The 56,000-nt window shown below is 71.3% G+C and carries 52 protein-coding genes and 3 pseudogenes (1 of these 55 running past the window's edge); 28 read left to right on the forward strand and 27 right to left on the reverse strand.

Features of this window, described 5'->3' with window-relative positions; genetic code table 11:
- Nucleotides 1-646 precede the first annotated feature (646 nt).
- Entirely contained in the window at nucleotides 647-1,804 is a 1,158-nt protein-coding gene (locus BJF86_RS01570) for a M20/M25/M40 family metallo-hydrolase (protein ID WP_075816694.1), read from the reverse strand.
- A gap of 11 nt (nucleotides 1,805-1,815) precedes the next feature.
- Between BJF86_RS01570 and BJF86_RS01575 the strand changes: the two genes are divergently transcribed.
- On the forward strand, nucleotides 1,816-3,051 hold the full coding sequence (locus BJF86_RS01575; protein WP_022924700.1) for an amidohydrolase: 1,236 nt from the start codon (nucleotides 1,816-1,818) through the stop codon (nucleotides 3,049-3,051).
- 61 nt (nucleotides 3,052-3,112) lie between these two features.
- Nucleotides 3,113-3,349 carry a hypothetical protein gene (locus tag BJF86_RS01580; RefSeq protein WP_143553627.1) on the forward strand — a complete coding sequence of 79 codons (237 nt, stop codon included), beginning with the start codon at nucleotides 3,113-3,115 and terminating at the stop codon, nucleotides 3,347-3,349.
- Nucleotides 3,350-3,356: 7 nt separating this feature from the next.
- Here the strand turns inward: BJF86_RS01580 and BJF86_RS01585 are convergent, their stop codons facing one another.
- A complete protein-coding gene (locus BJF86_RS01585; RefSeq protein ID WP_083652637.1) occupies nucleotides 3,357-4,091 on the reverse strand; it encodes a flavodoxin family protein in 735 nt (244 codons plus the stop codon).
- An 86-nt stretch (nucleotides 4,092-4,177) separates the two neighbouring features.
- Between BJF86_RS01585 and BJF86_RS01590 the strand changes: the two genes are divergently transcribed.
- Genes BJF86_RS01590 through BJF86_RS01605 form a run of 4 tightly spaced genes read left to right on the forward strand, consistent with a single transcriptional unit; the run spans nucleotide 4,178 to nucleotide 6,873 of the window.
- Complete coding sequence (locus BJF86_RS01590; protein WP_075816696.1) at nucleotides 4,178-4,858, forward strand: haloacid dehalogenase type II; 681 nt, start codon at nucleotides 4,178-4,180, stop codon at nucleotides 4,856-4,858.
- 58 nt (nucleotides 4,859-4,916) lie between these two features.
- Nucleotides 4,917-5,276, forward strand: a complete 360-nt coding sequence (locus BJF86_RS01595; protein WP_075816697.1) for a hypothetical protein — start codon at nucleotides 4,917-4,919, stop codon at nucleotides 5,274-5,276.
- Nucleotides 5,273-6,514: a saccharopine dehydrogenase family protein gene (locus BJF86_RS01600; RefSeq protein WP_075816698.1), complete on the forward strand. Its 1,242-nt coding sequence runs from the start codon at nucleotides 5,273-5,275 to the stop codon at nucleotides 6,512-6,514. The genes BJF86_RS01595 and BJF86_RS01600 overlap by 4 nt, the downstream gene beginning before the upstream one ends.
- A complete protein-coding gene (locus BJF86_RS01605) occupies nucleotides 6,511-6,873 on the forward strand; it encodes a 2-polyprenylphenol hydroxylase (RefSeq protein ID WP_075813664.1) in 363 nt (120 codons plus the stop codon). The genes BJF86_RS01600 and BJF86_RS01605 overlap by 4 nt, the downstream gene beginning before the upstream one ends.
- A gap of 76 nt (nucleotides 6,874-6,949) precedes the next feature.
- Here BJF86_RS01605 and BJF86_RS01610 read toward each other — a convergent pair whose 3' ends face one another.
- Nucleotides 6,950-8,899: a DUF305 domain-containing protein gene (locus tag BJF86_RS01610; RefSeq protein ID WP_075816699.1), complete on the reverse strand. Its 1,950-nt coding sequence runs from the start codon at nucleotides 8,897-8,899 to the stop codon at nucleotides 6,950-6,952.
- A gap of 231 nt (nucleotides 8,900-9,130) precedes the next feature.
- Between BJF86_RS01610 and BJF86_RS01615 the strand changes: the two genes are divergently transcribed.
- From BJF86_RS01615 to BJF86_RS01630, 4 genes are all read left to right on the forward strand, one after another.
- The gene (locus tag BJF86_RS01615; protein WP_075816700.1) at nucleotides 9,131-10,225 is read left to right on the forward strand and encodes a tartrate dehydrogenase; all 1,095 of its coding nucleotides are present in this window, start codon (nucleotides 9,131-9,133) and stop codon (nucleotides 10,223-10,225) included.
- Nucleotides 10,226-10,372: 147 nt separating this feature from the next.
- Nucleotides 10,373-10,705 carry a PadR family transcriptional regulator gene (locus tag BJF86_RS01620; protein ID WP_075813670.1) on the forward strand — a complete coding sequence of 111 codons (333 nt, stop codon included), beginning with the start codon at nucleotides 10,373-10,375 and terminating at the stop codon, nucleotides 10,703-10,705.
- Between the two features lie 5 nt (nucleotides 10,706-10,710).
- The gene (locus BJF86_RS01625; RefSeq protein ID WP_143553628.1) at nucleotides 10,711-11,781 is read left to right on the forward strand and encodes a hypothetical protein; all 1,071 of its coding nucleotides are present in this window, start codon (nucleotides 10,711-10,713) and stop codon (nucleotides 11,779-11,781) included.
- A 554-nt stretch (nucleotides 11,782-12,335) separates the two neighbouring features.
- Entirely contained in the window at nucleotides 12,336-13,034 is a 699-nt protein-coding gene (locus tag BJF86_RS01630; RefSeq protein ID WP_075816702.1) for a hypothetical protein, read from the forward strand.
- Nucleotides 13,035-13,061: 27 nt separating this feature from the next.
- On the opposite strand, the gene BJF86_RS01635 is transcribed toward BJF86_RS01630, so the two are convergent.
- Entirely contained in the window at nucleotides 13,062-14,960 is a 1,899-nt protein-coding gene (locus BJF86_RS01635; RefSeq protein ID WP_075816703.1) for an FAD-binding monooxygenase, read from the reverse strand.
- Between the two features lie 97 nt (nucleotides 14,961-15,057).
- Here BJF86_RS01635 and BJF86_RS01640 point away from each other — a divergent pair.
- The 7 genes and pseudogenes from BJF86_RS01640 (at nucleotide 15,058) to BJF86_RS01670 (ending at nucleotide 23,379) form a co-directional block, all read left to right on the forward strand.
- Nucleotides 15,058-16,574 (forward strand): annotated as a pseudogene (locus BJF86_RS01640) (fumarylacetoacetate hydrolase family protein).
- Nucleotides 16,571-17,305: a GntR family transcriptional regulator gene (locus tag BJF86_RS01645; protein WP_075816754.1), complete on the forward strand. Its 735-nt coding sequence runs from the start codon at nucleotides 16,571-16,573 to the stop codon at nucleotides 17,303-17,305. Before BJF86_RS01640 ends, BJF86_RS01645 begins: the two are co-directional and overlap by 4 nt.
- Nucleotides 17,302-18,825, forward strand: coding sequence for a 5-carboxymethyl-2-hydroxymuconate semialdehyde dehydrogenase (gene hpaE, locus BJF86_RS01650; RefSeq protein WP_075816704.1), 1,524 nt, complete (start codon nucleotides 17,302-17,304; stop codon nucleotides 18,823-18,825). Before BJF86_RS01645 ends, hpaE begins: the two co-directional genes overlap by 4 nt.
- The gene (gene hpaD, locus BJF86_RS01655; RefSeq protein ID WP_075816705.1) at nucleotides 18,822-19,997 is read left to right on the forward strand and encodes a 3,4-dihydroxyphenylacetate 2,3-dioxygenase; all 1,176 of its coding nucleotides are present in this window, start codon (nucleotides 18,822-18,824) and stop codon (nucleotides 19,995-19,997) included. Before hpaE ends, hpaD begins: the two co-directional genes overlap by 4 nt.
- 16 nt (nucleotides 19,998-20,013) lie before the next feature.
- Complete coding sequence (locus tag BJF86_RS01660) at nucleotides 20,014-20,799, forward strand: 2-keto-4-pentenoate hydratase (RefSeq protein ID WP_075816706.1); 786 nt, start codon at nucleotides 20,014-20,016, stop codon at nucleotides 20,797-20,799.
- Complete coding sequence (locus BJF86_RS01665) at nucleotides 20,784-21,584, forward strand: HpcH/HpaI aldolase family protein (RefSeq protein ID WP_075816707.1); 801 nt, start codon at nucleotides 20,784-20,786, stop codon at nucleotides 21,582-21,584. The genes BJF86_RS01660 and BJF86_RS01665 overlap by 16 nt, the downstream gene beginning before the upstream one ends.
- A gap of 142 nt (nucleotides 21,585-21,726) precedes the next feature.
- Nucleotides 21,727-23,379, forward strand: a complete 1,653-nt coding sequence (locus BJF86_RS01670; RefSeq protein WP_075816708.1) for a thiamine pyrophosphate-binding protein — start codon at nucleotides 21,727-21,729, stop codon at nucleotides 23,377-23,379.
- Nucleotides 23,380-23,394: 15 nt separating this feature from the next.
- Here BJF86_RS01670 and BJF86_RS01675 read toward each other — a convergent pair whose 3' ends face one another.
- Together BJF86_RS01675 and BJF86_RS18095 are read right to left on the reverse strand one after the other, a co-directional pair.
- Entirely contained in the window at nucleotides 23,395-26,256 is a 2,862-nt protein-coding gene (locus BJF86_RS01675) for an FAD-binding and (Fe-S)-binding domain-containing protein (RefSeq protein WP_075816709.1), read from the reverse strand.
- Between the two features lie 27 nt (nucleotides 26,257-26,283).
- On the reverse strand, nucleotides 26,284-26,433 hold the full coding sequence (locus tag BJF86_RS18095; RefSeq protein ID WP_187345579.1) for a hypothetical protein: 150 nt from the start codon (nucleotides 26,431-26,433) through the stop codon (nucleotides 26,284-26,286).
- Between the two features lie 175 nt (nucleotides 26,434-26,608).
- Here BJF86_RS18095 and BJF86_RS01685 point away from each other — a divergent pair.
- Nucleotides 26,609-26,911, forward strand: a pseudogene (locus tag BJF86_RS01685) (thiamine pyrophosphate-dependent enzyme); the annotation flags it as partial.
- Nucleotides 26,912-27,166: 255 nt separating this feature from the next.
- Complete coding sequence (locus tag BJF86_RS01690; RefSeq protein WP_075816711.1) at nucleotides 27,167-28,333, forward strand: M14 family zinc carboxypeptidase; 1,167 nt, start codon at nucleotides 27,167-27,169, stop codon at nucleotides 28,331-28,333.
- A 7-nt stretch (nucleotides 28,334-28,340) separates the two neighbouring features.
- Here the strand turns inward: BJF86_RS01690 and BJF86_RS01695 are convergent, their stop codons facing one another.
- From BJF86_RS01695 to BJF86_RS01715, 6 genes are all read right to left on the reverse strand, one after another.
- Nucleotides 28,341-28,850 carry a DUF421 domain-containing protein gene (locus BJF86_RS01695; RefSeq protein WP_075816712.1) on the reverse strand — a complete coding sequence of 170 codons (510 nt, stop codon included), beginning with the start codon at nucleotides 28,848-28,850 and terminating at the stop codon, nucleotides 28,341-28,343.
- 78 nt (nucleotides 28,851-28,928) lie between these two features.
- Entirely contained in the window at nucleotides 28,929-30,317 is a 1,389-nt protein-coding gene (locus BJF86_RS01700) for an AI-2E family transporter (protein ID WP_075816713.1), read from the reverse strand.
- Nucleotides 30,318-30,432: 115 nt separating this feature from the next.
- Complete coding sequence (locus BJF86_RS18510) at nucleotides 30,433-30,669, reverse strand: Lsr2 dimerization domain-containing protein (protein ID WP_237768038.1); 237 nt, start codon at nucleotides 30,667-30,669, stop codon at nucleotides 30,433-30,435.
- Nucleotides 30,670-30,690: 21 nt separating this feature from the next.
- Entirely contained in the window at nucleotides 30,691-31,380 is a 690-nt protein-coding gene (locus BJF86_RS01705) for an ERCC4 domain-containing protein (protein ID WP_237768032.1), read from the reverse strand.
- A 4-nt stretch (nucleotides 31,381-31,384) separates the two neighbouring features.
- Nucleotides 31,385-31,666 carry a hypothetical protein gene (locus tag BJF86_RS01710; protein ID WP_143553629.1) on the reverse strand — a complete coding sequence of 94 codons (282 nt, stop codon included), beginning with the start codon at nucleotides 31,664-31,666 and terminating at the stop codon, nucleotides 31,385-31,387.
- A 102-nt stretch (nucleotides 31,667-31,768) separates the two neighbouring features.
- On the reverse strand, nucleotides 31,769-32,434 hold the full coding sequence (locus BJF86_RS01715) for a hypothetical protein (RefSeq protein ID WP_143553630.1): 666 nt from the start codon (nucleotides 32,432-32,434) through the stop codon (nucleotides 31,769-31,771).
- Nucleotides 32,435-32,725: 291 nt separating this feature from the next.
- Between BJF86_RS01715 and BJF86_RS01720 the strand changes: the two genes are divergently transcribed.
- Complete coding sequence (locus BJF86_RS01720; protein WP_075816716.1) at nucleotides 32,726-33,655, forward strand: restriction endonuclease; 930 nt, start codon at nucleotides 32,726-32,728, stop codon at nucleotides 33,653-33,655.
- Between the two features lie 46 nt (nucleotides 33,656-33,701).
- Here BJF86_RS01720 and BJF86_RS01725 read toward each other — a convergent pair whose 3' ends face one another.
- Both BJF86_RS01725 and BJF86_RS01730 read right to left on the reverse strand, forming a co-directional pair.
- Nucleotides 33,702-34,460: a DUF429 domain-containing protein gene (locus tag BJF86_RS01725; RefSeq protein ID WP_158068342.1), complete on the reverse strand. Its 759-nt coding sequence runs from the start codon at nucleotides 34,458-34,460 to the stop codon at nucleotides 33,702-33,704.
- Nucleotides 34,461-34,485: 25 nt separating this feature from the next.
- Entirely contained in the window at nucleotides 34,486-35,121 is a 636-nt protein-coding gene (locus BJF86_RS01730; RefSeq protein WP_075816718.1) for a hypothetical protein, read from the reverse strand.
- Between the two features lie 257 nt (nucleotides 35,122-35,378).
- On the opposite strand from BJF86_RS01730, the gene BJF86_RS17780 reads away from it, so the two are divergent.
- From BJF86_RS17780 to BJF86_RS18515, 3 genes are read left to right on the forward strand one after another with little or no spacing between them, the layout of a single operon-like run.
- Nucleotides 35,379-35,552, forward strand: coding sequence for a hypothetical protein (locus tag BJF86_RS17780; protein ID WP_158068343.1), 174 nt, complete (start codon nucleotides 35,379-35,381; stop codon nucleotides 35,550-35,552).
- 13 nt (nucleotides 35,553-35,565) lie between these two features.
- Nucleotides 35,566-35,907: a DUF2200 domain-containing protein gene (locus BJF86_RS01735; protein ID WP_075816719.1), complete on the forward strand. Its 342-nt coding sequence runs from the start codon at nucleotides 35,566-35,568 to the stop codon at nucleotides 35,905-35,907.
- A gap of 40 nt (nucleotides 35,908-35,947) precedes the next feature.
- On the forward strand, nucleotides 35,948-36,526 hold the full coding sequence (locus BJF86_RS18515; protein WP_075816720.1) for an SHOCT domain-containing protein: 579 nt from the start codon (nucleotides 35,948-35,950) through the stop codon (nucleotides 36,524-36,526).
- 135 nt (nucleotides 36,527-36,661) lie between these two features.
- On the opposite strand, the gene BJF86_RS01745 is transcribed toward BJF86_RS18515, so the two are convergent.
- The 6 genes from BJF86_RS01745 to BJF86_RS01770 are packed head-to-tail and all read right to left on the reverse strand — an operon-like array spanning nucleotide 36,662 to nucleotide 40,623.
- Nucleotides 36,662-37,501: a TrmH family RNA methyltransferase gene (locus BJF86_RS01745; protein ID WP_075816721.1), complete on the reverse strand. Its 840-nt coding sequence runs from the start codon at nucleotides 37,499-37,501 to the stop codon at nucleotides 36,662-36,664.
- The gene (locus BJF86_RS01750) at nucleotides 37,494-38,174 is read right to left on the reverse strand and encodes a hypothetical protein (RefSeq protein WP_075816722.1); all 681 of its coding nucleotides are present in this window, start codon (nucleotides 38,172-38,174) and stop codon (nucleotides 37,494-37,496) included. Before BJF86_RS01750 ends, BJF86_RS01745 begins: the two co-directional genes overlap by 8 nt.
- Entirely contained in the window at nucleotides 38,171-38,629 is a 459-nt protein-coding gene (locus tag BJF86_RS01755) for a hypothetical protein (RefSeq protein ID WP_022924626.1), read from the reverse strand. Before BJF86_RS01755 ends, BJF86_RS01750 begins: the two co-directional genes overlap by 4 nt.
- On the reverse strand, nucleotides 38,626-38,994 hold the full coding sequence (locus tag BJF86_RS01760; RefSeq protein ID WP_075816724.1) for a hypothetical protein: 369 nt from the start codon (nucleotides 38,992-38,994) through the stop codon (nucleotides 38,626-38,628). Before BJF86_RS01760 ends, BJF86_RS01755 begins: the two co-directional genes overlap by 4 nt.
- 4 nt (nucleotides 38,995-38,998) lie before the next feature.
- The gene (locus BJF86_RS01765; RefSeq protein WP_075816725.1) at nucleotides 38,999-40,357 is read right to left on the reverse strand and encodes a hypothetical protein; all 1,359 of its coding nucleotides are present in this window, start codon (nucleotides 40,355-40,357) and stop codon (nucleotides 38,999-39,001) included.
- Nucleotides 40,357-40,623 carry a hypothetical protein gene (locus BJF86_RS01770; protein WP_075816726.1) on the reverse strand — a complete coding sequence of 89 codons (267 nt, stop codon included), beginning with the start codon at nucleotides 40,621-40,623 and terminating at the stop codon, nucleotides 40,357-40,359. Before BJF86_RS01770 ends, BJF86_RS01765 begins: the two co-directional genes overlap by 1 nt.
- A gap of 84 nt (nucleotides 40,624-40,707) precedes the next feature.
- On the opposite strand from BJF86_RS01770, the gene BJF86_RS01775 reads away from it, so the two are divergent.
- From BJF86_RS01775 to BJF86_RS01785, 3 genes are all read left to right on the forward strand, one after another.
- Nucleotides 40,708-41,094 carry a TY-Chap domain-containing protein gene (locus tag BJF86_RS01775; RefSeq protein ID WP_075816727.1) on the forward strand — a complete coding sequence of 129 codons (387 nt, stop codon included), beginning with the start codon at nucleotides 40,708-40,710 and terminating at the stop codon, nucleotides 41,092-41,094.
- On the forward strand, nucleotides 41,076-43,709 hold the full coding sequence (locus tag BJF86_RS01780) for a DEAD/DEAH box helicase (RefSeq protein ID WP_237768033.1): 2,634 nt from the start codon (nucleotides 41,076-41,078) through the stop codon (nucleotides 43,707-43,709). Before BJF86_RS01775 ends, BJF86_RS01780 begins: the two co-directional genes overlap by 19 nt.
- An 85-nt stretch (nucleotides 43,710-43,794) precedes the next feature.
- Nucleotides 43,795-44,976, forward strand: a complete 1,182-nt coding sequence (locus BJF86_RS01785; RefSeq protein ID WP_075816728.1) for a zinc-dependent alcohol dehydrogenase — start codon at nucleotides 43,795-43,797, stop codon at nucleotides 44,974-44,976.
- On the opposite strand, the gene BJF86_RS01790 is transcribed toward BJF86_RS01785, so the two are convergent.
- The 7 genes and pseudogenes from BJF86_RS01790 to BJF86_RS01820 form a co-directional block, all read right to left on the reverse strand.
- Nucleotides 44,966-45,856 (reverse strand): SDR family NAD(P)-dependent oxidoreductase, encoded by an 891-nt coding sequence (locus BJF86_RS01790; protein WP_187345582.1) that lies wholly within the window; start codon nucleotides 45,854-45,856, stop codon nucleotides 44,966-44,968. The genes BJF86_RS01785 and BJF86_RS01790 overlap by 11 nt on opposite strands.
- A 17-nt stretch (nucleotides 45,857-45,873) precedes the next feature.
- A pseudogene (locus BJF86_RS18520) lies at nucleotides 45,874-45,966 on the reverse strand (hypothetical protein); the annotation flags it as partial.
- A 97-nt stretch (nucleotides 45,967-46,063) separates the two neighbouring features.
- On the reverse strand, nucleotides 46,064-46,315 hold the full coding sequence (locus tag BJF86_RS01795) for a hypothetical protein (protein WP_143553632.1): 252 nt from the start codon (nucleotides 46,313-46,315) through the stop codon (nucleotides 46,064-46,066).
- Between the two features lie 252 nt (nucleotides 46,316-46,567).
- Nucleotides 46,568-47,515 carry an Lsr2 dimerization domain-containing protein gene (locus BJF86_RS01800; RefSeq protein WP_075816729.1) on the reverse strand — a complete coding sequence of 316 codons (948 nt, stop codon included), beginning with the start codon at nucleotides 47,513-47,515 and terminating at the stop codon, nucleotides 46,568-46,570.
- An 81-nt stretch (nucleotides 47,516-47,596) separates the two neighbouring features.
- A complete protein-coding gene (locus tag BJF86_RS01805) occupies nucleotides 47,597-48,142 on the reverse strand; it encodes a MazG-like family protein (protein ID WP_158068344.1) in 546 nt (181 codons plus the stop codon).
- An 18-nt stretch (nucleotides 48,143-48,160) separates the two neighbouring features.
- Nucleotides 48,161-49,075 (reverse strand): HNH endonuclease, encoded by a 915-nt coding sequence (locus BJF86_RS01815; protein WP_075816730.1) that lies wholly within the window; start codon nucleotides 49,073-49,075, stop codon nucleotides 48,161-48,163.
- 98 nt (nucleotides 49,076-49,173) lie between these two features.
- On the reverse strand, nucleotides 49,174-51,048 hold the full coding sequence (locus tag BJF86_RS01820; protein ID WP_075816731.1) for a DUF2075 domain-containing protein: 1,875 nt from the start codon (nucleotides 51,046-51,048) through the stop codon (nucleotides 49,174-49,176).
- Between the two features lie 838 nt (nucleotides 51,049-51,886).
- On the opposite strand from BJF86_RS01820, the gene BJF86_RS01825 reads away from it, so the two are divergent.
- Nucleotides 51,887-55,609: a P-loop NTPase fold protein gene (locus tag BJF86_RS01825; protein WP_075816732.1), complete on the forward strand. Its 3,723-nt coding sequence runs from the start codon at nucleotides 51,887-51,889 to the stop codon at nucleotides 55,607-55,609.
- A gap of 296 nt (nucleotides 55,610-55,905) precedes the next feature.
- On the forward strand, nucleotides 55,906-56,000 hold the 5' portion of the coding sequence (locus BJF86_RS17790; RefSeq protein WP_158068345.1) for a hypothetical protein. The gene runs 76 nt beyond the window's last position; 95 of the gene's 171 nt are visible here — the first part of the coding sequence; its start codon is at nucleotides 55,906-55,908; its stop codon lies off the right edge, out of view.

Consider the following 56,000-nt stretch of genomic DNA (forward strand, 5'->3'; position numbering starts at 1 on the left):
CTCCTGATCAGCGCCCAGTCCTCCATGGTGATCACACTCCAATCGTTGGCGGAGTGTCCACTTTTCGAGCGCCGCTACTGTCTACTTTTCAAGCGCCGCCGACAGGCCCAGTCCAGCAACCCCTCCCTCCGCACCAGGTCGATCAGAAGTGTCACCACCAGGTGTCCCCAAACTGTCACCGATGTCCTGACGCAGAACTGTCACCGATGTCTTGGGAGATGGCAGATCTGGCGGCAGTTTCGCCACGTGCCAGGACTTCAGTGACACATCTGCATCACGACTTCGTTGACAGTCCTGCATCAGGACGTGTGTTGCGGGTGAGGGGCCGGGACATCGTCTCCCGTATGAGCGAAGAGCCGTGTGTGCCACGACGTCGGTGACAGTCGTGTCGAGGGGCGGGCGCGACGGGCGCCGTCGACAGCCATGTCCCAGGACTCCGGTCGGCTCCCACCGGGGGGCCACAGAGCTCAGGTGAGCATCAGCGGCAGCGCCCTCGCGGCCGAGATCTGACCTCTCACACGACAGCGTCCAGCGCGATTCCAGGCCACGTGACGAGCCGTAGTAACCCTCCGTGCACACGGCCGGGCATACCCTGGCGGGCTCGTCGAGAGCACGCCGCGCGTGGGTCGCGACGCGCCGACCCTCACTACCCCGCCAACTGCTCGATGATCCCCGCCAGCAGCGCCGTCTGCCGCGGCACACCGCTCACCAGCACGTGCTCGTGCCGGGCGTGCGGTCCGGCGCCGATCCCGCCGAGCCCGTCGAGGACCGGCAGCCCGAGCGCGGCGATGAAGTTGGCGTCGCTGGCACCGCCGTCCGCCACCTCACCGACCTCGACACCCAGGTCAGCACCCGCGACCCGGGCGAGACCGACGAGCCGCGCCGTGTGCTCCCCCGGGTTCATCGGCGGCCGGTTGCGGTCGATCGCGACCTCGAGGCGGCACCGCGGGTCGTGCGGGCGCAGCGCCTCCAGGGCCGCCACGACGCGGTCCTCCTCGGCCGGCTCCTGGATCCGCACGTCGACCGCGCAGGTGGCGTGCCCGGCGACGACGTTGCGGCCGGTGCCGCCGGTGAAGGTGCCCACGTTGACGGTGGTCCCGCGCCCCGACTCCGCGAGCGCGACCACCTCGGGCACGAGGGTCGCGAGCTCGTACACCGCGCTGGCTCCGGTGTCCGGGTCCAGCCCCGCGTGCGCCTCCACGCCGTTGACGACGAGGTCCGCGAAGACCATCCCCTTGCGACGCGTCTTCACCGCCCCGTCGGCGCTGGGCTCGGTCACGAGCGTGACCAGCGCCTCGCGGGCCGCCGCCTCGAGGTGCGGTCGCCCGGCGCGCGAGCCGATCTCCTCGTCCGCCGTGAGCATCAACCGGAGGTCCGGGTGCGGCACGCCCAGCTCGAGCAGCGCCAGCAGCGCCCAGACCGTCTGCACGATCCCGAGCTTCATGTCCAGCACGCCGGGCCCGGTCAGCACGTCGCCGTCGCGGCGCAGCGGCCACCCGGCGAGCGTCCCCTCGGGCCACACCGTGTCGTAGTGCGCGAGCGACAGCACCTCGCCCGCCGCCCCGGACCCCGTCCAGGTGAGGTCGAGCACGTCGCCGAACTCACCGCCGTCGTGCTGCACCCTCCGCGCCGGCTCGCCCAACCGCCCGACGAGGTATGCCTCGATCTGCGGCAGCGCCGCCCGCAGCAGGTCCCGGCGCTGGCTCGGGGTCTCCAGCGAGACCAGCAGGTCGAGGTCCGCCAGCACGTCGTCCAGCCGGGCGGCGACAAGGTTCCGGACAGCGGCCGCGTGGGTGGTCGGCATACCCTCACCGTATGCCTGAGCCGACGACGATCCTGGACGACCACCCCGACCTGCGCGCGTCGCTGCACGACCTCTACCGCCACCTGCACGCCCACCCCGAGCTGTCCATGCAGGAGGAGGCGACCGCGACCCTGGTCGAGGAGCGGATGGGTGAGCTGGGCTACGAGGTCTTCCGGTGCGGCGGCACCGGCGTGGTCGCGACGCTGCGCAACGGCGACGGTCCCGTCGTGGCCTTCCGTGCCGACACCGACGCGCTGCCGGTCGAGGAGGACACCGGGCTGGACTACGCCTCCACCGCTCGCGGCACCCTGCCCGACGGCAGCGCCGTCCCGGTGATGCACGCTTGCGGCCACGACATGCATGTCACCGCGGCGGTGGGGGCCGCGACGCTGCTGGCGCAGGACCGCGACGGGTGGTCGGGCACGGTCGTCTTCCTCTTCCAGCCGGGGGAGGAGACCGCCCAGGGCGCGGCGGCGATGCTGGCCGACGGGCTCTGGGACCGCGCCGACCGGCCCGAGGTGGTCTACGGCCAGCACGTGTGGCCCGGCGTCACCGGCACCGTCGACCTCACCCCCGGACCGGCGATGACCTACTCCGACTCCTGGAAGGTCGTGGTCAAGGGCCGCGGCGGCCACGGCTCGCAGCCGGAGTCGACGATCGACCCGGTCGTCCTCGCCGCGCACATGATCGTGCGCATCCAGAGCCTCACGAGCCGCGAGGTCCCGGCGCAGAAGGCCGCGGTCATCACCATCGCGACCATCCACGCGGGGATGAAGGAGAACATCATCCCCGCCACCGCCGAGTTCACCATCAACATGCGCAACCTCGACGCCGACGTCCGCGACCACCTGCTCGGCGCCCTGCGCCGGGTCATCATGGCCGAGGCCATGGCCTCGGAGGCACCCGAGCCGGAGATCACCGAGATCTGCACCTTCCCGCTCCTGCACAACGACGTGGACGAGGCCGGGCGCGTGCTAGAGGTGCTGCGCGGCACGCTCGGCGAGGGGCACGTCAGCGAGATCCCGGCGGTGATGGGCAGCGAGGACTTCGGGGCGCTGCCGGACGCGATCGACGTGCCCGGCGTCTACTGGTTCTTCGGCGGCCTCACCCGGGAGGCGGTCGAGGGGGAGGAGCCCACCGTGACCAACCACTCGCCCTTCTTCGCGCCGGAGCTGGAGCCGACGCTGAGCACCGGGGTGAGCGCGGCGCACGCGGTGCTCACCGCCCGGCTGGGGGCGCGGGCATGACCGGCGAGGGGGCCTCGGGGGCGGGGAGGGCGTCGGGCGCGAGGTGTCGCAGGACCGGCGGGTGCTCCGGCTGTCGAACTCCGCCGCGGGCAGCTCCGAGGACGACGTCGTCGTCATGGGCGAGGACGTCACCCTCGTCTCCGGCCGGGAGGTCGTGGTCGAGGCGGACGCGCCCCAGGACGCCTTCCGCGTCAACACCCACGGCGAGGTCGAGCAGGACGGGGTGACGCGGCGCTCCTGGCGGCTGCTCGACCAGGGCTGGACGCTGCGGGTGCCGCAGGAGCCCGCCGGAGGCTGACGGCCGCTCAGCCCTGGCCCGCGACCGGCCGGGGCGCGGCATACCCGAAGAGCTCGCCGTCGCCGAGGGCGTTGCGGTCGTTGCCGTAGGTCGGCAGCCCGCCCGCCTCCCGCAGCAGGTGCGCGGTGTGCATGAGGTTCCAGCTCATGATCGTGGCGTTGCGGCGGGTGAAGTCGTTGTCGAAACCCACCGGGTCCGCGTCCTCGCGCGGGTCGGCGTAGGACGGCCCCGGCCCGATCTCGCCCAGCCACCCGCAGTCCGCCTGCGGCGGGATGACCATCCCCAGGTGCTGCAGCGAGAACAGCAGCGACATCGAGGTGTGCTTGACGCCGTCCTCGTTGCCGGTGATGACCGCGCCGCCGACCTTGCCGTAGTAGATCGACTGCCCGGCGTCGTTGAGCAGCCCCGACATGGCGTAGAGCCGCTCGATGACCCGCCGGCACACCGACGACTCCTCGCCGAGCCACAGCGGGGTGCCGAGCACGACGATGTCGGCCGCCTCGACCCGCGGCCACAGGGAGGGCCAGTCGTCGGTGGCGATCCCGTGCTCGCGCATGTCCGGCTGCACCCCCGGGGCGATGTCGTGGCTCACCGCGTGGAGGCGGTCCACGCTCACCCCGGCACCGGACATGAGGTGGTCCACCACGTCGAGCAGCCGGCCGGTGTGCGACTGCTCCTCCTGCGGGCTGAGTGAGCAGTTGACGAGCAGGGCGGTGAGCGAGTCGTAGCGCGGTGCGTCCACGGGGAGCCTCCTGGGCGGGTCGGGGACTCCCAGCGTGGCACGGCGGGCGGTAGCGTGCGGGCGCACCCCTTCCCGACGAGCGAGGTATGCCCGTGGCCCTGCACCGACCCGAGCTGGTCGTCCTGGACGTCAACGAGACGCTGTCGGACCTGTCGCCGCTGCGCGACCGCTTCGCCGATCTCGGCGTGCCTCCCGAGGAGGCGGCGACCTGGTTCGCCTCGCTGCTGCGGGACGGCTTCGCGCTCACCGTCACCGGCGACAACCCGGACTTCGCCCGGATCGGGCGCGAGCTCCTCGGCAGTCTGCTGGCGGGCTCGGTGGACGACGTGCCGGCCGGGGTGGAGCACGTCATGGCCGGCTTCGCCGACCTCGGGCTCCACCCGGACGTCGTGCCCGGCCTGCGGTCGCTGCGCGCGGGCGGGCTCCGGATGGTCACCCTGAGCAACGGCTCGACCGCCGTGGCCGAGGGTCTGCTCGGGCGGGCCGGCGCGCTCGATCTCGTCGAGCGGCTGCTCAGCGTCGAGGACGCCGGGCGCTGGAAGCCGGCGCCCGAGGCATACCAGCACGCGCTGGACGTCTGCGGCGTGCCCGCCGACCGCGCCGTCCTCGTCGCCGTGCACCCGTGGGACCTCCACGGGGCGCACCGGGCGGGGCTCGGCACGGCGTGGGTGGCACGGTCCGGCGGACGCTACCCCGGCCACCTCGCCGCGCCGGACCTCACGGTGGAGGATCTGCCCGCCCTGGCCGAGGCCCTCCAGCAGGCCTGAGCCCGCCGGGTGCCGGGTGCGGTGGTGGCCCGGTGCGTGGCGGTGACAGACTCGTGGCATGGACGAGCCAGAGGACGAGGGTGTGGAGTATGCCCAGGTCGTCCGCCTGCCCGTGGGACGGCGGCCGGAGACCCGCAGGATGGAGCTGGAGGGGGACGAGGTCACGGTGATCTACCTGCCGTGGCCGCACGAGGTGGACGGGCAGACGCGCCCGGCCGGCCTCTACGTCTCCGGCGACGCCGAGGCTGCCGGGGCAGGTGCGGTCGAGGACGCCTTCCTCCCGGACCACGACGAGCGCGGGCTCGAGGAGACGTGGCGCGACGCCGAGCAGGTGTTGCGACGGCACCGGCGCGCCGAGCCGGACGTCAGCGTGGCGGACGACCCCGACGACGACGCCGTGTCCCAGGACGACCGGTGAGCCGCGACCTCGACATCACGGTCTACGGCGCGACGGGCTTCGTCGGCGAGCTCGTGGCCGAGCACCTGGCGCAGGCCGCTCCGGAGGGCACGGTGATCGCCCTGGCGGGCCGGTCCGAGCCCAGGCTGCGGGCGGTGCGCGACCGGCTCGGCGAGCGGGCGGCGGAGTGGCCGCTCGTCGTCGCGGACTCCTCGGACGGCGACAGCCTCCGCGCCATGGCGCAGCGGTCCAGGGTCGTCGTGAGCACGGTCGGGCCCTACCAGCGGCACGGGCTGCCGCTGGTGCTCGCGTGCGCCGAGGCGGGCACCGACTACGCCGATCTCACCGGCGAGGTCCTCTTCGTCCGTGAGGCGATCGAGCAGGCGCACGAGGTCGCCCGGCGCAGCGGTGCCCGGATCGTCGTCTCCTGCGGCTTCGACTCGGTGCCCTCCGACCTCGGCGTCCACCTGCTCCACCGCGCCGCGCAGGAGGCCGGTGCCGGTGGCCTCACCGACACCACCATGTGGGTGCGGGAGGCCAAGGGCGGCTTCAGCGGCGGCACCGTCGACTCGATGCGCGGCCAGCTGCGGCAGATGGCCGACGAGCCTCACCTGCGCCGCGTCGTGGCCGACCCCTTCGCGCTGAGCGGCGGCCGCAGCGGGGCTCCTGGGCAGCGCGACGTCATGCGGCCGTTCGTCGAGCAGGACAGCGGCAGGTGGACGGCGCCCTTCGTCATGGCGTCCTACAACACCCGCGTGGTGCGCCGCTCGGACGCGCTCCGGGACGGCGCCTACGGGCCCGCCTTCCGCTACCGCGAGGTCATCGGCACCGGCCGCGGCTGGCGTGGCGCGGTGCGTGCCCGGCTGGTCGCCGGCGGCCTCGGCGCGCTCGCCGGCTCGATGATGGTGCCCGGTCTGCGCTCCCTGGTCGACCGCGCGCTGCCCTCGCCGGGCGAGGGACCGAGCCGGGAGACCCGCGAGGCCGGCTCCTTCCGCACCGAGACGATCACCACGACGCAGGACGGTCGCCGGTGGGCGGCAACCGTCGCCGCGCAGGGCGACCCGGGGTATGCCGCGACCTCCGTCGAGCTCGGGCAGGCCGCCCTCGTGCTGCTCGCCACCCGCGGCGAGCAGGGGCGGTCCGGCGGTGTGCTCACCCCGGCGGTCGCGCTCGGGGACGACCTCGTGGCGGCGCTGCGCGCGCAGGGGTTCACGCTCGAGGTCCGCAAGCTGGGGGACGAGGACCTGCGGGCCGCGTGAGCGACGAGACGACGCCCGGCCACGGCGGGACAGATCCTGTCGACGACGAGCGCTGGTTGGTCGTCGACGGCCGCCGCTGGCGGCGGCAGGACCCTCACCTGCCGGAAGAGGTCGCAGCCGAGCTGCTGTCGCACCTGGGGCGGGGCCGCTCGGCGGTACGGGCATACCGGCGCCGCGGTGAGGACCCCGCGCCGGCCCGTCGCCGCGTCGACCTGGCCAAGCACGGGCTGGGGGAGCGCGGCACACCGTGGTGGGAGCAGGACGACGAGGCGCGGCGCGCGCGGTGGCAGGAGGCGCTGGACGAGCTGTCCGCGCTGGACCGGGACGGGGCTTCCGGCGAGGACGACGACCGGACCTGACCGTTCGCGGGACGCACGCGACGGCACCCGGCACGCCCGTGGGGACGGGCGCACCGGGTGCCGGCGGTGAGGCGGGTCAGACGGCCTGCCGCAGCTGCTCCATCTCCCAGATCTGCGCCTCCTGGGTGACCAGGAGGTCGGAGGCGAACTGCTGGACGAAGAAGTCCGTGCCCTCGAGGCTCACGTCGACCGCCATGTCCACCGCGCCCTCGTGGTGCGGGATCATCAGGTCGAGGAACATCGCGTCGAACTCGGCCCCGTCAGCGTTGCGCAGCGCGCGCATCTCCTGCCGGGTCGCCATGCCCATCTGCTCGACCATCTCCGGGTCGCCCAGTATCTGGCGGTAGGCCTTCTTCTCGTTGGTGACCGGCAGGTCGTTGCGGGCCTGCCAGCCCTGCATCGCGTCGATCTCCAGACCCTGCTCGACCAGGATCCTCGCCGCCAGCGCCTTGACCTGCGGGTTCTCGGCCCGGCTCGGGGCCATGCGGCTCATGAGGACGGCCTGGTGGTGGTGCGGGGCCATCATGTGCATGAACATCTGGTCCGCGTCGTTGGCCTCGTTGGTCTCGGCGAGGCCGAGCGAGCGGTCCGTGCTGGCGAGGCGCTCGGCACCGGCGGCCGACATCGACGTGGCCGACTCACCCGGCATACCGGGCACGACGACCGGGGCCTCCTCGGTGTCGCCAGCGGCGGTCATCGACGGCAGGCGCCCGCGCTGACGACCCTCGGCGTACTGGTACTGCGTCTGCGCGTTGAGCACGTCGAAGGTGACCCGGCGGTCGCCACGCGTGCCGCGGATCCGCAGCACGTCCAGGCCCTGCTCGATGTCGCTGGAGTAGATGTGGCCGTTGTAGTAGTACGCCGACCAGGAGCCACCGACGGTGAGGAACTCGTCGGACAGCGCGCCCCGGTCGAAGTAGCCGATCTCCTCCGGCTCCGAGGAGTTGGTGAAGTCGAAGACCGAGACACCACCCTGGTACCACGCCTGCACCATCATGTCGCCGCCGTTGATCGGGACGAGCGAGCCGTTGTGGGCCACGCAGTTCTCGTTGTCGGTCTGGTTCCGCGGGATCTTGTAGTAGCTGCGGAAGACCAGCTCGCGCGAGCTGCCGGCCCCGGCGATGTCGAAGATCGCGTTGGCGCCGCGGTTGGGCCCGACCTCCTCGTTGCAGGTGGCCGCGCCACCGCCACCGAGCTCGTCGGTGAAGACGACCTTGGTGCCGTAGTTGTTGAAGGTGGCCGAGTGCCAGAACGCGAAGTTGGCGTCGCGCACCCGCTCGATCACCCGCGGCTGCACCGGGTCGGAGATGTCCATGAGGATGCCGTTGCCCATGCAGGCGCCGGCCGCGAGCTCACGCTCCGGGGCCACGGTGATGTCGTGGCACCCGCTCGTGCCGGGGGCACCGCCGCCGGGGAAGAGCACCGGCTCGGCGATGACCGAGGCCGAGCCCGGGTCGTCCAGCGGCACGTCGACGATGGAGATGCTGTCGTGCGGCGGCTGGCAGTTGGGGAAGGCGTCGTTGGGGCCGTAGGAGGAGACGTAGAGGTAGGCGCTCTCACCCTCCGGGTCGGGGACATAGGTATGGGTGTGCGAGCCGCACTCGGTCGCGACCGCGCCGACGTAGTCCGGGTTGCGCAGGTTGCTGATGTCGAAGATCCGCACGCCCTCCCAGCCCTCGGGGTCGCCGCTGTTGGTGGGCTCGCTGGTGCACGAGGTGCTGGTGCGGGCGTAGTCCACCGAGAAGAACAGCAGCGAGCCGTCGTTGGTGACCGAGATGTCGCCCTGGCCACCGGGGCAGAGCACCTGGCTGACGATCTGCGGGTTCCGCGGGCGCGAGATGTCCCAGATCGTGAAGCCGTCGTAGTTGCCCTGGAAGGCGTAGTCGCCCCAGAAGGCGATGTCGGAGTTGAAGCCGTTGTCCAGCGGCGAGCGCTTGGGCGTGTTGTCGAGCAGCGACATGTTGTCGCTGATGTCGACGTCGTCGGGATCGGCCTGGACCGTCCCCGGCAGCAGCGTGACCGTCATGACCAGCGCGATCAGGGCAGCAGCCCAGCCTCGCAGCAGTCGACGTGTGGAGACCGCGTGACTTCGCATGTGACAAACCCCCGTTGGTTCGACGATGAACGTGGATGCGGTGCTCTCGACGGTAGACCCGGCCTCAGGCGATCACCAGGAACTTGACGGGATCTTGGACAGACCTTGACGGGGCCTTTACTTCCGGGAGTCGATGGAGGGGGTCGCCCCTAGGCTGGTGCCATGAGTCCGACCGTCGAGGAGTCCGCACAGCAGGTCAGGGTCGCCGTCATCCCCGGCGACGGGATCGGCACGGAGGTGATGGAGCCGACGCTGGAGATCCTGGAGACCGTCGGCGAGCGGCACGGGCTGGCCTTCACCTGGCAGCACCACGACTGGAGCTGCGAGCACTACACCCGGACGGGGCGGATGATGCCCGAGGACGGCCTGGACCAACTGGCCGAGGTCGACCAGATCCTGCTCGGGGCGGTCGGTTTCCCCGGGGTGCCGGACCACGTCTCGCTCTGGGGACTGCTCATCCCGATCCGGCGCGCCTTCAAGCAGTACATCAACCTGCGGCCGGTCCGGCTCATGCCAGGGATCGAGTGCCCGTTGCGGCTGCCGGAGGGCGCCGACATCGACTTCCTCGTCGTCCGGGAGAACAACGAGGGGGAGTACTCCGAGGTCGGCGGGCGCATGTATCGCGGCACCCCTGACGAGGTGGCCGTCCAGGAGTCGGTCTTCACCCGGCGCGGCGTCGAGCGGGCCGCCCGGTATGCCCTGCAGCTCGCGGCCGACCGGTCCGGCTCGCTGGCCTCGGCGACCAAGTCCAACGGGATCGTGCACACGATGCCGTTCTGGGACGAGGTGGTCCACGCCTGCGCCGAGGACTTCCCGGGCGTGGAGGTGCGGGACTACCACATCGACGCGCTCTCGGCGCTCTTCGTGCTCGACCCCGGCCGCTTCGACGTCGTCGTCGCCTCCAACCTCTTCGGCGACATCCTCACCGACCTCGGCGCCGCGATCATCGGCAGCATCGGCATCGCACCGTCGGCCAACCTCAACCCCGAGGGCGAGCACCCCTCGATGTTCGAGCCGGTGCACGGGTCGGCCCCGGACATCGCCGGTCAGGGGATCGCCAACCCGCTCGGTCAGATCTGGGCGGCGTCGATGATGCTCGACCACCTGGGCCACCCGCAGGCGGCGGCCGAGGTCGTGGCCGCGGTGGAGGCCAGCCTGGCCGTGGGCATACGCACGCCCGACCTCGGGGGTTCGGCGACCACGACCGAGGTGGCGGACGCCGTGCGCGAGCAGCTGCGTGGCGGGACGGGCGTGTGAGGATCCTCGAGGTGCGCGAGCGCACCTTCCGAGCTGCGCGGCATCGGCGTCGAGGGCAAGGCCGACCTGGCGCAAGGTGTGCGCGGAGCTGGCCTGCTGACAGGGCGGATCTTGCTTCGTATCTAAGTACGTGCTGTACTTAGATACATGAACGACGAGCCCAGGTGGCCGGCCCCGTGGGTCCGGGCTGCGCTGGAGCTGGCGATCCTGGGCAGTCTGGCCCCCGGCCCCGTCCATGGATATGCCGTGGCCCAAGTCCTGCAGGAGCGGGGCTTCGGGCGGTTGCGCGGGGGCTCTCTCTACCCGGCGCTCGCCCGGCTCCAGGAGTCCGGGGCGATCGAGGCGACGTGGGTAGAGGGTGCGGCCGGGCCGGGCCGGAAGGACTACCGCCTGACCGTCGAGGGTCGGGTGCGGCTCGACGAGGGGCTCGCCGCCTGGCGTGAGCTCACGGACACCCTGGACACGGACGACGAGAGGTGAGGGTGATGGGGGAGCGAGACGGGTCGGCGACGGCCTCGACCTCGGACGTCCTGCAGGCATACCGGGATGCCCGGGCGCAGGCGGAGGACGAGACGTGGGCCTCGAGGGTCCTGGCGCTGTCGGTCACCCAGGGCGTGCGCCTGGACGTGCTGGAGCGCGAGCTCTGGGGCGCGCTGGAGCTGGTCCGCGAGAGCGGTGAGCCGGCCGAGGACCTCTACGGCCCGGCGCAGGAGTGGGCCCAGGACCGCATCGAGGAACGGGTGGCACGAGGTCAGCGCGTGGTGGACTCCGTCGCGGACACGGAATGGCGGGACGTGCCTGTCGTGGGATCGGTCGTGGCCGGGATCCTCAGCCTGCTCATCCTCGCCGTCTGGTGGGCGCGAGACGGGCTGACCACGGACTACACGGCCGGTCTGCTCCTCTTGCCGGTGGCGAGCGGGTTCGGGGTCATCCTGGCCCTCGCCACCTGGGAGCGGGTGCTGCGACGGCACTCCTGGACGATCGCGGTCACGATCGGGCTGGTGCTCGCCGCCGTCGGCGTGGGGCTGCTCACCTGGCTCGTCTGGGGCACCAGGGGTGAGGTGGTCGCCACCGGGAGCGTCTTCTGGCTCGCGGCCCTGTCGGCTGCACACTTCGGCGTCGCAGCGCTCCTCGAGCGGGTCCTGCAGAGCCAGGATCGACGCCCCCGCCCCAGGCCCGCCCGCGTGAGGGATGACGAGGAGTGGGAGCGGGACCTTGCCGGGGCACTCCGGTTCCGGCTGGACCTGCGCGAGGCCCAGGTCCGCGACATCGTCCGGGAGGCCAGGGCGCACACCGTGGAGTCCGGTCGCTCGCTGGAGGAGGACTTCGGTGCTGCGGACGGCTACGCCGCGAGCTTCCCGAGGGACCGGAGGGCGGCGGCTCGGCGGATCGCCTGGGCGCGATCCGCCATGGTCCTCGTGGCCGCCTTCCTCGCCTTCGGCGGTCTGCTCGACCGGCTCGCCTGGGCCGAGGTGTCCTGGGTAGGGCTCACCGTGCTCGTCCTCGCCGGGGGCCTGGCGACGTCCGCCTGGCGTCGCTACCTCGCCGAGGGTTGAGTGCCCGGCGGCCCGCTGATGGACTCGCGCACCGTCAGTCGCCACGGGACCTCGGGGTGGCGCCGGCGGTGCGGTGGAGCCGTGGATGCGGTCGATGAGCAGGTCGCGCACGGAGCCGGTCAGGGCCTCCAGGTCGTGGGAGACCGTGGCGAGGGACGGGTTGTGGAAGCGGCCCTTCGCGATGTACTGGGCGACGAAGGGGATCGACCGGAACAGGCCCGTCATCGACGCCTCGGGCTACAGCCACCGGGTGCCGACGACGGACCTCTGGGACAGCCACGACGACACGCAGGACCCCGAGCGGTTCGTTTCCAGGACGCGACCCAGGACGCGGGCGAGTCGTGGGGGTATGGCGACCGGGTGCGCGACGAGGAGGAGTTCTACTCCCGCGCCGAGGGGCTCACCCGCGTGCTCGACGGCGAGCGCATCCGGCGCATCTTCAGCGGGCCGGCGGCCTACGAGGAGTGAGCGGCCGACCGTCGAAGGCCCGCCCCGGCAGGCCCTTCACGGTCGGGCGAGCCTGAGCGGGCGCACGTCCGCCTAGAGTTGCGCGTATGGGGTCGGTCGAGCGGGGCACGCACGCAGCGGACCGGGTCGCCGACGTCCTGCGCGTCGTGCTGGCCCTCTGCGGCATCGTCGTGGTGACCGGGATCGCTGCTGTCGTCGGGTTCGTCGTGGGCGTCTTCCTCGATCTCGGTGAGGCCAGCGACGCCGCCGAGCGTCAGCGCGCCGAGACCGAGGCGGCGCTCGAGGCGCTTCCTGGGGTGGTCGAGAGCGAGGCGAGGACGACCAGCCTGGGCAAGGGATGGGACCACGACGCGAGGGCCGCGCTCGCCCCAGACCTGGGCGACGCCGAGCGGGGCGAGCTCAGCGCGGGGCTGGGGCCGGTGCCCCTCGGCGGGTCGGCGGACCTCACCATCGAGGATCACCGTTCGGAGCTGACCGCGCGCGTCGCCCTCACCCCGGAGGTCGTGGACTGGTGGTATGCCCTCGCCACGGAGCTGGAGCAGGGCGAGGGCACCGGTTGGGTCCGGTGCGTCTTGGACTGGGAGGAACTGACCTGCCACGTGGACAACGCCACCGACCAGGACGTGGCGACGGCGATGTCAGGCGTGGGGACGGGTCAGCTGGAGCAGTGGGCCGCGGCCCGGTCCGACAGCGGCGTCGAGCCGGAGATCGCGGTCGTCGTCGGTCTCGGCAGCGATCCGGTGCGGCTACGTTCCCTGGAGGAGCTGCGCGCCTTCTGCTGCTGAGACGTCGTCGTGCGCTGCTGACGGGCGTCAGCCCTGCTCGAGCATCAGCCCGTCGAAGTAGGCCGCGAGCTCGTCGTGCGCGGTGAGCGGGAGGATCGCCGAGACGTACTGGTCGGGGCGGACCACGACGACGACCCCGTCACGGGACAGCGAGCGCTCCTCGAAGATGTCGACGTCGGTCCACGCGCTGGGCGCGGCGGCGAAGACCTTCTCCCAGTCCATGAGTCCCAGCGACCCGCTGCGCGGCCGGAAGATCTCGGGGACCCGCGTGATGTCGACGTCCTCGTAGGGCTGCTGGTAGACCACCTTGACGTCGAAGACGGCGTCGGCGTCGTCCCCGGCCGGGGTGTACCGGCTCATCGGTGACGCGGGGGAGCAGGCCCACTCCGCCCACTCGGCGAGCACCGAGGGCTCACCCGCAGCCGGGGCGTCGGCGAAGGCATACACCCGCCAGCGGCCGTCCGCCCGCGCGTGGTGGCCGAGGTGGACGGCGTTGCCGTCGCAGACCCGCACGACCTCGACGGATTTGAAGCGCTTGCCCAGCGGGAAGCCCTCGGCGAGGCCCTGGTGCTCGCCGTCCGCGACCAGGTCGGAGGCGGCGTACTGCGTCATGAAGCCGGAGGGGAACTCGGCGGTGCCGAGGTAGAACGTCGCGAGCTCGGAGGGGTCGGTGATGTCCTCCGGCTTGCGGGCCATGAGCGAGGACCACTCGCGGTCGAAGTCGATGAGCTGCTGGGCGACCGGCTGCCGCTCCGCCGAGTAGGTCGTCAGCAGCGACGCGGGGCTGAGGCCGGTCAGCACGTGGCCGAGCTTCCACCCGAGGTTGAAGCCGTCCTGCATCGAGACGTTCATCCCCTGGCCGGCCTTGGCGCTGTGCGTGTGGCAGGCGTCGCCGGTGAGGAAGACCCGCGGGGTCCGGCTGTCCTCCTCGCCCTCCGGCACGTCGTCGAACTTGTCGGTCACGCGGTGGCCGACCTCGTAGACGCTGTGCCAGGCGACCTCCTGCACGTCGAGGGAGTAGGGGTGCAGGATCTCGTTGGCCCGGGCGATGATCTCCTCGACCGGGGTCCTGCGGATGCTGCGGTCGGCGTCCTCGGGCGACTCGCCGAGGTCGATGTACATCCGGGACAGGTAGCCACCCTCGCGCGGGATGTGCAGGATGTTGCCGGCCTCGGCATTGATCGCGCACTTGGTCCGCCAGTCCGGGAAGTCGGTGTTGACCAGCACGTCCATGACGCCCCACGCGTGCCGCGCCAGCTCCCCGATGTGCCGGCGGCCGATCGCCTCGCGCACCCCGCTGCGCGCGCCGTCGCACCCGGCGACGTACTTCGCGCGGACGGTGACCTCCTCGCCCTCGCGCTCCCCGGCGACGTGCCGCAGCGTGACCTCGACCGGGTGCTCGCCCTCGTCGTGGACGGTGAGCCCGACGAACTCGACACCATAGTCCGGCACGATCCGGCCGGGGCCACGGGCGGCGGCCTCGGCGAAGTAGTCGAGCACGCGCGCCTGGTTGACGATGAGGTGCGGGAACTCGCTGATCTTGAAGCCGTAGTCCTCGGTCCGCGCGGTCCGCACGATGCGGGTCGGGTCGTCGGGGTCGGGTCCCCAGAAGTTCATGTAGGCGATGTTGTAGGCCTCGGCGGTGATCCGTTCGGCGAAGCCGAAGGCCTGGAAGGTCTCGACGCTGCGCGGCTGGATGCCGTCGGCCTGGCCCAGCTCGAGCCGTCCGGCGCGGCGCTCCACCAGCCGGGTGCTCAGCTGCGGGAACTGCGAGAGCTGCGCGGCCAGCAGCATCCCCGCCGGTCCGGAGCCCACGATGAGCACGTCGCACTCTGGCGGCAGGTCAGCGGGCCGGTCCACCCCCGTGCCCGCCGCCTCCTCGACGCGCGGGTCGCCCGAGACGTAGCCGTGGTGGTGGAACTGCATGGGCTGACTCCTTCGTCGACCGTGCGGGAGACTGGTCCCGCCCTGCGCGTGCCGCCGATCATATACAATCCCGGCACCTGCAACAGTGAGAGGGCCGATGACGACCGACGCAGCGCACCCCCGTGACGACGACCCGCGGTTCGCCGGGCTCCCGTGCCGCCCCGGCAAGATCATCGCCGTCCACCTGAGCTACGGCTCGCGCGCCGACCAGCGGGGCCGCCGGCCCGAGCACCCCTCCTACTTCCTCAAGCCCGCCAGCTCGGTCACCGTCTCCGGCAGCACCGTCGAGCGCCCGGCCGGCACCGAGCTGCTCGCCTTCGAGGGCGAGATCGCGCTGGTCATCGGCACCCCCGCCCACCACGTCTCGGCGGAGGAGGCGTGGTCGCACGTCGGCTGGGTCACGGCCGCCAACGACCTTGGCGTCTACGACCTGCGCGCCAACGACAAGGGATCCAACGTCCGCTCCAAGGGCCGCGACGGGTATACCCCGGTCGGCCCCTCGCTCATCGACGCCGCCGCAGTGCACCCGGACGCGCTGCGCGTGCGGACCTGGGTCAACGGCGACCTGGTGCAGGTCGACACCACGGCCGGGCTGATCTTCCCGCTGGCGCAGATCGTGGCCGACCTGGCCCAGCACCTCACCCTGGAGCGGGGCGACGTCATCCTCACCGGGACCCCGGCCGGCTCCTCGGTCATCGAGCCCGGCGACGTCGTCGAGGTCGAGGTCGACGCGCCCTCCTCGCCGGACAGTCCGACGAGCGGGCGCCTGGTCACCACGGTCGTGGCCGGGGAGCAGGACTTCGACGCCGACCTCGGGTCGCTGCCCTCGGTTGACGACACCCAGCGCGCCGAGGCCTGGGGGTCGCGGGAGGCGGCCGGGCTTCCCGCCGACGACGCTGGGCAGGAGACCTCCGGCTCCACCCTCGACCCCGAGCTGCGCGCAAAGCTCCTGGAGGCACCGACCGCCGGGCTGTCCCAGCAGCTGCGTCAGCGGGGCCTGGACGACGTCACCATCGACGGCGTGCGGCCGATGCACCCGGGCGCCAAGCTCGTCGGCGTGGCCCGCACCCTGCGCTTCGTCCCGCACCGCCCAGACCTCTTCGCCAGCCACGGGGGTGGCTACAACGCGCAGAAGCGCGCCTTCGACGCCGTCGGCGAGGGCGAGGTCATCGTCATCGAGGCCCGGGGCGAAGCCGGCTCGGGCACGCTCGGCGACATCCTCGCGATCCGCGCGCACGCGGCCGGGGCGGCCGGCATCGTCACCGACGGCGGGGTCCGCGACCACGACGCCGTCGCCGCCGTGGGAATCCCGGTCTACTGCGCCGGGGCCCACCCGGCGGTCCTCGGCCGCAAGCACGTCCCCTGGGACGTCGACCTGACCATCGCCTGCGGCGGCACCACCGTCCAGCCCGGCGACATCCTCGTCGGCGACGCCGACGGCGTGCTCGTCATCCCGCCCGCCTGGCGGCGGAGGTCGCCGACGCCGCGCTCGCCAAGGAGGCCGAGGACGCCTGGATCGCCGAGCGGGTCGCCGAGGGGCACCCGGTGGACGGCCTCTTCCCGATGAACGCGGAGTGGAGAGCGAGGTACGACGCGTGGCGGCAGCAGGGCTGAGCGAGGTCGAGCCCGCCGGGCTGAGCAAGTCGCAGCGGGCATACCAGTGGATCAAGGGCGGGATCGCCCGGCAGGAGCTGACCCCGGGCTACCGTCTCGTGCTCGCCTCGATCGCGACCGAGCTCGACATGAGCGTCGTGCCGGTGCGCGAGGCGCTGCGCCAGCTCGAGGCGGAGGGGCTGGTGACCTTCGAGCGCAACGTCGGGGCCCGGGTCTCGATGGTCGACGACTCCGGCTACCGCCACAGCATGGCGGCGCTCGCGGTGCTCGAGGGCGCGGCGACCGCGCTGGCGGCGCCGCACCTGAGCGCGACGGACGTCCGCGCCGCGCGTGACGTCAACGCCCTGATGATCCGCACCCTCGAGGACTTCGACCCGCGCGTCTTCACCCGGCTCAACGAGGAGTTCCACGCCACCCTGTATGCCCGGTGCCCCAACCCGCGGCTCGTCGAGCTCGTCGCGGCCGAGTGGGCCCGGCTGGGGCACCTGCGCGACTCCACCTTCAGCTTCGTGCCCGGCCGGGCCCAGGAGTCCGTCGCCGAGCACGAGCAGCTGCTCGCGCTGATCGAACGGCAGGCCCCGGCGGCGGAGATCGAAACCGCCGCACGGCGGCACCGGTGCAACACGCTGGAGGCCTACCTCGACACCTGTCCCGACCCCGACCACCCGGGCGAGGCCCCCGCCTCGCTTCACCTCGACGGCACCGTGCCCACCAGGAGGACTGAGCGATGACCGAGACCGCCACCAGCGGGGCGACCCGGCACCGGCCGGACGACCTGCCCGACCGCATCCAGCACTACATCGACGGCGAGCTCGTCGACTCGGTCGACGGCGGCACCTTCGAGGTGCTCGACCCCGTCTCCAACGAGACCTACCTGCACGCCGCCGCCGGCACCGCCGCCGACGTCGACCGAGCCGTCGCCGCCGCCCGCCGGGCGTTCACCGACGGCCCCTGGCCGGGGATGCTGCCGCGCGAGCGCAGCCGGGTGCTGCACCGGATCGCCGACCTCGTGGAGTCCCGCGACGCCCGGCTCGCCGAGCTGGAGTCCTTCGACTCCGGCCTGCCGATCACCCAGGCGCTGGGCCAGGCGCGGCGGGCGGCGGAGAACTTCCGCTTCTTCGCCGACCTCGTCGTCGCCCAGGCCGACGACACCTACAAGGTGCCCGGCCGGCAGATGAACTACGTCAACCGCAAGCCGATCGGCGTCGCCGGTCTCATCACTCCCTGGAACACGCCCTTCATGCTCGAGTCGTGGAAGCTCGCGCCCGCGCTGGCCACCGGCAACACCGTGGTGCTCAAGCCGGCCGAGTTCACCCCCTTGTCGGCCTCGCTGTGGGCCGGGATCTTCGAGGAAGCGGGCCTTCCGCAGGGCGTCTTCAACCTGGTCAACGGGCTGGGGGAGGAGGCCGGGGACGCCCTGGTCAAGCACCCGGACGTGCCGCTCATCTCGTTCACCGGCGAGAGTCGCACCGGGCAGCTCATCTTCGCCAACGCCGCGCCCTTCCTCAAGGGGCTGTCGATGGAGCTCGGCGGCAAGTCGCCCGCGGTCGTCTTCGCCGACGCCGACCTGGAGGCCGCGGTCGACGCGACGATCTTCGGCGTCTTCTCCCTCAACGGCGAGCGCTGCACCGCGGGCAGCCGCATCCTGGTGCAGCGGGAGGTCTACGACGAGTTCGTGGAGCGGTATGCCGCGCAGGCGCAACGGGTGGTGGTCGGTCACCCGCACGAGGAGAGCACCGAGGTCGGCGCGCTGGTCCACCCCGAGCACTTCGACAAGGTCATGAGCTACGTCGAGATCGGCAAGGATGAGGGGCGCCTGGTCGCCGGTGGCGGCCGCCCCGAGGGCTTCGAGACCGGCAACTTCGTCGCGCCGACCGTCTTCGTCGACGTGCCGGCGGACGCCCGGATCTTCCAGGAGGAGATCTTCGGCCCGGTCGTGGCGATCACCCCCTTCGACACCGAGGAGGAGGCGCTCGAGCTGGCCAACGGGGTGAGGTACGGCCTGGCCGCCTACATCTGGACCAACGACCTCACCCGCGCCCACACCTTCGCCCAGTCCGTGGAGGCGGGCATGGTGTGGCTCAACTCCAACAACGTGCGCGACCTGCGCACCCCCTTCGGCGGCGTCAAGGCCTCCGGCCTGGGACACGAGGGCGGCTACCGGTCCATCGACTTCTACACCGACCAGCAGGCCGTGCACATCACCCTGGGCGCGGCGCATCACCCCACCTTCGGGAAGGCGCAGCGATGACCAGCGACCAGACCGGCAACACCGACCGGGTCCGCACCTCCTCCGGCTACTTCGTCTCCCAGGAGGCGCCGATCCGGACCGACGACCCCATCCCGACCCCGTCGGCGCCACCGCCGGACATCCTGCGCTGCGCCTACATGGAGATCGTCGTCACCGACCTCGCCAGGTCCCGCGACTTCTACGTGGACGTGCTCGGGCTGACCGTCACCGAGGAGGACGACTCCACCGTCTACCTCCGCTCGATCGAGGAGTTCATCCACCACAACCTCGTCCTGCGCCAGGGGCCAGTGGCCGCGGTGGCCGCCTTCTCCTACCGGGTGCGCAGCCCGCAGGAGCTGGACCGGGCGGTCGACTTCTACACCGAGCTCGGGTGCCGGGTCGAGCGCCGGGCCGAGGGCTTCACGAAGGGCATCGGCGACTCGGTCCGGGTCACCGACCCGCTGGGCTTCCCCTACGAGTTCTTCTACGACGTCGAGCACGTCGAGCGGCTCGCCTGGCGCTACGACCTGCACACGCCGGGCGCGCTCGTCCGCCTGGACCACTTCAACCAGGTGACGCCCGACGTGCCCCGGGCCACGAAGTTCATGCAGGACCTGGGCTTCCGCGTCACCGAGGACATCCAGGACGACGCGGGCACGGTGTATGCCGCGTGGATGCGGCGCAAGCCGACCGTCCACGACACCGCGATGACCGGCGGCGACGGCCCGCGGATGCACCACGTCGCCTTCTCCACGCACGAGAAGCACAACATCCTGGCGATCTGCGACAAGCTCGGGGCGCTGCGCCGCTCGGACGCCATCGAGCGCGGCCCGGGCCGGCACGGGGTGTCCAACGCCTTCTACCTCTACCTGCGCGACCCGGACGGGCACCGGGTGGAGATCTACACCCAGGACTACTACACCGGTGACCCGGACAACCCCGTCATCACCTGGGACGTCCACGACAACCAGCGCCGGGACTGGTGGGGCAACCCGGTGGTGCCGAGCTGGTACACCGAGGCCTCCCTCGTGCTCGACCTCGACGGCAACCCGCAGCCGGTGCGCGAGCGCACCGACGACTCCGAGATGGGCGTGACCATCGGAGCCGACGGCTTCTCCTACACCCGCCGGGACGAGGACGAGGAGATGCCCAGCTGGAAGAAGGGCGAGTACAAGCTGGGCCACCAGCTGTGACGAGGGAGGACCACGGATGCTCACACCCGAGCAGATCGCCACGATCGCCGAGGAGCTGGCCGAGGCGGACCGCACGCACTCGGTCGTCCCGCGCATCACGGCACGGTACCCCGAGGCGACCATCGAGGACTCCTACGCCATCCAGGGCGTGTGGCGTGACCAGATCCTCGCCGCCGGTCGCCGGCTGGTGGGCCGCAAGATCGGGTTGACCTCCAAGGCGATGCAGCAGGCCACAGGGATCACCGAGCCGGACTACGGCGTGATGTTCGACGACACCGTCCACGCCTCCGGCGCCGAGATCCCGGTCGACCACTTCTCCAATGTCCGCATCGAGGTCGAGCTCGCCTTCGTGCTGGCTCGGCCGCTGTCCGGGCCGGACTGCACCCTCGAGCAGGCCCTGGACGCCATCGACTACGCCGTCCCGGCGCTGGAGGTCCTCAACTCGCACATCGAGCTCGAGGGCCGCACCATCGTCGACACCATCAGCGACAACGCCGCCTACGGCGCGATGGTGCTCGGTGACGAGCGCCGGCGCCCGGACGAGATCGACCTGCGCTGGGTCCCCGGGGTGCTGTCCCGCAACGGGGAGGTCGAGGAGACCGGCGTGGCCGCCGGTGTCCTCGGGCACCCCGCGACCGGGGTGGCCTGGCTGGCCAACAAGTTCCACCAGCACGGCGCCCGGCTGGAAGCCGGCGAGATCATCCTGGCCGGGTCGTTCACCCGGCCGATGTGGGTGTCCCGCGGGGACGACGTGCACTGCGACTACCGCGAGATGGGGACCGTCACGTGCCGCTTCGTCTGACGCCGACCTTCCGCGACGTGCTGGCCTCCCAGGACCGGCCGATGGTCGGCATGTGGGTCAGCTCGGGCTCACCGCTGGTCGCCGAGATCGCCGCCGGCTCCGGTCTGGACTGGCTGCTCATCGACATGGAGCACGCCCCCAACGGCCTGGAGTCGGTGCTCGCGCAGCTGCAGGCGGTGGCGGCATACCCCGTCGTGCCGGTCGTCCGCGTCCCCTCCGCCGACCCGGTCCTCCTCAAGCAGGTGCTCGACCTCGGCGCGCAGACCATCCTCGTGCCCATGGTCGACAGCGCGCAGGAGGCCGCCGACGCCGTCGCGGCGGTCCGCTACCCGCCCCGCGGCAGGCGGGGCGTGGGCTCGGCCCTCGGCCGCTCGGCGCGGTGGAACCGCGTCGAGGGCTACCTCCAGCAGGCCGAGGAGCACGTCTCGCTGCTCGTGCAGATCGAGTCCGAGGCCGCCGTCGAGGCGTCGGCCGAGATCGGGGCGGTCGACGGCGTCGACGGGGTTTTCGTCGGGCCCAGCGACCTGGCGGCGTCCATGGGCGTGCTGGGGCAGCAGACGCACCCGGACGTGCGGGGCGCCGTGCTCCGGACCTTCGACGCGGTGCGGGCGGCGGGGACCCCCGTGGGCGTCAACGCCTTCGACCCCGCCGTGGCGGACGCCTACCTCGAGCAGGGTGCCTCCTTCGTCCTGGTCGGTGCCGACGTGGCGCTGCTCGCCCGCGGGTCGGAGGCGCTGGCGGCGCGCTTCATCCACTCCGGTGGAGAGGACACCGACCGGTCCTGACGGCCCGCCCCCGCCAGCACCTATAGTCGAGGGGTCCGGTGCCGCTGCGCGCCGGTGCTCGAAAAAGGAGCACGGAGCCGCGCCCGGCGCGGGAGACACATACGGCCTCGATCCCGTCATGTCTCCAGCAGAGGAAACTCGTATGCCCAGCGTCTCCGCCCACGTCGCCCACACCCTGGCCCGCCACGTCGACCACGTCTTCGGGGTCATGGGCAACGGCAACGCGCACGTCCTCGACGCCCTCGAGCGCTCGAGCGACGTGCAGTTCACCGCGGTCCGCCACGAGGCCGGGGGAGTCGTGGCGGCGGACGCCTACCACCGCGCGTCCGGTCGGATCGCAGCCGCGACCTCGACCTACGGGGCCGGCTTCACCAACACGCTCACCGCGCTCGCCGAGGCGGTGCAGGCGCAGGTGCCGCTCGTGCTCGTCGTGGGGGATGAGCCGACCTCCGGGCCGCGGCCGTGGGACGTGGACCAGATCGCGATGGCCTCCGCGGTGGGGGCGCGGACGTATACCGTCGGTCGCACCGACGCGGCGGCGACCACGGTCATCGCGATCGAGCACGCGCTGACCTACCGGGTGCCGACCGTGCTCGCAGTGCCCTACGACGTCGCCAAGCTCGACGCCGGCCCGGTGCCGGAGGTTCCCGCGCCGCGGATCCCCGAACCGCGCCGCCCCACGGGTGCCTTCGCCGAGGGGACGATCGCCGAGATCGCTGCTGCCTTGGCCGCGGCGCAGCGGCCGCTGCTGCTCGCCGGGCGTGGGGCGTGGCTGGCCGGCGCGGGGGAGGCGCTCGGCGCGCTCGCCGACGCCACCGGCGCGGTGACCGTGTCCACGGCGCTCGGGCGCGGGATCTTCCCGCGGCAGGAGTTCGACCTCGGGGTGGCCGGCGGGTTCGGCGCCGAGGGCGCGATGGAGCTCGTGCGCGAGGCCGACGTCGCGGTCGTCTTCGGGGCCTCGCTCAACCAGTTCACGATGCGCTTCGGGGCGCTGCTGGCGCCCGGCACCCGGGTCTACCAGGTCGACGTCGCCCCGGCGGCGACGCACCCGCACGTCGGGGGATACGTGCAGGGTGATGCGGCCGTGGTGGCACAGGCGGTGACCGACGAGCTGGCCGGTCTGGGCCACCAGCCGGGGCGGTGGCGGGAGTCGGTCGACGTGGCCACGCTGCGGGCCTACGAGCCGGGGGAGGAGCTGGCGCCCGACGGGCGGTTGGACCCGCGGTCGGTGGCGGCGCGGATCGGCGAGCTGCTGCCGCAGGACCGGGTCGTCGTCTCCGACGGTGGGCACTTCATCGGGTGGGCCAACATGTACTGGCCGGTGGCGGCGCCGGACCGGATGATCATGGTGGGCACCGCCTTCCAGTCGATCGGCCTGGGCTGGCCCTCGGTGCTCGGCGCCGCGCTGGCACGCCCGGACGCGACGGTCGTGCTCACCACCGGGGACGGCGGCGGGCTCATGGCCCTGGCCGACCTGGAGTCGGCGGTGCGCGTCGCCGGCGGGTCCGGGATGGCCGTGGTGTGGAACGACGGGGCCTACGGCGCCGAGGTCAACCTCTACGGGCTGCAGGGGCTGGCGCTCGCGCCGATGCTCATCCCGGAGGTCGACTTCGCCGCGCTGGCCTCCGGTGTGGGCGCCCGAGGCGTCGTCGTGCGGAGCCTGGACGACCTCGACCAGCTCGCCGACTGGGCGGCGCAGCCGGCCGACGATCGCTCGTTCCTCGTCCTCGACTGCCGGGTGTCCCGCGACGTCGTCGCGCCCTACCAGGAGGAGATCATCCGGGTGAACAGCTGACACCACGGATGTCGCTCACAGGCGGCTCGCCTCCTCGAGCAGCTCGAGCACGTGCCGGTAAGGGTGGCCGGTGGCCCGGGTCATGCCGATCTCGCAGGTGCGGTTGCACGAGACGAAACCCGGCTTTCGAGAGGCGTCCCGGGCCACGACGAGGGCGACCTCGGCAGCCTCCGCCGCGGTGGCCGAGGCGGTGAGCTCGGGGTGCAGCAGACCGCGGTCCCCGGCGAAGGCACAGCAGCCCCAGGACACCGGCACCACCACATCGGTCGAGACCGCACGAGCCAGCGCCACCAGGGCCTCGGTGCTGCCGGCCCGCTCGGAGGAGCAGGTGGGGTGCACGATGACGGTGCGGTCGGTGCGACGTACGGCGAGCCGGGGGAGCACGGTGTCCCGGACGAAGTCGACGGCGTCCACCACCCTCAGCTCCGGTGCGCGCTCGGCGAGCATCACGACGAGGCCCTCGGCGCAGGAGGACGCCTCGACCACGACCGGCAGCCGGCCACCCTCGGTGGCCTCCCGCAGGGCCGGGACGACCCGGTCGACCATGACGGCATACCCGTCGTCCAGCCCCTTGGACTTCCATGGGGTGCCGCAGCACAGGTCGCGGATACCGGCCGGCGTGCGCAGCGGGACGTCGGCGCGCACGCACAGGTCGACGAGTGCACCGGTCGCCCCGGAGCCCAGGTCGCCGCGGTGGCCGCCCGGCTCGGTCCCGAACATCTCGCCGATACAGGTGCTGAAGAGCACCGCGGCGGGGGAGGCGGGGTCCAGCTCACGGCGGCGCCGGCCGCCGCGCGGCAGGCGCGGGTCGTAGAGCGGCACGGCGTCCGCGCCGGCCACCGCACGCACCACCCGCGTGGCAGCCACCGGGACCCCGGAGGGCACCAACCTCGCCGCGCTGAGCGCCAGCCCTCCCAGCGGCGCGACCGTGCCCCAGGCCCGCGCCGCCCCTGCCCAGGCCGCCTGCGCCGTGCGGGTGGCGGACTCCCGGCGCAGCCTCCGGGTGAGGGCGCCGGTATCGATGCGGACCGGGCACGCGCTTTGGCACATCCCGTCGACGGCGCAGGTCTGGTTGCCGTCGTAGTCGTAGTCGCGCTCGAGGGAGTCGGCGAGCGCGTGGTCGCCGGCGGCGCGTGCGGTCTGGATGTCGCGGCGCACCACGATGCGCTGGCGCGGGGTGAGCGTGAGGTCCTTGGACGGGCAGACCGGCTCGCAGTAGCCGCACTCGACGCACCGGTCGACCTCCTCCTCGACCGGCGGCGCGGTCTTGAGGTCCTGCAGGTATGACGTGGGCTCGTCGGAGAGGACGGCCGCCGGGTTGAGCAGTCCACGTGGGTCGACGAGCCGCTTGAGCTGCCACATGACGTCGTAGAGCTCGTCGCCGTACTGCCGCCGGACGAAGGGGGCCATGATGCGGCCGGTCCCGTGCTCGGCCTTGAGCGAGCCGCCCTGGCCCAGCACCAGGTCGACCATGTCCTCGGTGAAGGCGGCGTAGCGGCGCATCGCATCGGGGTCGTCGAAGCGCTCGTTGAGCAGGAAGTGGACGTTGCCGTCGCGGGCGTGCCCGAAGATGACCGACTGCTCGTAGCGGTGTGCGTCGAAGAGCTCGGTCAGCGCGACGCAGGTCTCCCCGAGCACGTCGACGCCGACGACGACATCCTCGAGCAGCGCGTTGGTGCCGGCGGGGCGGGCCTCGGCGACGGCGGAGAACAGACCCTTGCGGACCCTCCACAGCGCGGCGCGCTCCCGGGCGTCCCGGGTGAGCCGGGCAGGCTCGGTCAGCGCCAGCCCGTCGAGGGTGGCGGCCGCCGACGCCAACGTGGCGTCCAGCTCGGCGGGGGTGTCGCCCTGCCACTCGACCAGCAGCGCGGCGTGCTCCTCGATGGCGAGGGAGGCGATCTGGGGCGGGCAGGCCGGGTCCTGCTGGGCCACCCGCAGCGACGCGGCGTCGAGCAGCTCGGCGGTGGCGACGTCGGTCCCGGCCAGCGCGGGGACTGCGCCGGTGGCCTCGGCGATGGTGTCGAGGACGAGGAGACCGGTGGCTACCTCGGGGTGGACGGGCACGGTCGCCAGGACGGCGGAGGCGACGAAGCCGAGCGTGCCCTCGCTGCCCACCATGAGGTGCACGAGCATGTCGAGCGGCCGCTCGTAGTCGAGCAGCGCGTTGATGCCGTAGCCCATGGTGTTCTTCATCGAGAACAGCCGCCGGATCGTCGCGACCGAGTCCGGGTCGGCGAGCACCTGCCGGCGCAGGGCCAGCAGCCCGGCGACCAGCTCGGGCTCCCTGGCGGCCAGCTCCGCCTCGGCGTCCGGGGCGCCCGAGTCGATGACGGTGCCCGAGGGCAGCACGAAGGTCAGCGACTCGAGCGTGGCGTAGGTGTTGAGCTCGGTGCCGCAGTGCATGCCGCTCGAGTTGTTGGCGATGACGCCGCCGAGCGTGCAGGCGCCCTCGCTGGCCGGATCCGGCCCGAGCTTGCGGCGGTAGGGCGCGAGCCGGGCGTTCACCGCACGCACCGTCACCCCCGGCTGGACCCGGACACGGGCCCCGCCGTCGAGCACCTCGACATCGGTGAAGTGCCGGCGGGTGTCGACCAGCACCGCGTCGGTGACGGACTGCCCGGAGAGGCTGGTGCCGCCGGAACGGAAGGTGATGGGCGCGCCCACGCGGTCGCAGGCGGCCATCACCGCGGCCACCTGGCTCGCGGAAGTGGGGCGGACGAGCAGCTCGGGCGTCAGCAGGTAGTGCGACGCGTCGTGCGCGAGCGCGCGCAGGTCCATCGGCCGCCGGCTGACCGCGCCGTCTCCCAGCTGCTCGCCGAGCGCGCTCTCGAGCCGGCTCCAGGGGATCTCCAGGGTCGTCCGCGGCACGCCCGTCATCCTAGACCGGCACCGCCCCCCGGCGCGTCACACGATGCGCAGGAAGTTCAGGTGCGCCTCGTAGGCGTCGAGACAGTCGTGGATGACCTGCGCGCGGGTGAACCCCATGACGTCGTCCTGCCCGCCGTCGGCGAGGTGCACCTCGAGCCGGGCATACCGGTCGCGGTGGCCGATCATCCGCCCGCCGTATGTCGGGACGGGGTGCTGGGAGGTCTTGACTCGGTAGACGAAGGGGTGCTCGTCCTCCCCGGTCCGCAGCTCGACGAACCGGCCGCCCTCGTTGTCTCAAGGCGCGGCGGCAGGGTGTGTCGGTGGCCGCTCGCACTGTTTGTTCGTATGAAGTCAGGGTGGGGTGACGAGGGGCCGCGGCCTGACCGTGGTCTGGAACGACGCGGCCTACGGCGCCGAGGTCAACCTCTACGGGCTGCAGGGCCTGGCGCGCGGACCGATGCTGATCCCCGAGGTCGACTTCGCCGCCCTGGCCGGCGGCGTCGGGGCCGAGGGAGTCGTCGTGCGGACGCTGGCGGACCTGGACCGGCTCGTGGCCTGGGCCGCCGAGCCGGAGGAGTCGCGCCGGTTCCTCGTGCTCGACTGCCGCATCTCCGGTGACGTCATCGCGCCCTACCAGGAGGAGGTCATCCGGGTGAACAGCTGAGACGCCTGGGTGGACCAGTCGTCTCAGTAGTTTCGCGCCGGTGACCGTCGTTGTCCCGCCCCGGCAGCACTTCCGTGGTCGCGCCTCGTCGACCCGGCGGTGGTGACCGTCGAATTCGCGCCGGGGCATGCTTTCGACGGTCGGCGGCGGCCCTTTGACGTCGCGTCTTGATCAACTCTTGACCGACGGCATACCCGGGCTTGACCATCACCGCCCCAGCGTGTGGACCACCCTGACGACCCCCTGGAGGTTCATATGTCCCCTGCCCAGATCTCGCGACGTTCGCTGCTCGGATGGGGGAGCCTGGCCGCGATCGGCGGCTCGGTCGCCGGGCCGGGAGTCGCCTCGGCCGCGCCGAACTTCCCCGACCCCGGCAAGGACACGCCGCTGGCGGCGATCCGCAGCTACGGCGACATGGTGGACCAGCTGCGCAAGCTGGAGGGGAGCAGCCGCTACCCGGTGACGGTGCGGACGCTGTCCGAGATCGGGACCGCCGAGAGCCTCACCGAGCAGGGGCGCGAGCTGTACGTCGCGACCGTCGGCACCGGGGACACGCCGGTGTGGGTGCAGGGCCGGATCCACGGCAACGAGCCCTACGGCCTCGACTCCTCGCTGACCGTGCTCAAGCGCCTGGCCACGAGCGGGGCGAAGGAGTGGCGGGCGATCCGCGAGGAGTTCACCGTCCACGTCATCCCCTGCTACAACCCGGACAGCTCCGAGGGCAACATCCGGCAGACGATCCTGTGGGACCGGGAGGCTGACGCGCCGCGGCTGGACGCCGACGGCAACGAGCAGCTGGTCGACCTCAACCGGGACTGGGCGCCGGACGCCTTCGTCGCGCGCGAGTCGCTGGCGTGGTACGAGTACTGGACGATGGTCAAGCCGGCGTATGCCCTCGACATCCACCACCAGGGCCTGAAGACCGACCGGGAGACGGGCGAGGCCATCACGTTCTCCCTCGGCATCTCGCTGGCCCCCGGTGGGCCGACGCTGCCGGGCATCGAGGGCGGGGAGTACGACGTCGTCACCCGGCAGATGCAGGGCCACGTGTGGCTGGAGACGCTCAACCGCGGCTTCATCAGCACGGACAAGTACGACGTGGGCTACGGCACGGTCATCGACATCCGCGGCGGCGTGGTGTCGGCGATGATGCTCGGGCTCGACTACAACGGCCTCAACCCGACCGGGCACAGCAACCCGGCGGTGTTCTTCGAGACCTCGGGTAACACCCGCGACGGCAACATCGGCCACAAGGCCCACGGCAAGATGGTCAAGCAGAACGTGCTCGGCCTCACGGCGTGGCTGGACGGGCTGGCGACCGGCGAGGTCTTCGACGTGGACCCGCAGATCTGGGACGACGAGATCCCCGGCACACCGGTGCTGCAGTACTTCACCGACTGGGGCGGGATCATCCCCGCCTGAGGGTGGCTCAGCCGGTCGCGCGTCGCAGCACGCTGATCGAGCCGCCGGACTCGAGCACCGCGAGGTGCACCTCCTCGACCCGGTGGAGGCCGGAGGCGCGCAGGTGCTGGTCGAGGATGGCGCGGGAGACCCGCGCACGACGCATCGGGCCCGCCAGGACCTGGCCGTCCTGCACGAGCACCACCGGGTCGTTGTCCGCCACGTCCCGCGCCGCGCGGGAGCGTGCGGCCGCGCTGGACACGGCATACTGCAGCACCACGAGGACGACGAGACCGACGGTCGCCTCGACCATCCGGTCGCTGAGGATGGCGCTGGCGACCAGCGAGCCGGCGGCGACGTTGGTGAGGAAGTCGTAGGTGGTGAAGGAGGCGAAGGTGCGCGTGCCGAACAGGCGCGCCAGCAGCACGATCGCCAGGAACATCACTACGGTCGTCAGCACGGTGCGCAGCAACAGCTCGGCGCTCCAACCGGTCTCGGGGGTCACCATGTCGCGTGCGGCGTCGAGGAGCGTCTCCATCGCACCAGCGTGACAGCCGATCCGCCGCGTCGCCATGCCGGTCGGTCCCCGTCGCAGGACGGGACCGCCGAGGAGGGGTCAGTGCCGGCCGAAGAGCCAGGAGAGCAGGCCCGGACGGGCGGGCTGCGCAGGTGCCGTGTCGTCGCGCGAGCCGGCGCGCTCGGACCGCTCGACCTCGCCGAGGTACTGCGTCCGCGCCCCGGCGACGCGCCCCTCCGGCGTCGCGAAGGCGACGTGCTCGACGTCGATGTCACCGCTGCGCAGGTCGACCTGCTCGCTGAGGTAGCGCAGCAGCACCACGAAGGTGGCGGCGAAGGGGACGGCCAGGAAGGCGCCGATGACTCCGAAGAGGGTGCTGCCGCCGGCGACCGCGAGCAGGATGATGCCGGGGTGCATCTGCATGCTGCGGCCCTGGAGGGCCGGCTGCAGGACGTTGCCCTCGATCTGCTGCACCGCGATGACGATCGCCAGCACGATCAGCGCCTGGGTCAGCCCCTGCGTCACCAGCGCCACCAGCACGGCGATGCCGCCCGCGACGACCGCGCCCACGATGGGGATGAAGCCACCGAAGAAGGTGAGCACGGCCAGGGTGAGGGCGAGCGGCACCTGAAGGACGAGCAGGCCGATGCCGATGAGCACGGCGTCCACGGCACTGACGATCGCCTGGGTGCGGATGAAGCCGCCGAGGGTCGTCCACATGCGGGTGAGCGCCTCGGTGAGGTGGCGGCCGGTGTTGCGGCCGGTGGTGCGTCGCAGCCAGGGCAGGAAGCTCGGCCCGTCCTTGAGGAAGAAGAACAACAGCACGACCATGAGACCGAGGGTCACCAGGGCGGAGCCGACGACGCCCAGGCCGGAGGCGACTGCACCGGCGGCCACGCTGCTGCGCTCCTGCAGCCAGGTGATGGCGGTGCCCAGGTATTCGTCGATCTGCGCGTTGTCGAGGTTGAGCGGCGGCCCGCTGATCCAGGCTCGCACCTCGTCGACCCCGCCTCTGGCCTGCTTGAAGATCTCGCGGGACTGCGAGGTGATCGACGGGGCGAGGGCGGCGAAGACGCCCACCAACAGACCCACGGACAGCAGGAGCGTGAGGACCGTCGCGAGCGTGGGGTGCAGCCCGATCCGTCGGCCGAGGGCGACCACGGGGGAGAGCAGGGTCGCGACGATGAGCGCGAGCAGGATCGGGAGGACGCCGAACCAGACACGGTCCAGGACCCACCAGGCGAGCCAGAGCGCCGCGACGACGATGATGCCGCGCAGCGCCCAGGCGGTGACGAAGGTGAATCCGTCGCCGATGACGCGCATCCGGTCCGTGCCGACGTTGGTGGTCGGCTCGGGCGTGCCCGAGGGGCGGGTGGAGGCGCCGGGAACGGTCGGAGGTCGGTGCCCGGGCTGGTCCGCGGGCGCTTCGGGGGTGACCCGGAGCGCGGCGACCGCGCGCGCCTCGTCGGGCAGGTCGTGGTTGGGCATGGTGCTCCTGTCGTGTCGAGATGCCGTCGTGGCCGGTCTGTGCTCGCGTCTCCGGCCCCTGGTGCAGCCGCCCCCGCAGCATAGGCGCCGCGGCACCGGGGACGGGCGTGCCGTCCTACCGCCCTGCCTCGAAGGCCTCGCGGATCTCGCGTGGGATGCGCCCGCGGTCGGACACGGCATACCCGTGCTCGCGTGCCCACTGGCGCACCTCGCCGGGGCTGGCGGCACGCGCGGAGGTGAGCGGTGTGGCCTCGGTCTTGACGTGGGTCTCCTCGCTGGCGTGGGCGAGGGCGGCGGTGAGGAAGCGGTAGGTCCACTCCTGGGCGAGGGCCCGGGTCTCGCAGAAGACGATGGGGACGGTGGGGAAGCGGGCCTAGCACTCGCCGAGCGCGTCGGCGACGACGGCGGGGCGGACGCGATCGAGCTTGAAGACGGCGGAGTAGCGGTCCTCGACGACGACGGCCGCGGTGGGCAGGGAGGAGAGGTCGGCGAGCAGGTAGCGCATCTTGCCGGTGGTCAGGGTGGAGACGAGGTCGACGAGGCTCTTGCGCTCGACCGACGCGAGCACCCGGCCGCCGACCTCGACCGCGTAGTCGCCCGCCGACAGCCCGTCGCGGCGGGTGGTGACCTGCTGGTGGTCGAAGGACCAGGCATACCGCTCGTGGCTGTCGACGACGATCTCGAGGGTGGGGATGCCCGAGCCACGCGCCGTGGGGAGACCGACCGCGGGGCGGGCCTGCTTGGCGGTGCGCGCGGTCTGCCAGAAGACCGCCTCGCGGCCGCGGACGCGGGTCAGGACGAACTGCGAGCGGTTCTCCTTTCCCCGGTCGAGGACGAGGTCGATGCTGGCGCCGCGGCGCACGCAGGATCGGGTCGGGACGGTCTCGACCAGGTCCGGCTCGGCGGGCCAGCCGGTGGCGCGGTGGCAGTAGACCTTTCCGGTCCGCGGCCAGGTCTCCCGTGCCTTGAGCACGACGCCGTCCGGCCCGAGGGGGATGCGCAACAGGTACGGCAGCCGCGAGCCGTCCTCAGGGTTGTGGGCGATGAGGAAGTCGTCCGGCACGGCTTCAGGGTATGCCGTGGGCCCGGTGATCGGCGCTCAGCTGACAGTCTCGACGGGCCTCGTCCCGTGCGGCGAGGGTGTCCTCGCTATGGATGCCGAGGGGTGGGTTGGCCCTGATCTCGGCGAAGAGACGCTCGCGCCGAGCCGTGATGTCTTTCTCGCGGAGGTCCTTCTCGACGAGTTCCTTGAGGTAGTCCGACAGGCTCAGGTGCCGCCGCGCGGCCTCGGCTTTTGCCGCCGCGGCCAGAGCGTTGTCCACGGAACTGATCTTCAGGTTCGTGCTCACGGTCATCAGCCTACTGCCGGTGCATCCAGGTGCATGCTGATCGCACAATTGGCAGGCGGGCCCTAGGGACTAGGGAAGAGCCGGTACAGAGAATGCGAAGAGTTACTCGATGACCGTTGAGAGCGTCGTTCCTTCGCTCGAGAAATCCATCATGTCTTCCACCGTGAGATCGAAGGGCTCGCCGGCAGTGACGCCATATCCGATGGCGTACTCCAATTCACGACCCGGTTGGATCACCGCGCTCGGAGTCTCCAGGCCGCTCTCGTAGTCGTACACCTCCTCGGCAGCTTGACTACCGGTCGTGGCGCGCGTGTAGACGTTGAAGGACTCGAGGGGCTCGTCGCCCGTGTTCTCGACGAGGACATCCATGCGGACGAACGTCTCCCACTCGCCGGACAGGAAGTCCGTACTGGATGGCGTGAACTCCTCCGGGGCGCTGATGGTCACGGTCATGTTGTCGCTGACCTGCACCGGAGAGCCGAACTCGGGCCCTGAAGCATCAGCACTTTCCTCCTCATCGCTCGGGTCCTCTGCCTCGTCGCTGGTCGACTCCTCGGCAGCCGAAGTCTCGTCCTCCGCGCTACTTTCCGTGTCTGACGCCTCGGCCTCCGCGGACGACTCGTCCGCCGTATCCTCGCTCTCCTCGGCCGACGACTCCTCAGCTGCCGAAATCGTGGCATCATCAGAGGCGTCCTCGCCCTCGCCACACGCGGACAGAAGCGCGGCGGTCGTGAGCATGGAGACGGAAAGGGCAGAGATTCGTCGCATGGGTAAGTCCTCTGGTGGCGTTCCAGGTGTGTGTTCCGCGAAAATACGTGACGACATTCGCCACGTCGTCGGTCATGTGCCAATCGTTATCGAACCGCAATGTGTACTCTGCTTCTCCGCTGCGCCTCTTCGCCGCGTCTGCTTGGATGACGCCATGACGACGATTCGCTTCGGAATCCCTTCAAGGTGTTGCGCTGCCGGGTCCGTTCAACGCGATCGCGACTCGAGTCCGGCGTCGAGTGAGGCCGTGGCCGCTCTTTCTGGCCTCGTCGTCCTTGAGAGGCACCAGCGATGACCATCCCGGACTACCAGTCGCTGATGCGCCCTGTCCTGGAGCTGCTCGATGAGCAAGACACCTGGCTCTTCCGGGACGTCAGATCGACCATGGCCGACCGGCTCGAGCTCACGGTCGCCGAGCGTGAGAAGCGGCTACCCAGCGGACGGCAGACAGCGTTCAGCAACAGGGTGGGCTGGGCGCTGACCTACCTGGTGCAGGCTGGTCTGGCCGAGCGACCGCGTCGTGGGAGTGCTCAGATAACCACGACGGGCCGGTCGGCTCTTCAGGAGTTGCCGGACCGCATCGACACCTCCACCCTGGAGCGGTACCCAGCCTTCAGGGCCTTTCGGGAACGATCCAGGACTACGACGACCGGCGATGCGCCAGCTGCCGATCCGGCGAACAGCCGTGAAGCTGCAGAGGCAACGCCGCACGAACTCATCGAGGGCGCGGTGCGGCAAAGTCGGGCCGCGCTGGAGGCCGAGGTTCTGGCTCGAGCGCTCGAGCTGTCACCCACAGGCTTCGAGGATCTCGTCATGGCGCTCTTGGAGAGCATGGGCTATGGGCGCCTCGGCACCGTGCAGCGCACCAGTACCACCGGTGATGCAGGGGTAGACGGCATCATCAGCCAGGACCCACTCGGTCTTGATCGAATCTATGTACAGGCGAAGCGGTACGCCGTCGACCAGCCGGTGGCCAGGCCTCGCATCCATGAGTTTGCGGGCGCGCTGCTCGGCAAGCAGGGTGATCGTGGGGTCTTCATCACGACATCGAGGTTCACCTCGGGTGCAGAGCAGGAAGCCGAGCGGATCAACGCGCGGATCGAGTTGATCGACGGGGTGCGGCTCGCCAGCCTGCTCGTTCACTACGGGGTAGGCGTACAGGTTCAAAGCACGTTCGAGCTGTATCGGCTGGACGAAGACTTCTTGGACTCGATCGGGTGACAGTAGCTCGCGCAGCGCGAGCCGCAAACTCGCGGTCCGCTCGGGTTCACGGCCCTGTGATTCGGGCCCGAGGCGTCGCCGGGTGGCTCGGCGGCGGGGGCGCGACGATGTAGCCGGAGCGGACATCCCCGTAGACCTGCAGCGCACCGGGGGAGCGCCGCCACAACCAGGCGAGGTGGGCGCAGAAGATCGCGTCGATCTCGTCCTCGACGTGCTCCAGGTGCATGGGGCGGGTGGCGTGCTCGACGGCATACCGGATCTCCCGCCAGCGCTCGCTGTCGCTCACGTCGAGACCGGACAGGCCTTCCATCCGGTCGAGCAGCTCGACCATGGCGGCGCCGCGGTCCGTGACGGTGCGGCCGCGCTTGCCCTTGTAGGGCAGGATGCGCCCGAGGCCGAAGAGCCCCACCATCGCCGGGTGCGGGTAGACCTCCAGGCAGACGCCGCGGCCGATGGTGGAGGGGTCGGTGGTCCATCCATGGCGTTGCGCGAGCCGGGCCGCGCGCGGCGGATCCATGTAGGCCTTGCTCGTGTTGCTCGCGTGGCAGCCTGCGTCGAAGCGCCCGAACGCCGAGGTGATCATGCGCTCGCAGGGTCGCTGCCCGGTCGGGTTGTGCACGATCAGCGGCGCGTCGACCGCGACCACGTCAGGGCTCGGGTATGCCCGCAGCCAGTCGTCGATCTCCTCGTCCGTGCGGCAGGTCGTCGAGCCGACGAGGCGTCCCTCGTCGTCGACCGCGGCGAGGCCGGTGCGAGCCCGGTCGTTCCAGGCGAGATCGATGCCGAGACACGACGCTGTCCTCACCCCGGTCACGTCTCGGTCCCCAGTCCTACGTCTCACGAGCTCGGCGCGCTGCGCGCTTCCCGAGTCGCCACTGGCTCCACCATGCCCACACCACGACCACCCCTGTCACGAACGCGAGGGCCCACCAGGTGTCGGTCAGCAGCACCGGGCCGGTGAATCCCTCCGGCAGGTCGGAGCTGACCCCGACATAGCTGTCGCCTTCCCCCGGCGGCGCGAGGTCTGCCCCAGTCGCGACTGCGGCGAGGGTGATGGCCGTCGCCAGCCCGACCACCACGGCGGTGGCGCGGCCCAGGGTCCAGGCGAGCGTCGGCATACCCCGTCCCGTCCGTGCCTGCCGACGCGCGGCGACGGTCGCGACGACGGCCACCACCAGGAACGGTGCGAAGGCGAGCAGCCCCACCACCCACGGGCTGCCCTGCCCCTCGGCCGTGCGCGCGACCAGAGACTCCGGCAGGATCTCCGCCACCGCACGCATCGGCCCCAAACCCATCTGCAGCCAGGTGGAGGTGATCATCACGGCGAGGAACAGGCCTCCGACGATCACCACCAGGACGGCTGCCACGGCCATGTTGCGCAGGCCGATGGCCCACAGCCGGCCGTCCGTGGCGATGTCCAGCGGGTTGATCTCACCGGACTGCTGCTTGTCGGGGTCCCACTTCACCGTGCCCCGCCCGCCGCAGAGCAGGCACCAGTCCTCATGGGTAGGGCCGACGGGTCTGCCCGTCCCCCCGCAGCGGGGGCAGTACCACTCTCCGATAGACGCTTGCCGGGCCATGATGAGCCTTCCTGGTCCCGGTTTCACGGTCCGGGATCGAGTCACACGGTTCCCAGGAGACTACACCGCGGGTCACATGACGGCCGGGCTTGCAGGCGGCGGCGTCAAAGGCGGGAGGCGAGGGAGTCACCTACATTGGGTGCATGACCCACGACACCGACCAGGGCGGCACCGTCTCCGAGGGTGGCTCGGGCGCGCTGAACCGCGAGACCACCGACGGTGGTGCCGACGCCGTGCCCGAGACGCCCGACACCAACGACACGGGCAGCGACGACGCCTCGGCCGAGGACGACCCGGACGACGACACCGCCCGCTGACGACGACCGCGCCATGAGCCGCATCTTCACCTCCAGCGTCGCGTCGGTCTACCCGCACTACGTCACCAAGGCCGAGCGCAAGGGACGCACCGAGGCCGAGGTGCGCGAGGTCATCGAGTGGCTGACCGGCTTCGACGACGCCACCCTGACCCAGCACCTCGAGGACGGGACGACGTTCGAGGACTTCTTCGCCGCCGCGGAGATCAACCCCAACGTCGACCAGATCACCGGGTCGGTCTGCGGGGTGAAGGTGCAGGAGGTCGAGGACCCGCTCATGCAACAGATCCGCTTCCTGGACAAGCTCGTCGACGAGCTCGCCAAGGGTCGGCCGATGGAGAAGGTCCTCCGCTCCTGATGGGTCGCCCCGAGGGTCACACGCGGCGAGGGGAGCGAGGGTGAGCGAGCACCTGCCGCTGCCGGGCGAGGGCACGGCATACCGCGACAAGAAGGTCAGCAAGCGCACCCTGCGCGCGGCGCGCCGCTCCCTCGCGCTCGCGCTGCAACCGGGCGAGCAGGTGCAGGGACTCTTCGTGAGCTGGCGGATCCGCCGCAGCATCAGCCTGCTCGTCGTCACCGACCAGCGGCTGCTGACCCTGGGTGACCCGAGCGCCGGGCTCCCGGTCGTCGACGACGTGCCGCGCAGCGTCGTCACCGAGCTGCAGGTGGAGCGGGTCAAGACCTTCAGCATGGGCAGGGTCACCGCGGTGACGGAGGAGGGGCCAGTCGGGCTGGGCACCCTCGACTACGGCCCGGAGACGTTCAACGGTCTCGACGACGTGCTGTCGCGCGGTCGCTCAGGTATGCCGGTGATCCCCGTCCCGGGCGAGACCCCCGCCGGTGCGGTAGAGGACGACGTCCGCTCCGTGGACCACCCGCTCGTGGCTCAACTGGAGCGTCTGGCTGCCCTGCGCGACCGGGGTGCCCTCACCGAGGAGGAGTTCGTGGCCGCGAAGGCGCGGCTGCTCGCCGGCTGATGCGGCTGCTGCAACGCGGCACTGTGAGCGGGCTCAGGCGCAGGCGAACTCCTCCCGGGCCCGCGGCCACCGCTCACCCGCGGTCGGCGGCGGCCTTGACCCGGTCGTAGCGGTCACGTCCCCGCCAGCAACAGGTCAGCCCCGGGCGCGCATCGCCGCGTGCAGCACGACCGAGCCGGCGACCGCGGCGTTGAGCGAGCTGGCCGAGCCCAGCATCGGGATGCCAATCATCCCGTCGCACGCCTCCCGCCACGCCTGCGCCATGCCGCGCGTCTCGTTGCCGACGACCACCACGACCGGTTGGTCCCACGGCACGGCGGCGAGGTCGGTCTGCCCGCTCTCGTCGGTGCCCCACACCTGCAGCGGAGTCCCGAGCGCGCGTTGCTCGCCGACCCAGTCGAGCACCGGACCCGGACCCGCTGCGCGGACGGTCGGCACGGCGAAGCACGACCCGGTCGAGGCGCGGACCGCCTTGGGGTCGTAGGGGTCGGCGGCGTGCCCGGTGACGACCAGCCCGGTGCCGCCGAAGGCGTCGATCGAGCGCTGCAGCGTGCCGATGTTGCCGGGCTGCCCGGGCCGGTCGAAGACGGTGACCAGCGGTGCCCGCCCGGTGTCGGCACCGTCGCCGAGCACCCGGTCGAGGTCGTCCGGCGGTATGCCCACCACGGCGACCAGCTCGGGTGCCCCGTCGTCGCGCTGGGCGAGCTCGGCGAGCAGCTCCGGCGCCAGCTCGTGCCGCTCGCCGCCGGACTCGGCCCACACCTGCTCGGCCCAGGACGACGGGCGGCCCCCGACGGGGCGCAGCAGCGCCCGCACCGACCAGCCGTGGGCGACCGCCTGGCTGATGGGGCGCACGCCGTGCACGAGGAACTCTCCGCTGCGGTGCCGCTTGGTCCGGTTCGTCAGCAGCGCCGACCACTGCTGGAAAGCCGCGTTGCGCGTCGTGACCCGCCGCGCCCTCCGGGGCTCAGGCATCGGGTGACGGGCCGGCGTGCATGCCCGCCGTGCCGGCCGCCGGCACCAGCGCCGGGAGCAGACCGGTCAGCCCACGCCATACCTGCCTGGGCGTGGTCGGGACCAGGCGGAGGTCCTCGGCAGCGGCCTCCACCACCCAGACCCCGCTGGTCCGACCGTCGAGCGCCGCCAGCATGGTCGGGGCCTGCGTGGACCCGACGGCAGCGGCCACCAGCCGCCACGCCCGGTCCGCCCCGAGCTCGGTGGCCGCACGCTCCTCATCCGGCGCCTGGGGGTCGAACCACGCCTCCAGCGCCTCGGCGGTCACCCCGCGCGGCTCCCGGTCCGCGGCGGCGTGCGCCCGGGGCGCGAGGCCGACGACCCTGGCGAGGGCGGCAGCGAGGTGGTCCGGCGGCAGCGCGACGACCCGCCGGCGGTCGGTGCCGTCCAGGTCGACGAGCACGGCCACGGCCTCCGGCCCGAGCCACGCCTCGTGGGTGTAGAGGCCGCCCGGGGTGGTGGTCTGGAGCTGCACGACGACCAGCGGGTCCCGCGCCGCGGCCACGGCCTGCTCGGCGCCCGGCACCTGCTGGATGAGCTCACGCTCCTGCTCCGGGATCTTCTGGCCGTCGGCCCAGCCCCCCCACGCGGCGACCTCCACGACCAGCGCACCGTCACGCACCTGGACGCTCACCGGGCCACCTCCTCGGGCAGGTGCAGGCTCGCGCAGCAGGCGGCCATGTCGTCGGCGACGAGGGGGTAGCGCAGGCTGTCCACGGTGGCGGTGAGGGTATACCCGGTCCCCTCCGCCTCGGCGAAGCGCTGCTCCATCACCAGGGCGCGGCCGCGCTCGTCCAGGTGGTGCGCCAGCCGGGTGCCTCCGGGACGCCCGTCGACCTCCACCGTGTGCAGGTCGAGCACCAGGTAGTCACGCAGCTCCTGGGGGAGCAGTCCCTCGGTGCCGTTCTGCCACTCCCGGAAGGACCGGCCGCCGGTGTCGAGCACGGTGAGCACGAGGCTGGCACGCACGTCGTCCTCTCCGCGCGCAGGCTCGACCACGGTGAGCACCGCGTCGTGCCCGGTCTCCTCGACCTGCCAGCCGTCGGGTGCCTCGAAGCTGGTGCCCGAGGGCTCGTGCGTCACCTTCACCGTCGCCACCTTGTCTTGTCGAAGCGTGCGCCGATCGTCTCGCGAGCCCATCCGGGCACCGACCAGCGGGGGTAGGGCAGGGCGAGCGCGCCCCAGCCGAAGACCAGCCACAGGCCCAGGGGCGCCAGCACGAGGGCCGCCAGGCCGAGCAGCGGCGACTCCTCCAGCCACGGTGCCAGCCCCACGAGCAGGCTCAGTATGCCGATCCCGGGCAGCACGAACATCGCACCGCGGACGCCGCTCTCCCGGGGCGCGCGCAGCCACGCCCGCGCCTGCGGCCCGCGCCCGAGCCGCTCCCAGATGGCGAGCGCGAGCAGCAGGATCCCGAGCACGAGGGCGGAGATCGTCAGTGGCGAGGGGTCCACCGGGTCACCACGGGGTGATGTCGTCGACGAAGTCCCCCGCGGCGTCCAGCGCGTCCCCGACCCCGTCGGCGATGTCGCCGCCGACGTCCTTCAGCCTGTCGCCCACCCAGGCGCCGGCCTGCGAGCCGACGAAGCCGCCGATCAGCGCCCCGACACCCGCGCCGATGACCGTCCCCACACCCGGGCAGATGGCCGTGCCGATCGCCCCGCCGGCCCAGGCGCCACCCTTGGCGCCGAGCAGCGCACCTCCGGTCGTGGTGGCGGACACCGTCACGGTGCGGCCGACGCGCTCGTCGGTGGGGTAGTTGGCGCTCTCGTTCCACTCGTCCCACGCCGAGGTCGCCGCGGTGAGCACGGTGCCGCCGCGACCCAACCACTTCCCGGCGGTGCTCCAGCGGGAGGCCTGACCGCCGTGCCAGGGACGGGCGCTGAAGTGCCCGCGCGGGTCGAAACCGCGCGCCCGCTGCCAGGGGGACAGTCCGCGAGCCGTGGGGAAGCGCCCGGCGCCGTGCCGGAGGCGCTGCCAGAAGCCCATGTTGGGGGAGACGGTGCGCCCGGCGGCGTCGATGGGCCGGAAGTGGGAGTAGCGCTGGTCCGCCATCCAGCTCGCCACCGTGGACGTGCCGAACTGCACCTGTCCGAGCGCGAAGAGCGTCATCGAGACCGAGCCGTCGCCGACGGGTGGGCGGAAGCCCAGCCAGGACTCCAGCGCCTGGTCGCCGAGCGAGGCCGCCGGCTCGGACACACCGGACAGCGCCTCCCAGGCGTCCTCGGTGGAGAGCTCGCCGGCCGCCAGCGGCGTGCTCGTGCCCGAGACGCCGGTCGAGCCGTGGACCCGGCGGGCGACCTGGTCGGGGCTCAGCGTGCCGGCCTCAGGGACGAGGATCTCGGTGCCCGCGTCGAGGGCGCCCGCGGTCGAGGTGGCGTCGCGCTCCACCTCGTCGCGGATCTCCTGCGCCTGGCGACGCAGCCGCGCCACCTCGGTGTCCACGCTGGTCCGGGTGTCGTCGTAGTCGTCGTCCTCGGAGTCGAGGCCGTCCATCCGGTCCAGCTGGCGCTGCGCCTGCCGTTCGAGCTCGTCGATGTCCTCGCGGGCGTTGCGCAGCCGGCGCGCGAAGCCGCTGACCTGCTCCTGGGCCGCGTCGACCACCCCGGAGGCGCCGTCGAGCGTGCCCGTGATGCCGCGCCCGGCGTCCTCGAAGTCGCCGGAGCGGGTGGCCTCCCAGGTCCGCAGCGTCGTCGCGACGCCGGAGCTGACGTTGCCCTTCTCCGTGGTCAGGTCACCGGAGAGGGTGCCCAAGCTGCGGGCGACCCCGTCCAGACCGCCCGGGTCACCGTCGGGATAGCTGAAGCCGGCGACCATCAGCTGCCTCCAGCCGCGTCGATGTCCTGGGCCGCGGAGTCCGCCAGCGCCGCGGCGATCTTGGTCTGGGTCCCGGTGTCCTCGACCGCGGTCCCCACGGCCGCACCGAGGCGGCGGATCGCCGTGGACAACCCCTCGTGGCCCGCGCTGGAGCCGCTGATGTCGCGCAGCGCGCCACCGGCGTCCTCGATCCGCCCGCCCGTGCGGTGCAGGGCGCGCGAACCCTCCGTCATCTCCTGCGAGTCTCCCCCGACGAAGCCAGACATCCCTCTCCTCGTGCTCTCGCTCTCGGTCGACCTCACAGGATAGGCGGACCGCGTGCGGCTCCCAAGTCGTGCCACGCTGAGGCGATGGACGACATCGCCTGGACCCGCACGCGCGAGGAGCTGACCGCCGAGATCGGAGCGCTCGGCGACGACGAGAGCCTGCTGCTGGCCGAGCCCGACCCGCCGGGTGCCATCGGGCGCTACGTCCAGGTCTCCCGGCTCGGTGACGACCTGCTGTGCGAGTGCGTCTCCGCCGCGTATGCCGACCTCTCACCCGAGCAGACCGCTGCCCTGCAGCGCGCCGGGTGGTCCGACCCCGACCGGCAGCCGCGCGGCGCGACCAGCGAGAACCACGTCTTCTGGGGTCGGGTGGAGGACGCCGCGGCGAGCGCCGCCATGCTGGTCGCGGCGCTGCAGGCCCTGGGCACGGGCATACCGGACGACGGGTGGACGTGGCAGCGGGTCCGCTGAGGGGAGAACCGCTGCGGGAGGCGATCGAGGCCGGGCGCGACCTGGCCGCGGTCGCCGGTCGCGTCCGCAGCCACCGTGCTGCGCTCCGGGCGGACGCCGACCGGGCGGCCTCCTCGCTGCGGGCCCGTTCGGCCATCGTGCGGGCGCTGGGTGCGGGCACCTGGCGAGTCCTGCCACTGAGCCGGGGGGACGACGTGCTCCTGGGTCACTTCGGTGCCTGGGCCTTGGCGCCGGAGGTCGACCCGGCGGGGGAGAGCCTGCTGCACCGGCTCGACACCGAGGTGCCGGCGCGCGGCGACCTGGCCGAGAGGCTGCTCGGTCTGCGGCGGCTGGTGCTCTTCGGGCGTCGCCGGGAGGAGGCCGAGCGGGCAGCCACCTGGCTGCTGGAGCAGCGGCGCGACTGGGGTGGAGGTATGCGGTCATGGCTCGACCGCCTGGACGCGCGGACCCGCGAGCCGGTCCTGCCGCTGCCGGTCACCTCGGCGCTGCACGCGGGCGTCGGGCTGACCGACGCGCTCGACCTGGAGGGGTCGCACCGCGAGGTGCTGCCCGCGCGGGCCGTCGCGGGCCTGGCGGAGCTGGTGCCGCCGCTCGCCGGTGTCATCAGCAGCGCGGCGCAGGCACGCGACCGTGCGGAGGCGGCCGGCGAGGCCGCCAAGGACAGCCAGGTGGCCGCGCTCCTGGCGCAGATGCCGGTCGACCGGCTGCGCGAGGCGACTGCGGAGCGGCTCCGGGTGGGCGCGCTCGAGGAGGCCGGGGTGCGGACGGTGCAGCAGGTCGTCGAGCACGCCGATCTGGCCGCGGTGCCGGGGGTGGGGCCGCTGACGGCGCAGCGGATGCTCGGCGCCGCGCACACCCTGCGCGCCCTGGCGCACGAGAGCACGACGCTGCGGCTCGACCCGGACGACCACACGCCGCAGGCCACCGAGCTGCTGGTGCGACTGCATACCTGGGAGGTGCTGCGGCAGGCGGCGAGGGCGGACGACGTGGTCGGCCACGCCCTCTCGCTGCAGCCGCTCGCCGAGCGGCTGGGGCCGGACGCGACGCACCTCGCCGTCGTCGGGGACGCGCCGGTCGGCGAGCTCCTCGGCATCGTCGAGCCGGTCCTGGAGCACGCGCGCGCGCTGCGTGCCGCGCTCGACGGCGTCGCTGCCGCCGGCCCGTGGGAGGACTTCACCGACCGGCCGGCGCTCTACTTCGCCCTGCTCTCCGAGCTCGGCCTGGTGGAGGAGACCGGCACCTACGGCGACGTCCCCGACGACGTGGTCGAGGCGACGCGGGCGCAGGACCTCGACGACAGCCTGCTGCGGGTGTCGCTGCGTGGCTACCAGAGCTTCGCCGCCCGCTTCGCGCTCGTGCAGCGCAAGGTCGTCATCGGCGACGAGATGGGGCTGGGCAAGACGATCGAGGCGCTCGCGGTCCTGGCGCACCGTGCAGCGGAGGGCGGGCGCTGGTTCCTGGTGGTCGCGCCCGCGGCGGTGGTGAGCAACTGGGTGCGCGAGATCGCCGGCAAGACCGACCTGACGCCGCGCCGGCTGCACGGCGTCGCGCGGGAGGAGGAGCTGGCGCGGTGGCGGCGGGAGGGTGGCGTGGCGGTGACGAGCTACGGCACCCTCGGCGCGCTGACCGAGGGCCTGGAGGGCTTCGAGCTCGACGGCCTGGTGGTGGATGAGGCGCACTACGTGAAGAACCCGCGGGCGCTGCGCTCGCGGCGGGTGGGCGCGCTGGTGCGCCGCACCCAGCAGGTGCTGCTGCTCACCGGGACGCCGCTGGAGAACTCGCTCGGCGACTTCACCACGCTCATCGGCTACCTGCAGCCGAAGCTGCTGGAGGGGATGGGCGACTCGCCGCTGGAGTTCCGCCGCCGGGTGACGCCGGTCTACCTGCGCCGCAACACCGAGGACGTGCTCGTCGAGCTGCCCGAGCTGGTCGAGGTGGAGGAGTGGCTGGAGCTGTCCGCGGCGGACGAGCAGGCATACCTCGAGGCGGTGGGGTCGGGGAACTTCATGGCGATGCGGCGCGCCGCGTTCGAGTCGGGTATGGCGTCGGCCAAGCTCGCGCACCTGCTCGAGATCGTGGCGGAGGCGGAGGCGAACGGCCGTCGGGTGCTCGTCTTCTCCTACTTCCGCGACGTGCTGGCACGGGTCGCCGAGTCGCTACCGGGGCTGGTCTTCGGGCCGCTGACCGGGTCGGTGCCGCCGGCCGAGCGGCAGCAGGTGGTCGACGACTTCTCCGCCGCGCCGGGCGGTGCCGTGCTCGTCGCGCAGATCCAGGCCGTCGGGGTGGGGCTCAACATCCAGGCCGCGTCGGTCGTGGTGATCTGCGAGCCGCAGCTCAAGCCGACCACGGAGTGGCAGGCGATCGCGCGCGCCCGGCGTATGGGCCAGCTGCACTCGGTGCAGGTGCACCGGCTGCTCACCGAGGAGAGCGTCGACGAGCGGCTGGTCGAGCTGCTGGGGGCCAAGAGCCGCACGTTCGACGCCTTCGCGCGGGTGAGCGAGACCGCGCGGAGCGCGCCCGAGGCGCACGACCTCAGCGAGGCCGACCTGGCTCGGGAGGTCATCGCCTCCGAGCGGGCGCGGCTCTTCCCGGAGGGGACCGACGCGCCGGGCTGAGCGTCGGGTCGCCGATCAGGACGCGGCAGTGCACCCCGGGTCGGCTCACCGCGCGAGCGCCTCGGCGCGCTCTTAGCGTGGAGGGATGCGAGCACTCACATGGCAAGGACTCCAGGACGTCTCCGTCCGGTCAGTCCCCGACCCCGTCCTGCAGGACCCGACCGACGCGATCGTGCGCGTCACCTCGACCGCGATCTGCGGCTCCGACCTGCACCTCTACAACGTGCTGGCGGCCTACCTGCACCCCGGTGACATCCTCGGGCACGAGTTCATGGGTGTGGTCGAGCAGGTGGGCAGCGCCGTCGACACGCTGGAGGTCGGCGACAAGGTCATCGTCCCGTTCAACGTCAGCTGCGGGAAGTGCTGGATGTGCGAGCGCGGCCTCTTCGCCCAGTGCGAGACCACGCAGAACGTCGACCAGGGCACGGGTGCGAGCCTCTTCGGCTTTTCCGACCTCTACGGCGCGGTGCCCGGCGGGCAGGCCGAGATGGTCCGCGTCCCGCACGCCGACTTCGGCCCGGTGCGGGTCGACCCCGCGCTGGCCGACGAGCGCGTGCTCTACCTCACCGACATCCTGCCCACGGCGTGGCAGGGCATCGAGTATGCCGACGTCGAGGAGGGCGGCACCCTCGCCGTCATGGGTCTGGGCCCGGTCGGGCAGCTGGCCGTCCGCGCGGCCCGGCACCGTGGCCTGCGGGTCATCGGCGTCGATCGGATCCCGGAGCGCAACGCGCTGGCGGCCGAGTGGGGCGCCGAGGTCGTGGACCTGGACTCGACGAAGAACGTCGGCGACGCGATCCGTGACCTGACCGACGGGCGGGGCGCCGACGGCGTCCTCGAGGCGGTCGGCATGGAGGCACACGGCAGCCCCGTGCTCGGCGCCGCGGTGTCGGCGGCCAAGCGCCTGCCCAAGCCGCTCGCCCGGGCCGCCATCGAGACGGCCGGTGTGGACCGGCTGGCGGCGCTGCACAGCTCCATCGACGCGGTGCGCCGCGGCGGCACGGTGTCGATCAGCGGCGTCTACGGCGGCATGGCCGACCCGATGCCGATGATGGAGCTCTTCGACAAGGGCGTGCAGATGCGCATGGGGCAGTGCCACGTGCGCCGGTGGACCGACGAGCTCTACGAGCTGGTCAGCGGCCCCGACGACGTGCTCGGGCTCGAGGACCTGGCCACGCACCGGGTGCCACTGGAGCAGGCGCCGGAGATGTACAAGACGTTCAACGACAAGCAGGACAACTGCCTGAAGGTCGTGCTCACGCCGTAGGGGCCGAGCCCGGGCCGCGCTGGTTGAAACGCTCCGCGGCCCGGCGGCCCAGGGTGGTGAGCCGGCTCACCACGTCGGACCCCAGCTGCTGCGCCGCGGTCCGCCCGGTCACCGGGCGGGCCGCGTCGCGGTCTGCGGGGGCGCTGGGCAGCAGCCGCGAGGTCAGGCCCATGACGCGGATGGTGGTGGCGGGCATGAGGCCGTGCACCCGCATACCGATTGTGGCCAGCGGGGTGAGGACGACCATGGGGCGGCCGGCGAGGACCCCGTCGACCATCCGGTGCGCCGCGCGGTCGGCGTCCATCGACAGCAGGGGGAGCGAGGCGGCCGGGGCGAACCAGGCATACTCCGCGGCGCGGTCGCCGGTGAACTGCGCGTTCTCGTGCGAGCCGGTGCGCATGAGGCCGGGCACGATCGTCGTGGCGGTGACCCCGGTGCCGGCCAGCTCGCTGGCCAGGCCCTGGGTGAGGCCGGTGGCGCCGAACTTGGCGGTGGAGTAGGGCAGCAGGTGCGGCGGGGCGACGACGCCGCCGATGCTGGAGACCACGCCGAGCCTGCCGTGGCCGCGCTCGCGCATGCCGGGGAGCACCGACCAGAGCGTGTTGAGCGGGCCCATGAGCATGGTGCCGAGGGCCTGGTCGAAGTGGTGGAAGGTCATCGTCTCGGCCGGGCCGACCTGGATGATGCCGGCGACGTGGATGGCGACCTCGACCGGCCCCAGGTCGCTCTCGACCTGCGCCACCCAGGCCTGGACGGCCTCGCGGTCGGCGACGTCGCACTCGTAGGCGTGGACCCGGCCAGCGTCGGCCCCGGCCTCCTCCCGGCCCCGGACTCGGCCATCTCGGCGCCGCGCCGGGTCTCCTCGAGGTGGCGGGCGCAGACCGCGACGTCGTAGCCGCGCTCGGCGAGCTCCTGGGCGACCAGGAGCCCGAGGCCGCGGGAGCCTCCCGCGACGAGGGAGACGGGGCGGGGGGTGACAGGGGTGCTCATCACCTCAGGCTAGGAGGAGGGGAGGTATGCCGCTGGCTGAGACGGCGGGGGCCGAGTCCGACTCGGCGCCCTCCGCCCAGCGTGGTGGACGGTTCCCTCAGCTGATGATGCCGTGTCGCGTGTTCCAGGAGCGCGCGGTGGCATAGCCGTCGTAGATGGAGAACGCCCACGCAGCCAGCCACACAGGGAACAGCAGCCATCCGATGAAGGGGATCAACATGGCGATGCCGAAGAAGGCGACCGTGCACAGGATGAGGATCCCCCGGCCGACGCGCCCACCCAGCATGGTGCCCAGACCCGCGATGAGGGCGGACGCCAAGGCGTACAAGACGGGGTTACGCGATTGCACCTGCATGGGGTAGTGCATTCCGGGCGGCGGCCCCCAGGCATGCTGCTGCGCGGCGGGCGGCTGTGCTGCCGGTGACTGCGGTTGGTGTGGATTGGCCCACTGGCCCTGCGGTCCGGTTGTTTCGTCCGGTACATGTGGATATGACATTCCCCTGGTCCTCTCCAAGAATGTCCCGTCGGCGTCATGGGTTCCGACGTCGGACAAGGGAAGAGTAGCGAGGAATGTCTACGCTGGGAAGGCCTCGGCGCTGCTCTACCGCCGTGCGTCGAATGCCTCGCGGATTTCGCGTGGGATGCGCCCGCGGTCGGACACGGCATACCCGTGCTCGCGTGCCCACTGGCGCACCTCGCCGGGGCTGGCGGCACGCGCGGAGGTGAGAGGTGAGGCCTCGGTCTCGACGTGGGTCTCCTCGCCGGCGTGGGTGAGCGCGGCGGCGAGGAAGCGGTAGGTCCACTCCTGCGCCAGGGCGCGGGTCTCGCAGAAGATGATGGGGACGGTGGGGAAGCGGGCCTGGCACTCGCCGAGCGCGTCGGCGACGACGGCGGGGCGGACGCGGTCGAGCTTGAAGACCGCGGAGTAGCGGTCCTCGACGACGACGGCCGCGGTGGGCAGCGTGGAGAGGTCGGCGAGTAGGTAGCGCATCTTGCCGGTAGTCAGGGTGGAGACGAGGTCGACGAGGCTCTTGCGCTCGACCGACGCGAGCACCCGGCCGGCGACCTCGACCGCGTAGTCGCCCGCGGGGAGGCCCTCGCAGCGGGTGGTGACCTGCTGGTGGTCGAAGGACCAGGCATACCGCTCGTGGCTGTCGATGACGATCTGGAGGGTGGGGATGCCCGAGCCGCGCGCCGTGGGGAGACTGACCGCGGGGCGGGCCTGCTTGGCGGTGCGCGCGGTCTGCCAGAAGACCGCCTCGCGGCCGCGGGCTCGGGTCAGGACGAACTGCGAGCGGTTCTCGCGGCCCCGGTCGAGGACGAGGTCGATGCTGGCGCCGCGGCGCACGCACGACCGGGTCGGCACGCGTTCCACGAGGTCGGGCTCGCTCGGCCATCCGGTCGCGCGGTGGCAGTAGACCTTTCCGGTCCGCGGCCACGTCTCTTTCGCCTTGAGCACGACGCCGTCCGGCCCGAGGGGGATGCGCAACAGGTACGGCAGCCGCGAGCCGTCCTCAGGGTTGTGGGCGATGAGGAAGTCGTCCGGCACGAGGTCAGGGTATGGCGTCCCGCGTCATCGACCGGGCGCAGGCCGGTGGCCCGGCCCTTGGGGGCCGGGTGTGGGGCGGGGTCATCGCAGTCTCCACCGGACACCGGTCGCGTCGACGTCGGCGGTGGTGTCGTGCTGGTGGACCCAGGTGTGGTGTCGGGGGCAGAGCAGCGCGTAGTTAGACAGGTCCGAGGGGCCGCCGCGGGCCCAGTGCACGACGTGGTGCGCGTCGCACCAGGTCGCGGGCACGTGGCACCCGGGGAAGGTGCACCCGCCGTCGCGGTGCGCCAACGCCCGCCGCTGACCCGGCGTGACCAACCGCTTCGCCCGACCCAGGTCCAGGATCTGTCCCTTCTCGCCGACTAAGGCCGGGATGACGTCGTGCACAAGGTCGACGTTCAGGACGTCGGCCAGTCGAAGCAGATAGATCAGTACGTCTGACATCTCCTGCTGTACGTGCTCCGCCTCCGCTGTCGCCATTACAGAACGAGACTGTTCGTCAGTCATCCGCTGGAAGATCCCGAGCAGTTCGGAGGCCTCGACCGACAGCGCCGTCGCCAGGTTCCTCGGCGTGTGGAAGGGCGCCAGTTGCGATCCGCGGCGAAGGTCCTGAGCTGGACCTGCCAATGGACGATGTTCATGGCCTCAGAACAGCACGTGGTCGTTGTCGGCTGCAGCCTGGCTGGCTGCGGCCGGGGCGAGCCAGGTGCACTTGACGCGATGAGCCCGCAGCACAGCCGGATCGGGACGAGAGCTGGCATCGCTGGGGAACCGCGCCGTCTTGCCGTCCAGGTCTCGGTAGATGGGCTCTGTCACCTCCGGAGCCACCCTGACGGTTCCATCATCTTCCAAGGCCAGTAGATCGAGATCGAACAGGCGGTGGACGTCCTTCCGCAGGATCAGTCCGTTGCGCACCTCATTGGACTGCATGCCCTTGTAGGGGGAGATGTGTGCGGCGTCGAGCGCAGGTGCGAACCGGGTCCCGGTCACGGCGCACCCGGCGTATACCTCTAGGAGCGCCTTCCGAAAGGCGGTCTGTCCTTCTCTGATGGCAACCAGCTGCTGGACTAGGTCGCGTTGATCGTCGCTCAGAACGTGCAGATCGAGTCCTGCAACAACAACAGGCGTCGCGCTGTCGTCGAGGAGTTGCTCCATGACCCGTTCTGCGACGCTGCTCGAGAAGTAGGACGCGAGCACAGCCTCATCATGAGGGTTGCTCCACGACCGAGGGCCCTGCAACGGTGGGTTCTTCGTCAGACGGGAGCCGACCGCGCCCCACTTCGGGGTCTCCAGCGGAGCATCGGACATCAGCTCGAACATGAAGCGGGTCGTGTACGGGTCGCGCCCGTCGTCCCACGGCACAGAGTCGCGGCCGGTGAGCGGCCGAGCATCAGAGGTTGCCACGCCCTGCCCGATCAGCGGCCCGCCGGAGACGCGGAAGTAGACGAGGTCTCCCTCGCGGATGCGGAAGTGCTTGGGCATGTCCCACAAGCCGTCACGCCGCGCATAGTCCCAGTGCTGCCGGTACTCCTTCGCGATGGTTATGACCCAGCTGGTCATGGCTTCGCCTCGTGCTCATCACGGGGGAGGCGTGTCCAGCGGCGGAAGCCTGTCGATCCGTCGGTGTGTGGTTGTGGTCGTGAGCGGTCTTCCGCCCGCTACCTTCGGAGCAGGCTCCGGAGGAAGTCCCTGGTCTGAGGATCGGTCGAGTAGACCCAGGCGCTCTGCATGCCGCGCGTCAGGAGCACCTTGTAGACGTTGCGCACGAGCCGGTCGAAGTCGTGGTCCGACACCTTCGTGCGGTTGCGCAGGGCAGGGTCCCGGTTGCCTTCACGCACGGAGCGCCAGCGACCGTCCCGCCAGACGAGGTCCGGGCCGATGATGATCCCGGCGTGGTCGTACTCGAAGCCCTGCGCGGTGTAGATGCACCCCACCTGCCCGAAGCCGGCAGGGTCCGTCGCCCACAGCGCGGCAGCGGGCGCGCCGCCAACCGAGCGATCACCCTTGAGGTTCCACGGTCGCGACCAGTCGCCGATCTGCACGTCCTGCACAAGCGTCCCGTCCGGCTCAGGGTCCGACCACGGCCAGCAGTAGCCCGCCGCCATCCGCGCGGTGTAGCCGTCCTCCTGGCGCACGGCCAGCATGTGCTCAAGCTCCGCGGGGGAGTCAGCGACGTGCAGCTCGAACGTGCCGTCACCCTCCCAGGCGAAGGGCCCGCCGGGCGCCAGCCCGAGCAGCCGCTCGACCCACTCGACATACAACGCCGACCCGCCGCAGCGGAACTGGTCGTCGAGGTCGATCTCGTGCACGTCCATGCCCATCGACTCGGCATACTCGGCGATCGCCTGCACCGTCCCCATCTCGCCAGGCCGCACCACCTGGTTCTGGTCCAGCAGGAAGACCGGCACCCGCGCGGCGCTGAGCAGCTCGTCGAGCTGCGGCCGCCCGGTCCGGTGCTCCTTGCGGGTGAAGCGCGACTCGGACGTCTCCCGGATGCGGTGCGCCTCGTCGAGGATCAGGCACTCCAGCTCGTTCGGCTCCGCCGCCATGAAGCCGTTGAAGTAGCCGAACAGCTTGCGCACCCGCGGCGCCCGCGCGGCGGCCACCTTGCGCAGCGTCTTGGTGAACGACTGCGACCCCGTGGCGTGCATGACCCCACGCCCCTGCCGCGACAGCTCACCCATCAGGGACAGGGCGATCACGCTCTTGCCGCTACCAGGTCCCCCGACGACGACAACCGCCGTCTTGGTAGTGCCACGCCGTGCCTTCTCGACCGCGTGCAACACCAGCTCGTAGGCGTCGCGCTGCTCGTCGAGCAGGACGAACTGCTCGCGCCGCTGCACCTCGTCGGCCGCCAGGGCAAGGAGCTGTTTGGATGGCCCGACACGGCTGCTCAGCAGTTGGTCGGCGTACTCGGCGCCCGACACCCCGGGCGCGAACCGGCTCCTCAGGTAGTCGAGGAACTGGCTACGGTCCTGTCCGCTGAACATCCGTGCCGGGCGCGCGGCATCGGGGGTCGCCATGTCACGCAGGTCCGCGATGCCCAGGTTGGTCGCGTTGTGCAGGTATGCCGTGCCGGCCAGCTCGTGCTCGTCCTCGGCCAGCGTGACGACGAAGTCGGTGAGGTAGTCGCAGTAGCCCCGCACCTGCTCCAGCGGGTGAAGCACGGGGTGGTTGCCGTAGCCGTCGATACGTACCAGGACGTCGCTGTCCTCGAACCGCTCCGCCTCGCTCCACTGCTTCAGCTCGACCACAAGGTATGACGCGCGCCCGGTCTGCGGGTGCTGCCCAGCGAGGACCACGTCGGCGCGCTTGCTGGTCAGTGGCAGCTGATACTCGACGAGCATCTCGACATCGCCGAGCCCGGCGTCAATGAGATCGGCGCGCAAGCGGGGGAGACTGCGCTCCCAGGAGCGGCGCTCGGAGGGGGAGGCCGAACGACCTGTCGTGATGGCCATCTGTTCCGCGATGTACTGGGCGAGCTGCGCCTCGACGACGGACAGACCCTGCGCAGACGAGCGAAGCAAGAACACCGGCAGGACTCCCCAGGCAGCACGAAACTCGTGCGGGTGGGGGCGTGTCCGGAGAGGAAGCCCGTCGGGCCGCGTATGACGTGCTCACTGTAGATCGAAGGCACGATCCTGGGTGAGGGAGGTGGGAGAACCTAGTAGATGTCGACGGACTGTTCGCTAGCGCGACCGTTGTTCTGTGGTGCACGACGGTACGAGTCCGCACAGTCCGCGACCCCGGTGCAATGACCGCGAACGCGCAGCGCGTGATGACGGACTCAGCGAGTCCAGGGCAACGCGTCGCAAAGCCCTCGCCCAATCCTCTGGCGGCGTGAGATTGCGACTCGACGGTCACGGTTCGACCTCCCGCAGCCGTGGCGTCATTCCGCCCAGAATGACGCGGCTCGAGCTTCGGTTTCCACCCCATACCGATGCTCGGCGCAATGCACGCGAGAGGCCCCAGCGTCGAGTCTCGGACGGATGCCCGAGTCAGGGGTCAGGGACGCCGTCGACGAGCACGCCTTGGAACAGCAGGCGGCTGCGTTGCTGATTGTGCGGTCCCCGCCGAGCTTCCACTCGGGGCCGTACCTTCGCATCGGTGCGCCGATTGCGTCATCGCCGGCTAGGTCGACCCGTACAACAACCTAGGGCTCCGCAGCACCCTTCGGATGGCGACCCAGTGGAGTTCGACTAAGCCCACTACGTAGTCGTCATCCGAGTGCCGCAACCCGCATCGAAGCGGCAGGAAACGTAGTGTGGTCAAACTGACACGGCAGGGCGCCGCCGGGATTGTCGGTGGTCGCGCCTAACGTTGCCGTCCTGTCACCGAGCCGCCACCCCGAACGCCGACGGAGCGCACTGCATGTCACGAGGATCAACCGGGCACGTCCGAGTCCCGAATCTTCACCCCGACGACCTCGTCGACGACCGCGAACTCGCCGCAGCAAAAGACGATCGTCTCGCGCACGAGGGTATCGTCGACCAACTCGCCGCCCTCGCCACCACGGTCACGACGCCCTCGAACATCGCCCTCTATGGCCCATGGGGCTCGGGCAAGAGCGGCATCGCGAACCTGCTCAAGGCCAGGATCGACGGCCGTGGCGGTGTCCGCTTCGTCCGGTTCGACGCGTTCAAGTACGCGGACGTGCCGCTGAGGCGCAACTTCATCAGTGCCGTCGCCACTGAACTCAAATGCACAAAGCCGAAGTACCACGGAGACCTCTATAGCGGGCGGACCAAGACCGAGATCACGGTCCCACCAACCACCGTCCTGAAACTGCTCGGGGTGTTTGCCCTGCTTCTACTCGGGCTCACCGTCATCCTTGCTGTAGTGGTCTCAGCAGTCGCTCTCGGCCAGAGCCGCATCGGCGAGAATACCGGCTTCGGGGTCGAGTTCAAGGCGCTGTCCAAGCAGGTCGTCTTGGCAGGCCTCGCGCCCGCCACTCTGCTCGCTGCCCTGCTCGCTCTCGGGAGCAGGACATTCAGCGTCGACCGCAGCCTCGCGAAGCCAGAGAGCGACGAGCAGTTCGAGGGAATCTTCAAAGACCTCGTCTCAGACGCCGGGGCGGAACGCCTGGTCATCTTCGTGGACGAACTCGACCGCTGTTCGGCCAGCGAAGTCGTAACCACACTCGACACCATCCGGACATTCCTGGGCATCGACCGGTGCGTCTTCATCGTGGCCGCAGACCAGAACGTCCTAGAGGGCGCACTCACCCGAGCTGCCAAACAGGAAACCCCCGCCGATGACGCTAACCCCTACTACAGCACCGGCAGCGCCTATCTGGACAAAGTCTTCCAGTACCAACTCAGCCTGCCGCCACTGCTGACTCAGAGCATCAGCAAGTACGCAGCGACCCTTGTGGAGAGCCGGAAGGGCTTATGGGCAGAGGTCAACCGCGAGTATGTGCTCTCGGTCCTCATCCCCACCCACATCAGCAGTCCCCGGCGCGTGAAGCACCTGCTCAACACCTTCGCACTGACGTATCGACTCGCCCAGGAGCGCCATACAGCCGATCTTCTGGCCGACGACCCACGCAAGAACCCAGCCGCCATCGCGCGGCTCGTGTGCCTCCGTGTGGAGTTCCCACTGTTCGCTCGGCACCTCGAAGTCGATGCCAACCTTCCTGCGCTGGTGCTCCAACTCATGCGGGACCGGGACGCCGAACTGCCCGCAGGCACTACCGACCGCGCCGTCGAACTCGCCAAGTCTTACGCGCTTGAGAGCGCGGCCCCGAGCACGGTTCTTGTTGAGGACGAAGCTGACGGTGGCGATGAAGCGGAAGACCGCGCCACTGAGATCGGCAAGGCGCACAACAAGCAATTGCTCAACTATCTGAGCCGGACACGCCAGGTGCGGGGGCCGTCCCGAGACCTCATTTATTTGCAGAGCACTGGAACAGTCTTCGGGCTAGACGGTGAACTTGCGCTCGCGGTCGAGCGCGCCGCCGAAGACGCAGACATCGACACGCTGCAACGCCGCATCGACGGGCTGGAAGACTCGGAGCGAGAGGGTGTCCTGCAGGTCCTAACCAATCAGATCCGAACAGGCGTTGGGCTCGCCGGTCCCAACGCCGCACGGTCCTTTCTGCTACTGGCGGAAGTCGAACCACGCCTTCCCCTCGCGACCGTGGCGGACACCGTCGCAGAAGCAATCTGCGTTCTCGAAGACGACACCAACGACTTCCTCGACGAAGACACCGCCACCAGTGCGTGGGCACTCGCCAAGGTCGGCTCCGAGGCCAGCGCATCGGCACTGCGTCGTCGCGTCGTAGCGGCGATCACGCGCCCAGGCTTCACGACCCCAGACTTCCTATTCGCAGATGCCGCACTAGCGCTCGGGGCCGCGCCAGCGGTCGTAGCCGAGTTTCTGTCCGCCCGAGTCGTCTCCCCGGCCGGCCCCGCAACCATCAGTCGGCTCTTCCAACTCGCCGACGACGATCTCATGAAGGTCATCACCGCAATTCAGGACCGGACATCCTCCCTCGCGCGCGATGCCGCGCGCAGCCACGTCAAGTGGGTCACGGAGCAGAAGGCCGCCACGACAGCGGCCAACACGACGCCTGCCCGAAGGACCGCAGCAGCGGCGGCGGCAACCGACGAACCCGAGCCTGAGCCGTTCAACCCGAAGGTCGTGCTGGATGCCCTCGCACACGAGGCCGGGGCACGAGAAACACCCGTCCAGCACCGTGTGCTCCGCGTTCTGCTGGACTCTGACTCACAAGACGCCCGTCATGCAGCACTCCGATTGCTCGGCAGGACGGAACCCACCAGCGACCCGGACCTCGCCGCCCGCATCCTCAAGGCGACGCGAAACCGGGTCTTGGGCGACTGGCCCGACTGGCTTGCCAGCATCGTTCCGTCAACCATGACCGCCACACACATCGAGCCTCTGACGAGGCTGGTGGCAAAGGCTTGGAGCGAGAAGGCCCCCCTGGACACCACAGGGTCCGCACTCGATGCGCTCCGTCCGTTCCTTGCCGCCCTCCCCGACGGCATGGTCCCGACCTTGAACCCCGACGTGCTCGAACTCGTTGAGCCCTACGTCACGAGCAGTGAGGAGGCCACCGAGCGTCGAGACATCCTCGACCGAGCCCGGCTGTTCTCTGATGTGGGAGTGCTCAACTACGGCGAGATTCTGTCGGTCGTCGCAAACTCACTCCAAGACACACTCGCCGAATCGACCTCTCGGGTCGACACCGACGACGCGCTCTACCTCTACCTGGTCGAGAACGGTGTCGAAGCAATCCGCACCTGCGCCGACCAGCTGGACGACCAGAAAGTACTAGGACTAATCGCCGAAGCGGCGACCAGCCCATGGCTCAACGACCTAGGCCATGTCACCGTTCAGCTCGAACTCGCCAGGTCCGCGGGGCCAACCCACGTTCGCCCTGCAGACCTGCCAAGCGCAGAGACCATGGCAGACATCACCTACAACTATGAGGACGCAGCTGTGCACGCCGTCGCCCTCTGGTTCGAGCTCACCCACCCGAACCCAGAACACTTCGCAGATGTCTACGACCCTCTGCGGAGTGCTGACGTCCACTCAGCAGAACTTGTGACCGCTGCGCACATTGTCCAGCAAGAGTGGACAAGCGAGCAGCACCGCGCACTGCTCGACAAGTACCTCGCAGCAGCCGACGCGGACCTTCCCAACGACTCGGTACTGAGGACGCTGGGACTTGCAACCGCCGACGATGCCCAAGTGGCAGACCTACTGGTCTCCCGCTTCTCAGGCGCGACCAACAACACCCAGCGCCAAGCGATCGTCACCCTCTGGGGCAAAGGGAACATTCAGGACAACGCCTCACGCCGCAGGCTCTTCGAGACGGTGGTCTATGGCCTCCTTGACTTGCAAGCCAACGGCGGAAACAACGGGGCGGCAGAGATCGCGCTGAACGCCCTCGCAAACGTGGGCAAGCCGCTACCGCCACGGATCAAGGGCGCACTCGGTGAGCGAGTAAAGGCAGCAGTCACAGGCAGTAAGACCCTCGAACAGAAAGCGCTCAGCGTACTGCCCACCCTGGGCTACTCCACTTCCAGCAACTTCTTCGGCAAAGCCAAACGAGTCAACTACGAGACGTGAGGCACAAGCGTGAGAGCCCGGCTAACTGATATTAGGGCCATCTGTCGGCGGCGCATGGAGCCCGAGCCCGAGCCCGCCATCCAAGCCACAGGGATCGGTGCATCATGCCGAAGTGCGCAACCGAACCGACTCGTCGGTATTGCCCCCACGTTCCGAAGCTGGCGCGGACAAGGAGCCGCACCGTTCAGCCCGCAGGATCTGCTGCACGGATAGGTGGAGGGCTGCTCTGCCCCATACCGCCGCCTGTCGACCGGCCCCCTCGAGGAAGCGGGGGAGGCGGCGGTAGCGTCCGCACCATGGCGGAGGGGTGGAGCGTTCTTGATGACGGGCGGCTGCTCAGCGGCAGGGAAGTGCACGCGCTGCTGTCGGAGCGTGTCAACCAGTGCCAGCT

The organism is Serinicoccus sp. CNJ-927 (assembly GCF_001942435.1).
GTDB classification, from domain to species: Bacteria; Actinomycetota; Actinomycetes; order Actinomycetales; family Dermatophilaceae; genus Ornithinicoccus; species Ornithinicoccus marinus.

What these genes read in the sequence shown, in the direction of transcription:
- BJF86_RS01570 (WP_075816694.1), bottom strand. Translation starts at nt 1,804, where the DNA reads ATGCCGACCACCCACGCGGCCGCTGTCCGGAACCTTGTCGCCGCCCGG.
- BJF86_RS01575 (WP_022924700.1), top strand. Translation starts at nt 1,816, where the DNA reads ATGCCTGAGCCGACGACGATCCTGGACGACCACCCCGACCTGCGCGCG.
- BJF86_RS01590 (WP_075816696.1), top strand. Translation starts at nt 4,178, where the DNA reads ATGCCCGTGGCCCTGCACCGACCCGAGCTGGTCGTCCTGGACGTCAAC.
- BJF86_RS01595 (WP_075816697.1), top strand. Translation starts at nt 4,917, where the DNA reads ATGGACGAGCCAGAGGACGAGGGTGTGGAGTATGCCCAGGTCGTCCGC.
- BJF86_RS01610 (WP_075816699.1), bottom strand. Translation starts at nt 8,899, where the DNA reads ATGACGGTCACGCTGCTGCCGGGGACGGTCCAGGCCGATCCCGACGAC.
- BJF86_RS01615 (WP_075816700.1), top strand. Translation starts at nt 9,131, where the DNA reads ATGAGTCCGACCGTCGAGGAGTCCGCACAGCAGGTCAGGGTCGCCGTC.
- BJF86_RS01620 (WP_075813670.1), top strand. Translation starts at nt 10,373, where the DNA reads ATGAACGACGAGCCCAGGTGGCCGGCCCCGTGGGTCCGGGCTGCGCTG.
- BJF86_RS01625 (WP_143553628.1), top strand. Translation starts at nt 10,711, where the DNA reads ATGGGGGAGCGAGACGGGTCGGCGACGGCCTCGACCTCGGACGTCCTG.
- BJF86_RS01630 (WP_075816702.1), top strand. Translation starts at nt 12,336, where the DNA reads ATGGGGTCGGTCGAGCGGGGCACGCACGCAGCGGACCGGGTCGCCGAC.
- BJF86_RS01635 (WP_075816703.1), bottom strand. Translation starts at nt 14,960, where the DNA reads ATGCAGTTCCACCACCACGGCTACGTCTCGGGCGACCCGCGCGTCGAG.
- hpaE (WP_075816704.1), top strand. Translation starts at nt 17,302, where the DNA reads ATGACCGAGACCGCCACCAGCGGGGCGACCCGGCACCGGCCGGACGAC.
- hpaD (WP_075816705.1), top strand. Translation starts at nt 18,822, where the DNA reads ATGACCAGCGACCAGACCGGCAACACCGACCGGGTCCGCACCTCCTCC.
- BJF86_RS01660 (WP_075816706.1), top strand. Translation starts at nt 20,014, where the DNA reads ATGCTCACACCCGAGCAGATCGCCACGATCGCCGAGGAGCTGGCCGAG.
- BJF86_RS01670 (WP_075816708.1), top strand. Translation starts at nt 21,727, where the DNA reads ATGCCCAGCGTCTCCGCCCACGTCGCCCACACCCTGGCCCGCCACGTC.
- BJF86_RS01675 (WP_075816709.1), bottom strand. Translation starts at nt 26,256, where the DNA reads ATGACGGGCGTGCCGCGGACGACCCTGGAGATCCCCTGGAGCCGGCTC.
- BJF86_RS18095 (WP_187345579.1), bottom strand. Translation starts at nt 26,433, where the DNA reads ATGATCGGCCACCGCGACCGGTATGCCCGGCTCGAGGTGCACCTCGCC.
- BJF86_RS01690 (WP_075816711.1), top strand. Translation starts at nt 27,167, where the DNA reads ATGTCCCCTGCCCAGATCTCGCGACGTTCGCTGCTCGGATGGGGGAGC.
- BJF86_RS01695 (WP_075816712.1), bottom strand. Translation starts at nt 28,850, where the DNA reads ATGGAGACGCTCCTCGACGCCGCACGCGACATGGTGACCCCCGAGACC.
- BJF86_RS01700 (WP_075816713.1), bottom strand. Translation starts at nt 30,317, where the DNA reads ATGCCCAACCACGACCTGCCCGACGAGGCGCGCGCGGTCGCCGCGCTC.
- BJF86_RS01715 (WP_143553630.1), bottom strand. Translation starts at nt 32,434, where the DNA reads ATGCGACGAATCTCTGCCCTTTCCGTCTCCATGCTCACGACCGCCGCG.
- BJF86_RS01720 (WP_075816716.1), top strand. Translation starts at nt 32,726, where the DNA reads ATGACCATCCCGGACTACCAGTCGCTGATGCGCCCTGTCCTGGAGCTG.
- BJF86_RS17780 (WP_158068343.1), top strand. Translation starts at nt 35,379, where the DNA reads ATGACCCACGACACCGACCAGGGCGGCACCGTCTCCGAGGGTGGCTCG.
- BJF86_RS01735 (WP_075816719.1), top strand. Translation starts at nt 35,566, where the DNA reads ATGAGCCGCATCTTCACCTCCAGCGTCGCGTCGGTCTACCCGCACTAC.
- BJF86_RS01745 (WP_075816721.1), bottom strand. Translation starts at nt 37,501, where the DNA reads ATGCCTGAGCCCCGGAGGGCGCGGCGGGTCACGACGCGCAACGCGGCT.
- BJF86_RS01765 (WP_075816725.1), bottom strand. Translation starts at nt 40,357, where the DNA reads ATGGTCGCCGGCTTCAGCTATCCCGACGGTGACCCGGGCGGTCTGGAC.
- BJF86_RS01770 (WP_075816726.1), bottom strand. Translation starts at nt 40,623, where the DNA reads ATGTCTGGCTTCGTCGGGGGAGACTCGCAGGAGATGACGGAGGGTTCG.
- BJF86_RS01775 (WP_075816727.1), top strand. Translation starts at nt 40,708, where the DNA reads ATGGACGACATCGCCTGGACCCGCACGCGCGAGGAGCTGACCGCCGAG.
- BJF86_RS01785 (WP_075816728.1), top strand. Translation starts at nt 43,795, where the DNA reads ATGCGAGCACTCACATGGCAAGGACTCCAGGACGTCTCCGTCCGGTCA.
- BJF86_RS01815 (WP_075816730.1), bottom strand. Translation starts at nt 49,075, where the DNA reads ATGACCAGCTGGGTCATAACCATCGCGAAGGAGTACCGGCAGCACTGG.
- BJF86_RS01825 (WP_075816732.1), top strand. Translation starts at nt 51,887, where the DNA reads ATGTCACGAGGATCAACCGGGCACGTCCGAGTCCCGAATCTTCACCCC.